Here is a 57383-nt window from a genome sequence, read left to right on the forward strand (position 1 = left end):
AACGGCGCGACGGCCACGGCCACTATCCCTGCGCCCGCTCCGCATGCGGCAACGCCGCAGCGAACGTTACGTCGATGAACCGGATCACGTCGTCGAGCGACGACGTGCACTTCGCGCCCGCGGCGCGTTCCCGAAACTCGCCGTCCGGCCCGAGGCAGATGAGCGGCTTGCGCCAGCGCTGCGCGAGCGCGATCTCCTCGGCCGTCCCGTGCCCGCCGGGCAGCGCGACGATCAGGTCGCTGCTCAGCACGTTCACGTAGTTCCGGTTGATGGTGTGCGGATCGGCGCCCGGTTCGCGGCGCGGCAGCGGCGTGAGGATCGGGATCTCGACGAACGGATGCGGATAGCCGTCGAGCGGCACGAAGCCCGCGTGCGGATCGGCCTGCGTCGGCACGATGCCGATCGACCGGCCGGCCCGCCCCGGCACGCCGACGAATGCGCGCGCGACCGCCAGCATCACGCCCTGGCCGCCACCCGTCAGCAGGTTGAAGCCGGCCTGCGCGAGCCATGCGCCGAGCGGCTCGGAAAACGCGAGCCATGGTTCCTTGCCCGAGCCCATCACGCCGATCGTTCGGTTGTTGCGTTGCATCGTGAATTCCGGTGATGAAATTGAATTGAACCGTGCCGCGGCGCCGGGTCGCGAAACCCGGCGCGCGCCGCGCAGCATCATTCGAGTTCGACGCCCTTGAGTTCCGGGATCAGGAACAGCGTCGCGACCATGTCGAGCACGTAGAGGCCGGCGAGCAGCGCGATCGCCGTCTGGTACGAGTAGTGCGCGGCCAGCGCGCCAACCGCCACCGGCCCGAAGCCGCCGACCGCGCGACCGATGTTCCACAGCACGTTCTGCGCGGTCGCGCGCGCGGCGGTCGGATAGCCTTCGGACATCAGCGTGCCGTAGCCGCCGACCATCCCGTTGACGAACATCCCCATCAGCGCGCCGGCCCACAGCATCGCCGTCGGATCCGACAGCCGCGCGTACACGATGACCGTCACGACCGAACCGAGCTGGTACAGCAGGAACGTCGGCTTGCGGCCGATGCGATCGGCGAGCTGCCCGAACACCCAGACGCCGATCATCATCCCGACGACGGTCGCCGCCGTCCACAACCCCGACTTCGTCAGCGAGAAGCCCATCTGCTTCGACAGAAAGGTCGGCAGCCAGATCATGATCCCGTAGTAGCCGAAGTTCTGGACCGAGCACAGGATCACGATGCCGAGACTCGTGCGCGCGGTGCGGGCGTCGGCGACGAGCATCCGGAACGCGTTGGCGCGCGGCCGCGTCGCGCGCTGCACGAAGACTTCCGGTTCGTGCAGCCGGTTGCGCAGCATCCACGCGAGTAGCGCGGGCAGCACGCCGACCACGAACATCCCGCGCCAGCCGACATGGAGCAGCAGCATCGGCGTCAGCAGCGCGGCGAGCAGCACGCCGGCCTGCCAGCCGAGCGCGACGTAGCACGAGACGCGTGCCCGCTTGCTCGCCGGCCACGCTTCGGCCGCGAGCGCCATGCCGATTCCGAACTCGCCGCCGAGGCCGATGCCCGCGATGGTCCGATACACGAGCAGATCCCGGAAACCCTGAGCGAACGCGCACAGGCCGGTGAAGACCGCGAACAGCATGATCGTCCAGGTCAGTACGCGCACGCGGCCGTAACGATCGCTCAGGGCACCGAACAGAATGCCGCCCGCGACGGCGCCGATCAGCGTCCACGTGACGAGCGCGCCGCCCTGCCCGGGCGTCAGCTGCAATGCCGCCGTGATCGCCGGCAGCATGAAGCCGAGGATCAGCAGGTCGAAGCCGTCCATCGCATAGCCGATCGCCGAACCGGCCAGCGCCTTCCACGCGTACGCCCCGACCTGCTCGTCGCGCGGCGCCGCCGGATCGCCAAGCGCCGAAGATTTCATGTTTGCTGCCATGGTGTCCTGCCGGAAATGTCCGGGCGACATTCTAAAGCCTGTTCCCGCGCATGACGGGCGCCGGACGCGCACGCGGAAAGCGCCGCGCTGCCCGCTTCCGGGAATGGAAGCAGGCAGCACATGAAATGAATCTGAAAGATATTGAAGCCAGCGATCCCGCAGTCAGGCGGGACACCAAAAGAACGCGATGAAGCGGGTGTTGCGAGGCCGACGTCGCCTCCGGCGCGGGTCGAACGACACCGGAGCGGTGCCGGTGCGGTGCAGCCTCAGCCCTGATCGTCGCCGGGCCACCAGGTCTTGGCTTCGCGATCGACGAGCAGCGTATCGAGATCCTTGCCATCGAGCCATTTGGGTCGCGGGCCACGGCCCGACCACGAACGGCCGGTCGTCGGATCGTAATACTTGGCAGGCGCCTTGCGTTTTCGCTGGACGATGTAGCCGAGGGCGCTCAGCACTTCCTGCTGCGAGATGCCCAACAACTCGACCTGCTCCTTGAATGCCGCGAGCGCGGCTTGCTTCTCCTTCTGCTTGGCTTCCGACAGCTTGATGTTCAGGTCCCGAAGTTGTGCTTCGAGATCCCGCAGAGCCTGGGTCATGTATTCATCCTCTTTGGGCATGTTTTTATTCAAAAAACCTCCGATGGCCGAACCTATCACGAAGTTCCGTCAATCGGTGTTGCGATATGTGACTCGTTGGCCCGGATCTGTAAGATTTTCGAAGTGTGCCGGACGCCACGCCGTCGTCGAAAACCGCACGGGATCGGCACGCAACATATGACGCGCCGCGTCCAAGCGCGCGGCGAGCCATCGGTGGCGACCTCCTCGCCACCTGGCGCCGCACCCGGGCACAGGCGCGGCATGGCGCGAATGATAGCAGTGCGCATCCGTCATGTTCGAGGACTTTTGCGGTCCGGCGCACACTTGTCTGCGCCAGCCGGCGAGCGTCGACGCCGGTGCGACGGTTTGCGTGCCGAAGCTGCACGCGTGCGTGTAGTGATGCAGCGGCGAGTCGCTGCCGCGCGCATCGACTCGCTAGCGGTCGGACAGCCAGTCGAGCGCGAGACACGGGCGCCCGCCGCGCGAGCGGTTCGCTGAACGCGATCGGCGACACACCGACGTCGGCCATGTCATTCAGCATCGTCGCCTGGGTCGCATTGTCGGCGCGGACCGAAGACGGTCGCACGCGGTTCGCAGTCTTGTGAATCCGGCTGCGGAAAATCCGGGCTCGTCGAGTCGCAGCGCATGGAACGTGTCGACATCGATATGGATGACGTAACGTCCCACTTCTCCGGGCGACGCGGCAAGAAAGCTGTCGGCCTCGCCCGGAACGGGCACGCGCGAGGTCGCGCGCGCGATCGCATCCGAGACGAAGACACGTCACGATGGGCCCTCTCTTGCTCTCGTGATTTTTCGAATGCGTCAGGGCATCGACGAAGCGGACGCACCGCCACGCGGCCCCGACGCTTCCCGCCAAACGGGAATGTTGCGCGGCGGAGTGCTTGCCTTGCACCGGCGATGAGCGGCCGCTGCCACGCGTCGCGGCATCGCGGTGCGACGCCACACCATGCAACCCGACGCGCTTACGGCAGCCGCGGCGCGTCGCGCAGCACGGCTTGCAGCCCTGTCGCGAACGGCGTCGCATGATCGATCCCGAGTGCGCGCACGCGCGACGCATCCAGGTGGCAATCGTACGGACGCGGCGTCGCATCGGCCGGCGTGTCGATCGGCGCGAGCGCCGCGTCGACGCCGAGCGCGGCCGCGATCCGCTGCGCGATGTCGTACTTTGTCATCGGCACCTCGCCCGACCAATGACGGATGCCCGTGACGGGCGAGCCCGCGAGATGGCGCAGCGTCAGGTCGCGGATGACCGCCGCGACGTCGGGCGTGTAGGTCGGATAGCGGATCGCCCATGCGTCCATCCCGACTGCGTCCGCGCCCGGTCGCGCGGACGCGACGATCGCCGGCACGAGGCTCGTGACGGCCGACTCGCGCCAGTCGACAATCGGGCCGTAGAGCAACGGCAGCCGCAGCACGCAGGCAAGCGGCGATGCGGCGAGCAATGCGGCCTCGCCTTCCAGCTTGGTACGGCCGTAGATGTTCAACGGGTTCGGCGCGGCGTCTTCGCGGTACGGCGCAGCCTTGCCGTCAAATACATAGTCGGTGGAGATGCCGAGCGTCCACGTGCCGTAGCGCGCGGCGAGCGCGCCGATGCGGGCCGGTGCGTCGATGTTGATCGCACGCGCGGCCGCGGGGTCGCGTTCACAGACATCCGGCCGACGTTCGGCAGCACAGATGATCACGGCGGCCGGGCGACGGGTTGCAAAGAGGTGTTCGAGCGCCGGCTGATCGAGCGCGTCGAGCCGGACGACGTTTTCCGGCGGCAAAGCGAGCCGCCGTGCGCCCGCGGTGTCCGGATTGCGGATCGTTCCGATCAGCGTCAGCGACGATTCGCGGGACAGCGATGCGGCAACCGCGCGGCCGAGCAGGCCGGACGCGCCGATGAGGAGGATGGTCGGATGCGACACGGTAGCCAACGATGAAAGGGGATGAGGGCCCCCAATCTATACGAGAACATGCGGCCGATGTCGATTTCGATCGCACGTCGATGACGTGCGATCGATGAAAACAAGGCCCGGTGCGCGATTCCGCGCACCGGGCCCGTCGTGCGGCACGAAGCCTCGCGCCCGCTTACTTCCGGTCGAACGAATAGCGCCCCGGCCCGCTCACCGCGAGCAACAGCAGGCCGCCGATGATGCTGATGTTCTTGTAGAAGTTGATCATCGCGAGGTATTGGTCCATGCCCTGCAGCGCCCAGTAGCGATGCCCGATCAACGCGGTCGCGAGCGTATAGACCGCGAACACCAGCGCGAGCGGACGCGTATAGAACCCGACCGCGATCAGCGCGCCGCCGAGCAGCTCGACCGCCACCGCGATCACCGCCGACAGCTCGGGCGACGGTGCGCCCGTCGATGCCATGTACGCGACCGTGCCCGAGAAGCCGTTCAGCTTCTGCCAGCCGAACAGCACGAACAGGATCATCATCAGCACGCGAGCCGCCAGCAGCAGCTCGTCCTTCTTCGACTCCAGCGAAACGTAACGCATAGCAATCACCTTGAATTGACGGTTTGACGCATTCGGTGCCGATGGCCGCCGCAACGGCGAACCCACGGATCGGCAACGAACCCGCCTCGCACGATCGAACTGCGGGCCAGCCGGCCCGCTGCCGAAGAATCCGTCCGGTCGCGCCGTCGTGGCGCGCTGCGGTGCGGTTCTGGCGAAGCACGGGTGCAGTCTACTGTCTCACCGGAAATCATCAATCCGCCGAAACAAGATTGGCTGTCGCTATGTAGTGGACAATTGTCACGCAACAAACACATTATTGCGGCCGGGCACATCGGCCGGCGCGCCAGGCTGCCGGATCACATCAAATCGACCGGCAGCGTCTTGTCGAGATTGTCGTGCCATGCGCGAATGGTCTTCGGCACGGTCTTTTTCCACGCCGGCGCGCTGGTGTAATAGCGCATCCGCACCTTGTCTTGCGCATCGAACACGAGCAGACCGATCCACAGATCGGTACCCCGGCGCATCACGATTGCGGCGTTCGTCGTCGCGATGCCGCGTACCCAGTACGACTTCACGCCGGCATTCAGGCCGTCGAGATCCTGTTCGTCCGCGCTGGAATTGACCGTGTCGACGAGCGTCTGATAATCGGCGCCGAGCAGCTTGTGCGCGATCGCGTTCTCCCGCGCATCGGCCAGCACCTTCAGGGTCACGAGATCCGGCGCCTGACTCGCCTGCGCCTTCGACGCCGTCACGTAGTCACCCGAATACACAACGCCCGCACCGGCGCCGCAATCGGCATCGCCGCCCTGCTGCGCGACCTTCAAGTGCCCGCCCTTGCGGCTGAAATCGAGCCGGCATCGATCCTGGCGAAACGTGCCACTGTCGCCGTGCAGTTCGATATCGCCGCTGAGACCGCCGGTATTCGCGCCGTTGTTGCCGCCCAATTCGAAGTGAAGACGCGGTGCCGTGCCGGTGAACGTCAGCACGCCGCCGAACGACGGGTTCGCGCTGTCGCGATACCACGTCTGCTGCCACCGATCGGGGGCAAGCGGTGTGCCGTTCAGGCTCGCGAGCCGCTCGCGATAGCGGTCGCCGAGGCACGGCGCATCGTTGCCGCAGCGATCGCGCTGCTTGAGCCATTTCAGCTGCGCGGCCTTCAGCGCGGCCGTATCGCCGCCTTTCGCGAGCGCCTTCTTCCACGCAGCCGCCAGTTCGCCGTCGAGCGACGACAGCCCGGCGTCCGCACAGATGGCCTTTTCGGTCGGCGAAGCGGCTTTCGCGCAATCGAAGCCGGCCGCATGCGCGGCCATCGGCGAGATCGTAAGCACTGCAAACATCATGACGTATCGCAGATTCGCGCGCCGCGCATGCCAGCGGTGAAGCGTGGCTTGCCCTCGCTCGCCCGCGCGAGCATTCGATCGATTCTTCATTGTCATTGGACTGGACTCGTCGTGAATGGCGGTGAGTAGAAGCTACGTGCTCGATGCGATTCGCGGTAAAAACACCCGGCCCGGCATGCACTGCCGGCCGTCGCCCCCGGCGAAGCCTAACGCGAATGCGCGCCGCCGATCAATCGTCGCGCGGCACCGCGCGCGAGCGAATGGAAAACCATCCGACACCGGCACACGAGCGCCGAAACGAGACCATCACCGCGCTCGACGCACGGGCCCGCATGGCGGCCGCCGACGAGCTCACGCCACTCGCCATGCCGCTCGACGAAAGCCGTCGCGACTTCCACCGCGCGCGCAACGTCTCCTTCGTCGGGTCAAAAAAACGCCATCCAACGCATACCGCGCGCCCGCTACCCGCGCCCGCCCAGCCGCTCCGCCAGAAACCCGATGAACGTGCGCAGCGTGACGAACCCTTCCCGATGTTGTGGAAACACCGCGTTCAGCGTGATCGGCGACGGCGCATACGCGTCGAGCACCGGCACGAGCGCGCCGCTGTCGAGCGCCGCGCCGACGATGAAATGCGGCAGCAGCGCGATGCCGAGCCCCGCGATCGCCGCGTCGCGCACGACTTCGCCGTTGTTCGCGACGAGCGGCCCCTGCACATCGAACGTGCGCGCCGCGCCGTCGACCCGGAATTCCCAGCCGACGCGCCGCTCGCGCCCATACATCAGACACGTGTGGCCGGCGAGGTCGGCCGGCGTCGCGGGCGTGCCCTGCCGCTTCAGGTAAGCGGGGCTCGCGCACGCGATCATCTCCCACGCGCCGAGCGGGCGCGCGATCAGCGTCGAATCCTCGAGCGTGCCGATCCGCAGCACAAGATCGAAACCCTCGCCGATCAGGTCGACACGCCGGTCGGTCAGGTCGACGTTGAGCCGCACGGCCGGATGCGCGGACAGGAATTCGGCGATCAGCGGCGACACGTGCGTGATCCCGAACGACAGCGGCGCGCTGATCTTCAGCGAGCCGTGCAACTCGGTGCTGCGCACCGACATCGCCTGCTCGGCGTCGGCGACCTCGGCGAGGATCCGCTGCGCGCGCGCATAGAACTCCTGCCCCGATTCCGTGACCGCGAGATTGCGCGTATTGCGATGCAGCAAGCGCACGCCGAGCGCTGCCTCAAGCGCCATCGTGCGCCGGCTCACGAACTGCTTGGACAGCATGAGTTGATCGGCCGCCGCCGTGAAGCTGCCCGCATCGACAGTCGCAACGAAGATCCTCAGGTCGTTGAGTTCCATATTGTCTACTCCAAAGTGACAGTCATTATCTCTACAGCCATTTATTTGTCAAATCGATTGACCTAAGATTCATCTCAACGAACGGCCGGCCCCACTTCCGAGGTCCGGCGACATCCAGGAAAAAATCATGATCGAGACTCGTGCAGCAAACCAACGTGGCCGTGCCGAGCATGGCTGGCTCAGCTCCCGTCACACGTTTTCTTTCGCGAATTACTACGACCCGAAGCAAGTCGGCTTCTCCGACCTGCTGGTGATCAACGACGACCGCGTCGCGCCGGGCCGCGGCTTCGGCACGCACCCGCACCGCGACATGGAAATCCTGTCGTACGTACTCGATGGCGCGCTGGAGCACAAGGATTCGATGGGCACCGGATCGGTGATCGTGCCGGGCGACGTCCAGCTGATGAGCGCGGGTACCGGCGTGCGTCACAGCGAGTTCAACCACTCGCACGAGACGCCCGTCCACTTCCTGCAGATCTGGGTCGGGCCGGCCGAGAAAGGTGCCGAGCCGCGCTATCAGCAGACGAACGTCGCGGCAGAGGACAAGCGCGGCAAGCTCACGCCGATCGTGTCGCCCGACGGTAACGGCGGTTCGCTGAAGATCCGCCAGGACACGCGGATCTACGCGGGCCTGTTCGATGGTGACGAACGCGCAACGCTCGAACTCGCACCGGACCGCTTCGCCTACGTGCATGTCGCACGCGGCAGCGTGACGGTCAACGGCGTGACGCTCGGCGAAGGCGACGGCGCACGTATCCGCGACGAGCAGGTGCTGACGTTCGCGGACGGCAAGGATGCCGAAGTGCTGGTATTCGACCTGCGTCCGGTCGAAGTGACGGCCGAGTGGGCATGACGCCCGTTCGGAACATCGGGCCCCGCTGAACGCGGGGCCTTCTTAATCGGAGATTCGCAACATGGCTAAGGTACTCGTTCTCTACTACTCGTCCTACGGGCACATCGAAACGATGGCGCAGCACGTCGCGGAAGGCGCGAAGTCGGTGCCCGGCGTCGAGGTCACGCTCAAGCGCGTGCCTGAAACCATTCCTGTCGACCAGGCGAAGGCGATCGGCGTCAAGGTCGACCAGGCCGCACCCGTCGCCACCGTGGACGAACTCGCGGGCTACGACGCGATCATCTTCGGCACGCCGACCCGCTTCGGCAACATGGCCGGCCAGATGCGCACGTTCCTCGACCAGACCGGCGGCCTGTGGATGAAGGGTGCGCTCGTCGGCAAGATCGGCAGCGTGTTCGCATCGACCGGCACGCAGCACGGCGGCCAGGAAACGACCATCACGTCGTTCCACACGACGCTCCTGCACCACGGGATGGTGATCGTGGGCGTGCCCTATGCGTGCAGCGGGCTCGTCAACATGAACGAAATCACGGGCGGCACGCCGTACGGCGCGACGACGCTCGCGGGCGCGGACGGCAGCCGCCAGCCGAGCGCGAACGAACTCGACATCGCGCGCTACCAGGGCAAGCACGTCGCGGAACTCGCCGCGAAGCTCGCGTCGTAACGCGGGTGCCGTCCGTCCCGGAAAGCCCCGGGACCACGGCGCGCTCGAGAACGAACGGCGCCGGTCGACCCGGCGCCGTTTTCCGTCGCGCGAACGCCGGCCGTTACTGGCCCGATGCCGGCGCGGCGGGAGCAGCGGGCGCCGCCTTCGTCGCGGGCGCCTTCTCGACCGCGTTCTGCGGATAGTTGCTCTGATCGTTGGTCAGCCGGTAGCCGGTGCCCGTGCCGATCGCCTTCAGGTCCTTCGCGTGGCGCGCGCGGGCCGCCTTGCGGGCTGCCTTCTTCCGCGCCTTGTCGAGCTGCTTCTGCGTCGGTGCGGACGCCGGATCCTGCGCGTATGCCGCCGGCGCGGCGGTCAACAGCAGACCGAACGACGCCGTTACTGCCACTGCCACCGAAACCACGCGAGACTTCGTCATGGCCGGATCTCCTTGTCGATTGTTGGTTGTGGGTCGAACGCCGGCACGCACGCGACGGACATCGGCGTGCGACCACGGCGCCGATGCAACGTTAGCCGATCGCTGCGCAAATGTCCGTGCCGGTTCCTGAATTCTCCTGATAACGGCAACGATACATGCGCGGCAGGCGCACGGCCAGACGGCGCGGCGCACGTGCCATCAGGGAAACCGATAGCATCGCGCGTGGCCAGCACCCGCCGCCGCTCAGATCCAGCGCGACAGCACCGGCAGCAGGATCGGCACGACGAATGCGGTCAGCACGCCGTTCAGCCCCATCCCGAGGCCCGCGAACGCGCCGGCCTCCTCGCTGACCTGGAACGCGCGCGCGGTGCCGATCCCGTGCGACGCGACACCGAGCGCGAAACCGCGCACCGCCGGCTCCTCGATGCGCAGCGCGTTCAGGATCGCACGGGCGCACACGGCGCCGAAAATTCCGGTCGAGATCACCAGCACGGCGGTCAGCGACGGAATCCCGCCGATTTCCTGCGCGACGGCCATCGCGATCGGCGTGGTCGCTGATTTCGGCGCAAGCGACGCGATCGTCTGGTGCGACGCGCCAAACAGCGCGGCGATGCCGACCGCCGACACGATCGCGGTCAGCGAGCCCGCCAGCAGCCCGACGAGCAGCGGCACCGCGCTGCGCCGCAACTTCGCCCACTGGCGATACAGCGGCAGCGCCAGCGCAACGGTCGCCGGGCCGAGCAGGAAGTGGACGAACTGCGCGCCCTCGAAATATGTCGGATACGGCGTGTGCGTGATGGTCAGCAGCACGACGATCAGCGCGACCGCGATCAGCACCGGGTTCGCGAGCGGGTTGAAGCGCGCGCGTGCATAGACGGCCTGTGCAATCAGGTACGCGATCAACGTGATCGTCAGGCCGAGCAGAGGCGTGGCGGCGAGGTAGACCCAGATCGCGCCGAGTTTCGGGAAGGCCGTCATTGCGTGCCCTCCGCGGTACCGCCCGTGCGGCGCTGGCGCCGCAGCAGCGCACGCGTGACGAGCGCCGTCACCGCGATCGCGAGCGTCGTGCTCACCGCCAGCGCGACGACGACCGCAACCGCGTCGCCGCGCACGCGATCGGCCGACACCATGATGCCGACGCCGGCCGGCACGAACAGCAGCGACAGATGGCGCAGCAGCTCGAGCGCGGTCGGCTCGATCGCGTCGGCGACCTGCGGGCGCAGCATCACGAAGCCGAACAGCAGCAACATGCCGATCACCGGGCCCGGCACCGGCAGGCCGAACAGATAGGACACCCCTTCCCCGAGACACTGGAAGGTCAGCAAGACCGCGAACGCCTGCAGCATGAACCGCTCTCCCGAAGGTGGTCGCGATACCGGGCGGCCGCGCGACCGATTTGCCGGCGGCGTGCCGCGCCGACGTGGACGATATGCGCGATCGTATCAACAATGCTCGCAACCAGCCGCGACGGTGCGATCGCACGATCCCCCTTCGACCGTTTCGATCTGGTTGGATCAGGCAAGAGATCGGGCGGAACCGGGCAAGACGAAGGAGCGATAGCGCCGGTCCGGACGCCAGTGGTGCCGCGTTTCACCGCGCCCGTCGGCCGCATGCAGAAACGGCGGGCATGAGCCCGCCGTTTCGTCGTTCGCATTCGAATGCCACCCGCCGCGTTACTTCAGCCGCGTCGCGATTTCATTCGCCAGCGCTTTCGTCGCGGCCTTCGTCGGTGCATCCGCGGCCAGCGCGTTCAGCAGTCCGAAATCATGGATCGTGCCGTCGTAACGCGTGGTCGTCGCATCGACACCGGCCGCATCGAGCTTGCGGCCGTACGCTTCGCCTTCGTCGCGCAGCACGTCGAACTGCGCGACCTGGATCAGCGCGGGCGGCAGGCCCTTCAACTGCACGGTGCTCGCGCGCAGCGGCGACGCGTAGATGTCGTTGCGTTGCGCTTCGTTCTTCGTGTAGGCGTCCCAGAACCACTTCATCATCGGCCGCGTCAGGAAGTGACCCTGCTGATAAGCGTTGTACGAGCCCGTATTGAAGTTGTGGTCCGTGACGGGCCACATCAGGCCCTGGAAGCGGATCGCGGGGCCGCCCTTGTCCTTCGCCATCAGCGACACCACGGCCGCCATGTTCCCGCCGACGCTGTTGCCGACCACCGCGAGGCGGCTGCCGTCGACACCGATCTCCGCGCCGTGCGCGGCCACCCACTTTGTCGCCGCGTACGCCTGATTGATCGCGACCGGGTAATGCGCTTCCGGCGACGGCGTGTAGTTCACGAACACCGCGACGGCGCCCGATTGCACGACGAGATCGCGCACGAGGCGTTCATGCGTCGGGAAGTCGCCGAGAATCCAGCCGCCGCCGTGGAAGAACATGAACACCGGCAGCGTGCCCGTCGCGCCCTGCGGGCGAACGATCGTGATCGGCACCGACAAGCCGTCCTGCTCGATCGTGCGGTTCGACACGTCGACGCCTGGCAGGTCGACCTTCGCGCCGTTCTGCGCGTCGACGAGCACCTGGCGTGCCTTCGCGGGGCTCAACGTTTCAAGTCCGGGGCCCTTCTGGCCGTTCAGCGCGGCGAGGAACCCGCTCGTCGCCACATCGGGCCGAGCTGCTTCGGCGCCGGCGGCAAATGCGGTGGACGCGATGGACAACGTGGCTGCAACAGCGGCGGCGACCAGCAGCGGCTTGACGATCTTCATGATGAAACTCCTGGGTTCAACCCGATGAATGACGATTAATGGTTCGCAGTGCGATTTATCAGGCGAGCGTGAGCGTGACATCGATGTTGCCGCGCGTCGCGTTCGAGTACGGGCAGACGATGTGCGCGCGGTCGATCAGCGTTTGCGCGGTCTCCCGATCGAGGCCCGGCAACGAAATCTTCAGTTCGACTTCGATGCCGAAGCCGTTCGGGATCGCGCCGATACCAACGCTGCCTTCGATGGCGGCGTCCGCGGGGATCGCGATCTTGTCGCGGGCCGCGACGAACTTCATCGCGCCGATGAAGCACGCGCTATAGCCGGCCGCGAACAGTTGCTCGGGATTCGCGCCTGCGCCGCCCGCGCCGCCGAGTTCGCGCGGCGTCGTCAGCTTCAGGTCCAGGCCGCTTTCGGGCACCGTGGCACGGCCGTCGCGGCCGCCGGTGGCTTTTGCATGGGCGCGGTACAGCACTTTTTCGATCGACATGACAGACTCCTTTTCAACCAGTGAGTGAAGCAGCCTTCCAACCCGGGGACCGCGTACCGAAAGCCTTGCCGCCGGCATCACGCTTGTTTATCTACTCATAGATAGATAAACATCCCCAAAAAATGCAGGCGGTCGATCCACCTGCTCCGATAATCTATCTACCACAAGATAGACAGCAAAACCCGACAAAAGGCGGCGAACCGCCTGACTGCTCGCCCCGCCCGTCAGGACCGGACTTTCCAGACGGCCTCGACATCCTCGAGACGCGCCCTGGTGTGAAATAGCCGACTGGCCAGCACGCTGCCCTGGAACGCCGCGTACAACGTGCGCGCCGCCGTTTCGGGCTTGCCGCTGAACTGCAGCGTGCGTTCCTTCGCGCCCTGCGCCAGCAATTCCGCAAGCCAGTTCTCGTTGGCCTTGAAAAACGCCTGCACGGCCTGCCGCACGTTCTCCGGCAACGATTCGATGTCGGCCGCGAGCATCCCGCACAGGCAAATCTGGTTGCCGTCGCCGAGCGTCCGGCCGAACAGTTTCGTGTACAGGCTCAGCTTCACGTCGGCCGGCAGCGCCGGATCGATCGCCCGCATGGCCGCGAGGACTTCGTCGCTGTAGGCCACCACCGCTTCCAGCACGAGGTCGTCCTTCGACGGGAAGTAGTAGTGGATGCTCGACGTCTTCACGCCCACCAAGTCGGACAGGTCTCGATAGCTGAAGCCGTTGTAACCGCGCAGCATCATCAGCGTGATCGCGTGGTCGAGAATCTGTTCACGGACGGTCGGTTTCGTTTCCATGGACCGAACTTTATCTACTCATAGATAGATAGTCAAGGACTTTTTATGGGGTGGAAGGGTAAAGCCTCGAAACCCCGGGCGCGGTCACACCCGCCCCGCCCAGCCGCGGCTGCTTACAACCGGCCTGCGGCCCGATCGAATCAATGCGACACTCGCAGCCAGGCGACGCGACCACGACGCAATCGTCGGTTGGTCGGATGTGCGCGCCAGCGCTCCGATATCTCGTCGCACCCGGCACCTGCATCACGGGTCCGTCCACTTCGCCGGACCGAATAAGGAGAACAGTTGATGTATTCGTGGTTCGAACGGCGCCTGCCGACTTTCCCGCTCGAAGATCCCGTCACGCCGCCGAAGGGGTTCTTCTCGTTCGTCTGGGCGTGCACGAAAGGCGCGCGGGGCTGGATCCTGCTGATCGCGCTGACCTCGGCCGCGCTGGCCGCGTACGAAGCCGCGCTGTTCGCGATGATGGGGCGCGTGGTCGACTGGCTGTCGTCCGCGACACCGGCGGAATTCGGCGGCCGACACTTCGGCACGCTCGCTGGCTTCGCGGCGATCCTTGCCGGCAGCGCATTGCTGATCGCGCTGCATACGATGGTCAAGCACCAGGTGCTCGCGATCAACTTCCCGATGCGGCTGCGCTGGCTGTTTCACCGGCTGATGCTCGACCAGAGCCTGTCGTTCTATGCGAACGAGTTCGCCGGCCGCGTGACGACCAAGATCATGCAGACCGCGCTCGCCGTGCGCGATGCGCTGTTCATGTCGGTCGACGTCGTGATCGGCGTCGCAGCGTACCTGATCGGCATCCTCGCGCTCGCGGCGAGCTTCGACTGGCGGCTGATGATTCCGCTCGCGCTGTGGGCGCTCGGCTACGGCGCGGCCTGCGCGTATTTCGTGCCGCGCCTGGGTGCCGTCGGCAGCCGGCAGGCCGACGCACGCGCGCTGATGACGGGCCGCATCACCGATGCGTATTCGAACATCACGACCGTGAAGCTGTTCTCGCACACGCGGCGGGAAGCCGACCACGCACGCCGCGCGATGGAGGCGTTCAAGGCGACCGGCGATGCGCAGATGCGGCTCGTCAGCGCGTTCGAGGTCGTCAACCATCTGCTGTCGACGCTGCTGCTGGTCGGCTCGGCCGGCCTCGCGTTGTATCTGTGGATGCATGGCGAAGCGAGCGCGGGCGTCGTCGCGGCCGTGATCGCGATGGCGCTGCGCCTGTCGAGCTATTCGCACTGGATCATGTGGGAGATGACCGAACTGTTCGAGAACGTCGGCACGATCCAGGACGGCATCAACACGCTGACGAAGGTGCGCAGCGTGGTCGACGCACCCGACGCGAAGGCGCTCGTCGTGCAACGCGGCGGCATCGTGTTCGACAACTTGCGCTTCGCGCACGAGGACAACGAGCGCGCGGTATTCGACGGGCTGAACCTGACGATCCGGCCGGGCGAGCGGATCGGCCTGATCGGCCGCTCGGGCGCCGGCAAGTCGACGCTCGTGAACCTGCTGCTGCGCTTCTACGACGTGGACGGCGGCGCGATCAGGATCGACGGGCAGGACATCGCGCACGTGACGCAGGACAGCCTGCGCGCGGCGATCGGGATGGTCACGCAGGATACGTCGCTGCTGCATCGGACGATGCGCGAAAACATCCTGTATGGTCGCCCCGACGCGACCGAGCGCGAGATGCACGACGCGGCCGTGCGCGCGGAAGCGTCCGACTTCATCGAACGGCTGCGCGACCGGCACGGGCGCAGCGGCTATGACGTCGAGGTCGGCGAGCGCGGCGTGAAGCTGTCGGGCGGCCAGCGGCAGCGCGTCGCGATCGCGCGCGTGATGCTCAAGGACGCGCCGATCCTCGTGCTCGACGAAGCGACCAGCGCGCTCGACTCCGAAGTCGAGATCGCGATCCAGCGCAGCCTCGACGGCCTGATGAGCGGCAAGACGGTGATCGCGATCGCACACCGGCTGTCGACGATCGCGGCGATGGACCGGCTGATCGTGCTCGACGAAGGGCGCATCGTCGAGGAAGGCACGCACCAGCAACTGCTTCAGGCTGGCGGCATCTATGCGGCGCTGTGGGCGCACCAGAGCGGCGGGTTTCTCGGCGAAACGGCGGAGGCGGAAAGCGCGGAGCAGTAACGCACGCCAACGCATCGGGCATTCGCCACGCGCGCGCGGATGCCCGATGCCGCGCCTCGCTTAACAGGTTGCACACGCAACGATACGGCGATACACCACCGCGCCTCATAACGATTCGAAAATTTGTTGGTTCCCTAGACGGTGCGCTGTCCGTATCGTTCACCGACTCGTCAGACAAATCGACCAACGGGGGAATCCGACCATGAAACGAATCCGCTCATTCGCACTGCTCGCGCTGCCGGCCGCGCTCTGCGCCGCAGGCGCGCACGCGCAAAGCAGCGTCACGCTTTACGGCATCGCCGACGCGGGCATCGCATACGTGCACAACGCGCAGAACGCGAGCGGCGGCAACGCGTCGAGCCTCATCAAGTTCAGCAGCGGCAACCTGTCGGGCAGCCGCTGGGGGCTGCGCGGCATCGAGGATCTCGGCAGCGGCCTGTCCGCGCTGTTCCAGCTCGAGAATGGCTTCAACATCGGCACCGGCGCGCTCGGCCAGGGCCAGCGCGAATTCGGCCGCAAGGCCGTCGTCGGCCTCGCGAGCAGCACGTACGGCACCGTGACGCTCGGCCGCCAGTACGATCCGGTCGTCGATCTCGTGCAGGGCCTCACGCAGGACAACTACTTCGGCGGCGTATTCTCGACGCCGGGCGACCTCGACAACTACGACAACAGCCTGCGCGTCAGCAACTCGGTGAAGTACACGAGCCCGCTGATCTCGGGCTTCCAGTTTGAGGCGCTGTACGGCTTCGGCGGCGTCGCGGGCGCCACCGGCAACGGCCGCACGTACAGCTTCGGCGCGAGCTACGCGAACGGCCCGCTGTCGCTCGGCGCCGGCTTCTTCTACGCGAACGGCGGCTCGACGGTCGCGAATGGCGTGCGCACGTGGTCGAGCAGCTCGGACACGCTGTTCAACACCGTGATCAACCAGGGTTTCTCGAGCGCGAAGTCGATCCAGATCGTGCGCGTGGCCGGTCAGTACGTGGCCGGGCCGGCGACCTTCGGCCTCGCGTATTCGAACACGCAGTACGGCGCGGACACGCTGTCGGCCTTCACGCAGAACGCGAAGTTCAACAACGGCTCGGCGTTCTTCAACTGGCAGTTCTCGCCGGCGCTGCGCGCGGGCGTCGGCTACAACTACACGTCGCTGACGGGCCCGGCTTCCGCGCACTACAACCAGGTGAACCTCGGCGCGGACTACGCGCTGTCGAGGCGCACCGACCTGTATGCGCTGTTCGGCTATCAGAAGGCGAGCGGCAATACGCTCAACGCGAGCGGTGCGACCGTGAAGGCCGCCGCGTCGGTCGGCTCGTACGGCGTGAACTCCGGCACCGATACGCAGGAACTCGCGGTCGTCGGGATTCGCCACAAGTTCTGATCGCGACATCGCATCGCGCGAACCCCGCAGGCGCGCACCATGGTGCGCGCCTGCGCCGTTTACGCTGTCGCGCTCCCACCCGAGACGTTCAGATCGACCTGACGTTCGAACCGGGCGACGCGGTTGCCGTAAGTCGAAACGCCGGCCTAATGCCGCCGCAATCCGCCCCCCCCCCCGCTCATGCCACCGAATGAATGCATGCCGCCGAACCCGTGGCCCCCGCCGCCGATGAACGGGCCGCGGTGAAAGCCCGACCCCATCGGCATGCCGAAGTGGCGATGATCCATCCGGTTGAAGTGATCGAAGTGGTGGAAATGACGGAACCGATCGACGAAGATGAAGCTCACGCCCGCGCCGATGAAAAGCGGCGGCCCCCAGTACCACGGGTCGGGATACGGATAGGCCGCCGCCGGGTACCACAGCACGCTGCCGTCGTCGCTTTGCACGATCTGCCATGTGCCATCGCGTTGCAGGCACGCTCGCCCCACGATTTGCTGTTCCGTGCCGTCGATGTTCGCGTGCGCGACGACCGCGCGGCAGTTTGTGCCGTAGTCCGGCAATTCGTCGTCCATTTGCGCAAGGACAGGCGCGGAAAGGCAAAGACAGACGATGCCTATTCCGAATCGAAACACGGTGCACATGATCGGCTCCCGCATTGTTGCCTCCGACCACTCCCACCACCGGTGTCACTGGCGGCGCCCGGCACGCCGGCTTGCTTGCGCAAGATTCATCGCGCGGCGGTAACGGGCCGCCGCTTCGTATCGGGTCTCCCGACAGCAGAACGAAGCAGCACGCCCGGTTATTCCAGGGGTCGGGATGCGAATGAAGGCAGCGGGAACCGTCGGCAATCGTTGCCGCGGTGAGCGTCAACCCGGGCGTTTGACGACGTGGTAGACAGCCGCTGCCGTGACCCCGAATACCAGATGGGCCACCAGCGTGATCGCGCCGCGAACCGCGATGAACCACGGAAAGATCGCCGTGAAGGCGTGAAGGTTGACGCCGTACAGGATGAGTCCGAACACGCCGCCTGCGAAAAGCGCCGCCCAGAGCGACATGTTCCGCACCACGATCGCCAGCACGGCCGCATAGGCAAGCGAGAGCGCGGCATGCACGAGTGTCGCGACACCCATGACGATCGGATCGAAGCCGGTGGACGTTCCGAGCACGCTGCGCCCCAACACGATGGCTGCCGTCAGGCGCGCGTCGCGAAACAGGTTCCGGATGACATCATCGCCGGCTATCGACCAGAGCAGCAGCTCGATGACGGTCGACCCGACCGCCGCGCCAAACGCCGCCCAGAGAATCGGGACCGGACTGATTCGTTTCAATTGGCGCCCCCATGGCGACCGGCTGATGTATCGCCGCGGCGTGCGGCCCATCCGCTGCGACTACGATCGGGCAACGCGTGCGTGCGATACCGACCCGGGCCGCCACGCAACGTTACGACGCCCCTTCGCAGTCCGTCCAGTACGCAAACGGATCGCGATGCTTGGGATAGTTCTCGTCAAGCCATTTCAGCAACGTCGCGCGGGCATTGTCCATATCGGCCTTCAACGACGAGGTCGTCAATTCGTGCACTTCGATGGACTTTTCCCGATCGATCACGAAGCAGTTCCAGTCGGGGCCGTCGAGATCCGGATCGTCGGACGCCTTCGATGACTTGCCCCAGCCGAACCCCTTGCGGGCGTCGATGTAGTACCGCGGGTTCACTTTCAGATACGACATCTCGCCGCCCTGCAGGCTGCTCTCCGCGCGCAGCACGTCGTGTCCGTCGACGATCTGCGTGACTTCCGGAAGCCGGCGCGATCGCCATCCGGCAGGCAGCTTCGCGATTGCCTGAACGCTATCGTACGTCCCCCACTCGAGGCCCCACGCTTCGGCCATGCGCTTCATGAACGCGTCCGCACCCGGATAGCCGCGCAACTGGATTCTGGTCGATAGCGTCACTTCCACCCGGCCGTCGGCGTCGGTAGACACATCGTCCCCCGCCGCATCGAACGGATTGCCCGGGCGTGACGCGCTCTTCGCATCCGCCGGCGCAATGCCCGAGAACAACTGATCGAGCGCAGCACGCGCTTTCGACGACTTGTCTGGTCTGTTCATCGTGTACCTCCGGTGCATCCGAACGACTGCAAAATTACTCGATTTACGTTCATCTCTCCAACCTCATCATTTTCCGCGGTCGCATTGTCGACGATCCCGCGGCCCATCTGTATGTATCCACGCACCGGCCTCGGGCGCGCCGCCGAAGCAGGCCCCCACGCCCACACAACCTAACTCTGTTCCCCCAGCGCCGCCCGCATCCGCTCCATCAACGCGAGCACCTCCGGCCGACTCTCCCCCTTCGCATGCACGAAGTAATAACGGAGCGGCGAATCGACCTCACGACGGCTCACCCGAACGAGCGCGCTGCGCTTCAGATATGCGTCCGCGAGCGGCGTTCGCGCCAGCGCCACGCCGAGCCCGGCTTCGGCTGCCGCCAGCACCAGGTTGTAATCCTCGAAACGGCGATCCTGCGCCCGCGGCTTGAACGGAATGCCCAGCGACTCGAACCAGGTACGCCATCCGGTCACGTCGGAATCGTGCAGCAGCGGCATCTCGAGCAGCGCGGCATCGCCGCGCCGGCGGCGCATCTTTGCCAGTTGCGCGGCGAGCCGCGGATGCGCGACCGGATAAAGCCGTTCCGGCATGAACGCGCGCGTTTCAAGCTGACGCCAGTTGCCGCGCCCATACCGGATCGACAGATCCGCTTCGCCGCCGGCGATATCGACGTTGCGAAGCTCGATGCCGAGTTCGATGCGCAACGCGGGTGCCTCGCTCTCGAGCGCCTGCTGCCGCTCGAGCAGCCAGAGCTGCGCGAATGCCGGCACCACACTCATCCTGACCAGTCGCGGTGTGCGCGGCGAGCGCCACTGATCGGCCGCGCTGTCGATGATCGCAAACGCCTGTTCGATCCGCCCGACGAAGCGCTGCCCGTCCGGCGTCAGGCGCACGCCGCGTGCATGACGTTCGAACAGTGCCATGCCCAGCCAGTTTTCCACGGCGGCCACCCGCCGGCTGATCGCGCCGTGCGTCACGCCGGAGACGTCTGCGGCCGCCAGGAACGAACCCTGACGCGCAACCGTGCACACGGTCTCCAGGCTGGCGAGCGGCGGCCGCGGGCCAGGTGCCGGCGCTGCAAGCGGCAGCGCATCCGTCACCTGACGTGCGCGCGCCGGACTCGCGGCTCGCCGCCGAACCGAGCTGTGAGTCATGGTCATATCTGGATGTTGATCTGTGCGCTAGCTTAACATCTCGCGACATCGCACCATTGCCGCATGAATACCCTTTCCTCACCGTCGTCGCGCGGCGCGCGACAACCGCTCGTCGCGGCAGGCGCGGTCGCGTTCACGATCATGTCGTGGGCCTCCGCATTCCCGTTCATCCGGATCGGCCTGCACGGTCTGGCGCCCCTGCAACTCGCGGCGGCGCGCTTTGCTACCGCCGCGTTGCTCGTGATCGCGTGGCTTGCATGGCGACGGCCTCCAAGGCCCACGAAACGCGATGCGTTGCGCTTCCTGGCCTGCGGTTTCCTCGGCATCGCACTCTATAACGCACTGCTCAATACCGGCGAGCAAACCGTATCGGCCGGCGCGGCGAGTTTCATCGTGAACACGCTGCCGATCTTCACCGCGCTGCTTGCCGCGATGTTTCTCGGCGAACGATTCAATCGGTGGGGATGGCTCGGTTCGCTGGTCAGCCTCGCCGGCATCGGCGTAATTGCGCACGGGCAGCCGGGCGGGCTTGTGCTCGGCTCGGGGAGCACGCTGATTCTCGGTGCGGCCCTGTGTTCGGCGAGCTATTTCGTGTTGCAGCGGCGGCTGATTCCCGTATACGGTGCGCTGCCCTGCGCCGCGTACACGCTGCTGGCCGGTGCGCTGCTGCTCACGCCCTGGTTGCCCGGCGCGCTCGACTCGCTCGGCGGCGCGTCGCACGACACGACGCTGGCGGTATTGATCCTCGGCGTATTTCCCGCGGCACTCGGTTACGCGACCTGGACCTTCGCACTCGGCTATTTCGGTGCGGCGCGCGCCGCCAACTTTCTCTATCTTACGCCAGCCGTGGCGACAGCTCTGTCGATGATGCTGACGGGCGAGCGGCCCGGCATCGAGACGGTATGCGGCGGCCTGCTGGCGATTGCAGGCGTGATCCTGGTCGCCTTGCTCGGGCGGTCGCAGGGGCGCGATCGCAACGCGTAACCTCACCTGTCCGTCGAGCCGGAAGCGGGCAGGCCCAGGCGAACTCCGGCATCTGCGAAGCCGAGTGCAATGTGCGTGCCGTCGGCCTGCGCCAATTCGTCGACGCCGGCAGGCTTGACCGTTAGTTGCACTCGAGGAAGCTTTTTCATGAACCCGGCTGCGCGATGGCGAGCGACCAAACTGTGCAGACAAATCGACCGAACAGTTCCCGACTGACCGCACGTCAGTGTCCATGGCTTCGCCCCTGCGACCGGCCGAATAATGGATACCGTCGTAAGGCCATCGACAGCGAATCGCAGCCTTTGGCTCGCTGCGGCGCACGATTTCCGGCAACCGGCACCCTGGCAATCCGGGCGCCGAGCCGTGCCGCGCCGCCCCGCTACGCGATTCGCCGCAGCGCGCCAAATCGGCTTCGGATATATTCATACGAATTGCATGGCGTCAGACGCGGGGCACTCGCTCGCCCGGGCGGCATGCAAGCGAAGCCCATGATGGGTACGGAGACTCGTCCGATCGCCCCGGCCTGCAGCCGGCCGATCGAGACGTCCATAGAAAGACATTCAATTCGGAGATGGCAGATGGAACGAAGCACTGTCGGCATGCGCTGCAAACCCCTGATCACCGTCGCACTGGCCGCCGCCGCGTTCGCGGCCGCGTCGGGCGCGATGGCCGACCAGGTCGTGAAGATCGGCAGCGTGGAACCGACGACGGGCGGCATCTCGCACCTCGGCAAGGACAACGAGAACGGCGCGCGCCTCGCGGTCGAGGAAATCAACGCGAAGGGGCTGACGATCGGTGGCAAGAAGGTCACGCTGCAGCTCGACGCACAGGATGACGCGGCCGACCCGCGCCAGGCCACCCAGGTCGCGCAGAAGCTCGTCGACGACAAGGTCGTCGCCGTCATCGGCCACCTGAACTCGGGCACGTCGATCCCGGCGTCGAAGATCTACAGCGACGCGGGCATCGTGCAGATCTCGCCGTCGGCCACGAACCCCACCTACACGCAGCAAGGCTTCAAGACGACCTACCGCGTCGTCGCGACCGACGCGCAGCAGGGCCCGGCGCTCGCGAGCTACGCGCAGTCGAAGGGCGTGAAGAGCGTGGCGGTGATCGACGATTCGACCGCGTATGGCCAGGGTCTCGCAAACGAGTTCGAGAAGAAGGCGAAAGCGCTCGGCCTGAAGGTGCTGTCGCACGACGCGACCAACGACAAGGCGGTCGACTTCCGCGCGATTCTGACGAAGGTCAAGGGCGAGAACCCAGACGCGATCATGTACGGCGGCATGGACGCCACCGGCGGCCCGCTCGCGAAGCAGGCGAAGCAGCTCGGCCTGCGCGCGAAGATCCTGTCCGGCGACGGCGTGTGCACCGACTCGCTCGCCGAACTGGCCGGCCCTGCGGCAGACAACGTGCTGTGCTCGCAGGCCGGCGCCGCGCTCGAGAAGATGCCGGGCGGCGCGACGTTCCTCGCCAAGTATCAGAAGCGCTTCAACCAGGGTATCAAGTTCGATGCGCCGTTCGCGTACGACGCGGTCTACATCGCGGTTGACGCGATGAAGCGCGCGAACTCGACGGACCCGGCGAAGATCCTCGCGGCGATGCCGTCGACGAGGTATGAAGGCGTGATCGGCACGACGACGTTCGACGCGAAGGGCGACCTGACGCACGGGATCATCTCGATCTACGGCTACAAGAGCGGCAAGAAGACCTTCCTCGACCAGGTGAAGATGTAACGCCCCGCGACGCCGGCACGACGGGAACGCCATCCGTCGGCGCCGGCGCCGTGCGGTGCCGATTCAAGTTTTGCGGAGATGAAGCGACATGTGTGCAATGGCGTATGCGGAATTTCAACAGGAGTTGAAGAAAGCGCAGTTGACGGCTCGGGAATTCGCCCGCCTGATCCGGATGAACGAAAGTTCCATCACGAACTATTCGAGCAAGGGCACCGTCCCTTCCCACCTCGCGGTCATCGCGACCCTGATCGGTGCGCTCGCCGCGCACGAGATCGATTTCCGGCACGTCATCGGTAAAACGGGTATCGAGCCGAAACGGCCGCGCGGCGTCGGTGCGTTTCCGGCAGCGCGCAAGCCGCGCGTGCGGAAGACCGCGAAAGCCGGCTCGTGAGCCGGGACGGGCGTCAGTCGCGGCATCGCACGTGTCGCTCGATCCTGCGCGCGCCCGATACCGTCACGCCTGCTGCCGCGCCACACGCGCGGCCCGCCCGTCACACCGCCGCACGCACGTGATCGAGCAGCGCCTGCAGCGGATGACGCACCTGCCGCGCGGACATGCGCTTCACCTGGCTGCGGCACGAATACCCGGTCGCCAGCGCTTCGCCCTCCTCTTCCGGCGCATCGACATGCGCGGCCCACGATTGCGCATAGATCGCCTGCGACGTCTGCAGGTTGCGCGCCTCGTGCCCGTAGGTCCCCGACATCCCGCAGCAGCCGGCCGCCTGAACCGCCAGGCGCAGCCCGCGACGCGCGAACACCTGTGCCCACTGCTTGCCGCTGTCCGGCGCGTTGGTCTTCTCGGTGCAATGCGGCAGCAGCCGATACGGTGCCGATACGCTGTCCGAACCCGCGCCCGCCGCCGCCTCCGGCAGCGCGTGCAGCAGCCACTCCTGCGGCAGCGCAACCTTCGGCACGTCGGCGAGCCCCGTCACCTTCAGGTATTCCTGCCGATACGTGAGCGTCATCGCCGGATCGAGGCCGACCAGCGCGACACCCGAGCGCGCGAGCGCGGCCAGTTGAGTCGCGTTGCGAATCGCCGCCTGCTCGAACGCGCGAAGGAAGCCCTGCACGTGCAGCGCCTTGCCGTTCGGCGCGAGCGGCGCGAGCCACACCTGGAAACCGACGCGCGCCGCCAGCTCGATCAGCGTCGCCAGTTGCTCGGTATCGAAATAGCGCGTGAACGTGTCCTGCACGATCACGACGCTGCGCGCGCGCTGCGCATCGCTCAGCGCGGCGAGCGCCCGCGGATCGGCCGGCCGCACGTTCCACTGCCGGATCACGGCCGCGAGGTCGAAGCGGCTCAGGAGCGGGCTGTCGACCATACCGAGGTGCCGCTCGAGCAGCATGCGCACCCAGCCGGCGCGCATCAGGCCGTTGTACAGCGCGGGCACGCGCGCCATCCACGGCATCGTGAATTCGAGCGAGCCGATCAGGTAGTCGCGCAGCGGCCGCAGGTAGCGCTGGTGATACAGCTCGAGAAAACGCGAGCGAAACTCGGGCACGTTGACCTTGACCGGGCACTGCCCCGCACACGACTTGCACGCGAGACAGCCGGCCATCGCGTCGTACACCTCGTGCGAGAAGTCGGCGTCGCCGCTGCGCGCGGCGCGGCTGTTGCGCCAGCGGGCAACGAGGCCACGCATGAACGGCTGCCGCGCACGCGCCGACGCGACGACATCGATGCCGGCCTGTCCTTGCAGACGCAACCATTCGCGCATCAACGACGCGCGCCCCTTCGGCGACTGCACGCGTTCGCGTGTCACCTTCCACGACGGGCACATCGCGTCGTCCGGATCGAAGTTGTAGCACGCGCCGTTGCCGTTGCAGTGCATCGCCGTGCCGTAGCTCTGCCACACGCGCTCGTCGATCTGCCGGTCGTGGTCGCCGCGCGTCGGCACTTCGTCGATCTTCAGCAGCCGCAGCGTGTTGTCCGGCGGCGTCGCGATCTTGCCCGGGTTGAACTGGTTGTGCGGATCGAACGCGGCCTTCAGCTGCTGCAGCGACGGATACAGCTCGCCGAAGAACGCCGGCGCATATTCGGAGCGCACGCCCTTGCCGTGTTCGCCCCATAAAAGGCCACCGTGCCGCCGCGTGAGTTCGGCCACCGCGTCAGACACCGGCCGCACCAGCGCGGCCTGCCGCGGGTCCTTCATGTCCAGCGCCGGGCGCACGTGCAGCACGCCCGCGTCGACGTGACCGAACATCCCGTACTGCAGCCCGTGGCCGTCGAGCAGCGCGCGGAATTCGGCGATATACGCGGCGAGATTCTCGGGCGGCACCGCCGTGTCCTCGACGAACGGTTGCGGGCGCGCCTCGCCCTGCACATTGCCGAGCAGGCCGACCGCGCGCTTGCGCATCGCGTACACGCGCTTCACCGCATCGTCGCCGGCCGCGAGCGTGTGCCCCAGCCGCTCGACGCTCGTGTCGGTGCGCAAATGCTCGACGAATGCACGCACGCGCGCATCGACGTCGTCGGCATCGTCGCCGCTGAATTCGATCAGGTTGATGCCGAGCGTCGGACGCGCGTCGTCCTGCGGAAAATACTCGGCCACGCTGCTCCACACGAAATCCTTCATCGCGAGCATCAGCACCTTCGAGTCGACCGTCTCGATCGACAACGGCTTGAGTTCGAGCAGCGCACGCGCATCGCGCAGCGCGTCCATGAAGCCGGCGTAGCGCACGTTGACCAGCACCGAATACTTCGGGATCGGCAGCACGTTCAGCTTCGCCTCGACGACGAAGCCGAGCGAGCCTTCGGCACCGCACAGCACGCTGTTCAGGTTGAAGCGGCCGTCCGATTCGCGCAGGTGCGCGAGGTCATAGCCGGTCAGGCAGCGATTGAGCTTCGGAAACTTCGCTTCGATCAGCGCGGCCTTGTCGTCGCTGATGCGGCGCGCGATGCGGTAGACCTTGCCGATGCGGTCCTGCCGCGCGCAGCGGCGCTCCAGTTCGTCGTCCGCGAGCGCGTCGCTGTGCAAGTGCTCGCCGCCCATCAGCACGAAGTCGAGCGCGAGCACGTGGTTGCGTGTCTTGCCGTACGTGCAGCTGCCCTGCCCGCTCGCGTCGGTGTTGATCATCCCGCCGACCGTCGCACGGTTCGACGTCGACAGCTCGGGCGCGAAAAAGAGGCCATGCGGCTTCAGCGCGGCATTGAGCTGGTCCTTGACGACGCCCGCCTGCACGCGCACCCAGCGCTCGTCCGCGTTGATTTCCAGAATCCGGTTCATGTTGCGCGACAGATCCACGACCACACCGTCGGTCAGCGACTGCCCGTTGGTGCCCGTGCCGCCGCCGCGCGCCGCCACCGCGACGTCGCGGTGCGCAGGCTCGGCGAGCAGCCGGGCCACCAGCCGGACGTCGTCCGCATGCGCGGGACAGATCACCGCTTGCGGCAGGCGCTGGTATATCGAGTTGTCGGTGGCCTGAACCGTCCGGTTCGCATGGTCCGCGCGGATTTCCCCGGCGAATCCGGCCGCCCGGAGAGCGGCGAGAAAATCACGGTACGCGTTCGCGGGCGGGCTGGCGGGACGGGGCAACGGGGCGATCGACATGGGATAAAAGCGCAAGGTGGACGAACCGGTGTGCTCGCGTGCTCGGAAACATGAGTTTTGAGCAAGTTTCCACGCGGCCGGGAATTCCAGTATCTTTGTAAATTCCGCGAGAAACAAACGAATTCTCATCCGGCGAATATTGCATAAAACTCATGAATTACCGTCGCCTCACCCCATCAATGTCGCTGCTGCTCGTGTTCGAGGCAGCCGCGCGGCACGAAAGCTACACGCGTGCAGCCGAGGAACTGTCGCTGAGCCAGAGCGCGATCAGCCGGCAGGTCCAAACGCTCGAGGATCAACTCGGCGTGCCGCTGTTCCGGCGCGAGGGCCGTTCCGTGAAGCTGACCGAAGTCGGGCGCCGCTACTTCGTCGAGCTGAGCGGCGCACTGGGGCGCATCCGCGGCGCGACGCTGCAGGCGATGTCCCACCAGGCCGGCGCCGGCACGCTGCGGCTCGCGACGTTGCCGACGTTCGGCTCGAAATGGCTGCTGCCGCACCTGCACGACTTCTACGCCGCGCATCCGGGCGTGACCGTGCACCTTCATTCGCGGATCGGCGCGATCGATTTCCTCAACGACGACCTCGACGCAGCCATCACCGTCGGCGCGGACGACTGGCCCGGCCTGCACGCGCACCGGCTGTACAACGAGTTCCTGATCGCGATCGCGAGCCCCGACGCGGGCAGGCGCCGCAAAGCCGAAGCACGCACGCCGGCCTGGGCCGCGCAGCAGACGCTGCTGGGCGTAACGAGCAACCAGCAGGCGTGGGCCGAATGGTTCTCGCACTATCGGCTCGACCATCGGCAGATGCGTATCGGCCCGAGCTTCGAGCTGACGTCGCACCTGATCCAGGCCGTGCGGGCCGGGATGGGGACCGGGCTGGTGCCGAAGGTGCTGGTGGAAGACGAACTGAGCCGCAACGAGCTCGTGTCGATCGGCGACGCGATTACCAGCCAGCGCAGCTATTACCTCGTCTATCCGCCGGGGAACGAAACGCTGCCCTCGCTCGTGGCGTTCCGCGAATGGTTGCTGAACTCGTGCTGAAACACCGCGGGTCAGGCCGCGATCCGATGATCGCCGGTCACGCGCGCCATTCGTCGAGAATCTGCTCGGCGAGGTAGTCGCACGGCGCACGCGCGGACTGCGCACTGCGCGCCAGCACGACCTCGAGCTCCCCCAGCGGCGGCAGCCCGTGGGCCTCCGAAAGCTGAACGAGATGATCGGGAATGCAGCAACGCGCCAGCGGCGCGACAGCGAGCCCGGCCTCGACCATGCTGAGCAGCCCAAGGTAGCTCGGGCTTTCATACGACATCCGGAACGGGATGTGCTGCCGGTTCAGCGCCTTGATCGCGTGATCGCGCGCCATGCTGCCGCCGTGCGTGAAAAAGGCCACCGGCAGCGGCCGCTCTTCCCAGACGTTCCGCTTCGGCGACCCGGTCCAGACGATCGGCTCCATCCGGATCAGCTCGCCGGTCACGCCCTTGATCCGCGTGAGACACGCGAGGTCGACCGTGTTGTCCTTCAGCATCGGCACGAGTGCGCTGCTCGGCTGGCCGATCACGCGCACTTCCACGCGCGGGTGCATCGCGGCGAATTTGCCGAGCACCTGCGGCAGCAGCGACGAGATGTAGTCGTCCGGCACGCCGATCGTCACGCGGCCGCGGATCTCCGGGCGCACCACCGACGCCCACGCCTCATCGCGCATCGCCAGCATCCGGCGCCCGTATTCGGCGAGCGTCCTGCCGTCGTCGGTGGCCGTCACGTTGCGCGTATCGCGGATGAAGAGCGGCTTGCCGAGCGCATCTTCCAGCGCCTTGATCTGCATGCTCACCGCCGACGGCGACCGATGCACGGCCTGCGCGCCCTGCGCGAACGATCCGGACTCCGAAACTGCCACCACCATCGCCAGCACATCGAGGTCGAGCTTCTTCATTTCATTCAGAAAATCTGATCAATCGATTCAGTTTATCCCGTTTTACTGTTCACCTCCACGGTCGGACAATGAATCCCGTCAGCACTCGTTGCAGGAAGCGGAAAACATGCATACGTCCGGATCGCTCTACGGATTTCTCGCCATCGGCGGCATGCTCGCGGTCACGCCGGGGCCGAACATGGTCTACGTGATGTCACGCTCGATCGCGCAAGGGCGCGTGGCCGGGCTCATTTCGCTGGCCGGCGTGATGATCGGTTACCTGTTCTACATGTTCGGCGCGGCGTTCGGCATCACGACGCTGTTCATGAGCGTGCCTTATGCGGGCAGCGTGCTGGGCGCGATCGGTGCGGCCTACCTGCTGTACCTCGCTTGGCAGGCGGTCAGGCCCGGCGGCCGTTCGCCGTTCGAGGTGCGGACACTGCCGAACGAGCAGCCGCTGCGGCTGCTGGCGATGGGCGCGACGACCAGCGTGCTGAATCCGAAGCTCGCGATGCTGTTCGTGTCGCTGCTGCCGCAATTCATCGACTACCGGCAAGGCAGCGTGTTCGGCCAGTCGCTGTTTCTCGGTTCACTGCTGATCGCCGCGTTCGCGTCGGCAAACGGGCTGGTGGCGATCTGCTCGAGCAGCATCGCGAAGTTCCTGCACGGGCGCCCGATGCTGCTGCTCGCGCAGCGCTGGGCGATGGGTCTTATCCTCGGCGGCCTCGGTGTGCAGATGGTTGTCGACGCATCGAAGATGGCGGGTGTGGCGTAATGGCCGCGAGTATGGCTGAAATGAAATCGGCCAGCAGGCGCCACACTGCCGGCCGTCACGCACATCACGCTTTGAACGCGCCGTCGATGCAGCGCAATCACTTCGTCAGCAGTTCGGCTTCCAGCTCGCGCAACCGTTCCGGAAACCGGACGCGCAGCACCAGAAACCACCCGAGCCCGATCGCCAGCAGCGACGAACACATAAGGCAGACATGCGTAGACGCCTTCCGGCACCGCATACACGCTGCCGGCGAGCGGAATCGCGAGCAGCACGACGGCAACGATGCTGATCGCCACGTGCCGCGCGCGAAGCTTGCGCTGCCGATGCAGATAAAGCGGCGCGCCGATCGCGACCAGCACGTAGGCGAGCAGCCAGCCATACGTCGCGATCGAGCTGAGATAGCCGTACGAATCGAGCAGCGCCGTGCCTCGCGCCGTCAACACCAGCGCGGTCGCCAGCGCCAGCGCCGCAATCAACGCGACTGCGACGTGCGGCGTCGCATTCGTCGCTTGCGCACGCCCGGTCGACGCATGCAGCACACCCTGCCGCCCGAACGTGTAGACGATCCGCGCCGCCGCATTGATCGACGAGAAGAACGCCGCGAAGAAGCTCAACGCCACCCCCGCGTCGATCAGCACGCCGATCCACCCGGCCCCCAGTCGATGCGCCAGCACCGCGAGCGAGCCGTCAACGCGGTCGAGCGGCGGCGTCTGGCCGTGGAACGCGCTCACCATTCCGTATGCGCCGATCACGAACAGGATCGCGGGCCCGACCACGCTGATCAGCACCGCGCGCGGAATCGCGCGAAACGGATCGCGCGCCTCGGCGCCGAGCACGGTCGCGCTCTCGAAACCCGTGAAGCTGAAGAACGCGAGCACCATCCCGAGCTGACGCTGCGTCGGCTTCACGCCTTCGAGCGTCAGCTGTGCGCGATCGACCGGATGCGTGCCGAACGCGATCGTCGCGATCACGACGCCGGCGATCAGCAGCAACGTCGCGAGTTCGACGAGCAGCGTGAAGCGCGTGGAAAGCCGGATGTCGCGAAACGCGATATACCACGCGGCGAACGCGGTAACGATCGTGAGGCCCAGCACCGTGCCGACCGGCGTCGCGCTGCCGAGCAGCCCCGTTTCGCGGCCGAGCACGAGAAACGTGTTGATCGTTCCCTGCAGGATGCCTGCTGCTGCCACCGCATAGGCGATCAGCAGCGACCAGCCGCAGATGGCGCCCCAGATCGGTCCGATGCCGGCCGACACGTATGCGTATAGCGCGCCCGGCGACGCCGAATCCCGCGCGAACACCGAGATGCTCCACGACGAGAACAGCAGCGCGACGATGGCGAACACGTATGCAAGCCACGTGCCGTTACCGGCCGTCGCGAATACGGCAGGGATCAGCACGCCGATCCCGCCCGACACGCCGACGAGCCCGATCGACTGCGCGATCAGTTCGGGCAGGCTCAGGTAGTTGCGCCGCAGGCCAGCCCCGGCGCGCCCTGCCGCACGAACGCGAGAACCGCCTGGTCCGACTCGTCGAGCGCGAGCACCGGAATCCAATGCGCGAACAGCGTGCCGGTCGAATAGAACTTGCGGCCGTTCAGCACGAACGCGTCGCCGTCGCGACGCACGCGCGTCTGCATATCAAGCACGTTCTTGCCGCCGGCCTCGGAAAACGCATTGCCGTAGCGCGTGCCCTTCAGAACGGGATCGAAGAAGAAGCGCTTTTGCGCGTCGCTGCCTTCGAGGCGGATGTCTTCGATCAGGCAGTAGTGGTTCTGCGGGATCTGGCCGACCGACGGGTCCGCCTGCGACACGATCGCGATCACTTCGGCGAGCGTCACGCTCGACACCTCCGCGCCGCCGTATTCACGCGGGACGGTGATGCCCCACAGGCCGCTCGACGAGAACAGCTCGATCTCGTCGAACGGCAGTTTCCGCTCGCGGTCGCGCAGCGCGGCGTGCTCCGCCAGTCGCGCCGCGACCTGGTGCGCGACGTCGATCGCTTCGGCGTCGGAGCCGATGATTGGAACGGACGTAGCGCCCGCTTGCGATTGCGTGTTTTCTTCGATGATTTCCGTCGACATGAAATTTCCGGCAAAGCCCATGAATCGGTTGACGACGCCGTGCAGGCAGCCGCCGACCTCCTGTTTCGATATCCGAAACGTCAAACCGGGTACGCTCACGATGGCCGCCGCCGGCGCACCCTTCGATCGTCCGGTGCGGCCCGCTTGACCGCCTGCGACTCGCTGGCCGCCTACATCACACGGCGACTGCCTGCCGCTGCGCCTCGAGTTCGCGCACGAGCGGCAGCACGCGCTGGCCGAAGTACTCGACTTCCTCGATGAAATGCAGGAACCCGGCGAGCACGAGATCGACGCCGATCGCCTTCAGCGCGACGATCCGCTCGGCAATCTGTTGCGGCGCGCCGATCAGGTTCGTGCGGAAACCGTCGTTGTACTGCACGAGATCCTCGAACGTGGATTTCGCCCAGTTGCCCTCGCCTTCCGGTGACGCCTTGCCGGCCTCCTTCGCCGCATCGCCAAACGCATGCACGGCCTCGACGTGTGCATGCCGGACGATGTCGTCGAGCACGGCGCGCGCCTCTTCCTCGGTGTCGCGCGCGATCACGAACGCGTTGACACCGATCCGCACGCGGTGGTTGTTCGCGGCCGCCTTCGCGCGGATGTCGTCGATCTGCGCCTTCAGGTTCTCCGGCGTATTGCCGTTCGTGAAATACCAGTCCGACACGCTGGCCGCGTTGTCGCGCGCCGCACGCGAACTGCCGCCCTGGAAGATCTCCGGGTGCGGCTTCTGCACGGGCTTCGGGCTCAGCGTGTAATCGTTGAAGCGGTAGAAGTCGCCCTTGAACGTGAAATTGTCCTGCGTCCAGATGCCCTTCAGCGCCTGAATGAACTCCTTCGAGCGCCGATAGCGTTCGTCGTGCTCGAGCCACGGCTCGCCGATCGCGGTGAATTCACCCTTGAACCAGCCGCTGACGACGTTGATCGCGATGCGTCCGTTCGAAATGTGGTCGATCGTCGCGAGCTGCTTTGCGACCACGGCCGGATGCCAGGGCCCCGGCAGGATCGCCGCGAGCACCTTCAGTTTGGTGGTCGCGTGCAGCAGCGCCTGGCTGAACGAGACCGACTCGTGCTGGTGTTCGGCGCCATAGCCGGCCGTGAAGCGGATCTGGCTCAACGCGTAGTCGAATCCGGCCGCTTCAGCCGTGTGCGCGAGCTTCTGGTTGTATTCGAGGCTCCAGTCGGTACGCTGCTCGATCGTGCTGACGACGAGTCCGCCGCTGACGTTCGGCACCCAGTACGCGAACTTGACGCCGTCGGCCGGAGATTTTTGAATGCTCATGAGAGATCCTGATCGAAGGGGAAACGAAAGACGGGCTACGCGGCCGCGGCGGCAAGCGTTCGCGGACGCAGTTGCGGCACCGCACAATCCACCGCGAGCGCGATGCGTACGCGCAGTGCGCGGTTCGCGAATTCGTAGTGGTCGAAATCGCTTTCGGCTACATACAGGCCGATCGGCAGCGTGCGTGACGGACGTTGCAGGCCGCCCGACAGGGCGACCACGTCGAGGGTGTTGCTCATGCCATGCGTTCCCGTTGTCAAGCCGCGCGTTGCCGCGCCGATACGGTGTGGGGTCCGCAAGGAGCGTGCCATTCTCGACGGATGCGCGATCGTGGAGATCATCTGCATCACGAAGTTTTATTCAATCGCCCATCGGGCAAGGCTTACGCGGACAAATAGCCAGCCATGGAAAGCGATTCACCAATCGCATCGCATCGATATTCCACAGCGCGATGAACCGACGGAAACAGCGTTGCTGATGCGCTGCTGCTCAATCAGCAGTTTCGCGCCCTCCGTTCGTCGGATCGCTGCGATCGGACACCGTTGCATCCTGCACAGCAATCCGGCTTTCGTTATCAGAAATCGATGTTTCCCGTCCGGCCCAAAACACCGAACACTCTGATGACCAGGCAGCAACCGGACCGCGGCGCCAGTCGACGCTGGTTCGAACCGTTCGATCGACTCACGCCTTCATCGCCATGACCTCCCTGTTTGCAACGCCGCGTCCTGTCAATCTTCGTGTCGTCACAGCGCAGCCGGACGAATCGCGCGGCGCGCCCGTTCTCGAGCGCTCCACGCACCATGTGCGGGCCCGCGCCCGCGCGCCCGTGTTCGTCGACCCGCGTTCGCTCGCGCTGCTCGAACGCGTGCGGCTCGTCGCGCCGAGCGACGCAAACGTGCTGATCGTCGGCGAGACCGGCACCGGCAAGGAGTTGATCGCGCGCCAGGTGCACGACGGCAGTCACCGTTGCGGCGGCCCGTTCGTCGCCGTGAACTGCGGCGCGCTGTCCGACACGCTCGTCGACAGCGAACTGTTCGGTCATGAAAAAGGCGCATTCACGGGCGCGGTCGGCGCGAAGCCCGGCTGGTTCGAAGCCGCGAACGGCGGCACGCTGTTTCTCGACGAAATCGGCGACCTGCCGCTGTCGATGCAGGTCAAGCTGCTGCGCGTGCTGCAGGAGCGCGAGGTCGTGCGGCTCGGCTCGCGCACGGGCATTTCGATCGACGTGCGCGTGGTGGCCGCGACCAACGTCGACCTGCAGCAGGCGGTGATGGACGGACGGTTTCGCGGCGACCTGTTCTACCGGCTCAACGTCGTGCGTCTCGACGTGCCGAGGTTGCGCGAACGGCCGGGCGACATCCTGCCGCTCGCGCGCCACTTCTTCGACGAATACCGCAGCCGCCTCGGCCATGGGCCGCGCAGCATCGACCCGCGCGCGGCGCGCCGGCTCGAAGCACATTCGTGGCCCGGCAATATCCGCGAACTGGAGAACGTGATCCATCACGCGCTGCTGGTGAGCCGCCACGATGCGCTGCAGGACACCGACCTGAACCTGTCGTCGTCATGCGTGCCGGCCGTGGCTGCCGGCGTACGGGAAGCGGCGGGCCGCGTGCCCGCTCAGGATGCGCTCGAACTGGCACTGTGCGCGCTGTTCGACGAGGCGCACGCGAACCTGTTCGAACGCATCGAGGATACCGTGATGCGGGTCGCGTTCGATTTCAGTCACCGCAACCAGATCCAGGCCGCGCGACTGCTCGGCATCAGCCGGAACGTGTTGCGTGCGCGGCTGATTCGCGCGAAGGTGATCGCGGCGGTCAAGTAAGCGTGATCGCGCGGCTGCATGCGGTGCCGCGAATCAGCAATGCGGGCGGCGGACGCTTCGGCACGTCGCAATTCATCGCCGGCATGAGCTGGCGAAGCCGATGCGCGACTCGCCTCCGCAACGGCGAGCAGCGCGTGGTCCAGCCGCTCGCCGTGCGGTACGCCACTATTTCCCGACGCCGCCCGTCACGCCGCCGAGCAACGATGTAACAGGGGCGAGCGGATTCGCCGAGGAACCCGCTCCGCCCGCCGCGCCACCGAGGGTGCCGGTAACCGTTGACACGAGATTCGTCACCGGCGCCAGCGGGCTCGCCGCACCGGCACCGTTCGTGCCGCCGAGCGCACCGGTCAGCGACCCGAGCGGCGTCGAGCCGAGCCCCGACAGCAAGCCGCCGAGCGGGCCGGACGGGCTCGAACCGTTCGACGGGCCGTTCTGCACGGTGGCGACGGAAGCGCCCGCGAGACTCACGATCAGCCCGGGAATCGGCGCGACGCCGTTCGGACCGTTGTAGTTCAAGAGTCCACCCGCGTTCGCGACGGTATTGCCGATCGCGCCGACGAGCGCCCCCACCGAGCCGACGGCTGGCTGTGACGAAACGGATCCCATCCGCGAGCCCGTCGTCGCCAGCGCGCTCCCGACCTGCCCAAGCAAGCCTGCCACCGGCTGCCCGAGGCCCGTGGTCGCGCCGATCTGTTGCGTCGCCTGACCGGCCGTGATGACCAGCGGTGTGACGGCCGAACTGAGCGGCTGCGTGACCTGCTGCACGGCACCCGATGCCAGCGTCGCGCCGACCGTGTTGCCCGCCGCGCCGAGTCCGCCGGCCACGGTGTCGAGCACCGCGCCGACGGGTGTCGTCACCGGCGCGAGCGGCGCCAGCGGCCCCGAGCCGAGCGCGCGGACGGTCTGCGCGAAGCCCGCAACCGGATTCGCCGTTGCGCCGACGACGTCGCCGAGGCCGGCGACCGTCGTACCGACCGGGTTGGACGTCGAACCGATCCTGCCGAGCCCGTCGCTGAGCGCATCGGCCGCGGCGCGCGAAATCGTGCTGACGCTCGAGATCGTGTCGCCTGCGCTGCGCGTCACGGTATTCCCGAATACCGGTAACGACATCGCGCTGACGGTCGAGCCGACGCCGGCCGCGAGCGCGCCCGCGGTACTCACGACGCCGCGCGTGCCGGGGGCGCCGCTGGTGCCCCAACCCCCGTCGGGGGTGTTGCTGCCGGGCGTATTGCCGCCGATGGTTGCGCCGCCGGTGCTCGCGGCCGCGCTCGACGGCGCGGCGACGTCGGTGCCGCCACAGGCGGCCAGCATGCCGGCGGCGGCGAGCAACGCCGTGGACGTGACAATGCGGGTTCGATACATGGTGGTCTCCTCGCGGTCCAGGCGATGGAATGTTCGATTGAGGACCGGAGGAGAAACAGCATTTTCCATGCCATTGGCGCCAATCGAACGGGCCGTCCCGCCGCCACGCCAGCATCCGCGCGCCCGTGCAAGCGCCTGCCCGCGATCACGCTCGATACATTTCTGGCCCATGAGCGGCTCTGTTTTCGTTACATTCGTGCTACGAATGCTTCGATGTTACGTAACGCCGGCCGCGGCACGCCGCATTCGGCGCGGCGCCTACCATTCACAGTACGAAAACCGACGGCACCGCATGCGTGCCGCCGGGCCTCGGCCCACCGTCAGGAACCCGTTGCCATGAAAAAGCTCGTGAACCACCCGTCCGCTGTCGTGCGCGAAATGCTCGAAGGCATCGCGCGGCAATCGCCGCATGTCGCGATCCTCGGCGACGAGCAAGTGCTCGTGCGCCAGCCGCTGCCCGAGCCGTCGCAGCGCCCCGTCGCGATCGTGTCAGGCGGCGGTAGCGGTCACGAGCCCGCGCACGGCGGCTATGTCGGCGAAGGGATGCTGAGCGCGGCCGTCTGCGGCGAAGTGTTTACGTCGCCCCCGACCGACGCCGTGCTCGCCGCGATCCGCGCGTGCGCCGGCCCGAACGGCGCGCTGCTCGTCGTGAAGAACTACACGGGCGATCGCCTCAATTTCGGGCTGGCCGCCGAACTCGCGCGCGCCGAGGGCATTCCGGTGGAGACCGCGATCGTCGCCGACGACGTGTCGCTGCGCGGCCGCGTCGAGCGCGGGCAGCGACGCGGAATCGCGGGCACCGTGCTGATCCACAAGCTGGCCGGCGCGGCCGCCGCGCGCGGGTTGCCGCTTGCCCGCGTCGCGGCAATCGCGCGCGACGCGGCGGCCGAACTCGGCACGATGGGCGTCGCGCTCGACGGCTGCACGATCCCCGGCGCCGACAAGTCGGGATTCAGCCTCGCCGATCACGAGATCGAACTCGGCCTCGGCATCCACGGCGAGAAAGGCGTCGAACGCACCGCGCCACAGGCGGCCGACGCGTTGGTCGAGACGCTGCTGTCGAGCATCGTCGCCGACCTCGTGCTCGATCGCGGCGAACGCGTCGCGCTGCTCGTCAACGGTCTCGGCGCGACGCCGGAAATGGAACTGGCGATCGTGCTGCGCGCCGCGTACGACAACCTGAGCCGGCGCGGCATCACCGTCGCGCGGGCATGGGGCGGCACGTTCCTGTCGGCGCTGAACATGCCCGGTTGCTCGATCTCGCTGCTGCGGCTGAACGACGAACGCGTGGCCCTGCTCGACGCGCCGACGCACGCGCGCGCATGGCCCGGCGGCGGCGCCGTCAACGCGCAGATCCGGGTGGCCGCGGCTGCCGCGCCCGACCAGCCGCTGCCGCCGCTCGATGCGGCCGGCCACGCGTGGGCGGCGCGGCTGCAGCCGGCGCTGCACGCGATCGCGCAAGCGTTGATCGACAACGAAGACACGCTGACGGAACTCGACACGGCCGCCGGCGACGGCGATCTCGGCGCGAGCATGCATCGCGCCGCGCAGGCGATCCTCGCGTTGCCGGAAGCCGCATACGGCACGCCGGCCGGCACGCTCGCGGCGCTGGGCACCGCGTTGCGCCGCGCGATCGCGGGCAGCTCGGGGCCGTTCTATGCGACCGCGCTGCTGCGCGCGTCACGGCGGCTCGCCGATGCCGCGGATACCGCCGCACCGTCGGCACGCGACTGGGCTGCGGCATTGCGCAGCGCGGTGGATGCGATCTCCGAACTGGGCGGCGCACGTGCCGGCGATCGGACGATGCTCGATGCGCTGGTGCCGGCCGCCGACGCGTTCGATCGCGCGCTCGATCATGATCGCGACCCAGCTTGCGCATTGGCGCAAGCCATCGAGGCGGCGGAACACGGCGCGCAACGAACGGCCGGCATGACGCCGCGCGCGGGGCGTGCGAGCTATCTCGGCGAACGCGCGATCGGCACGCCGGATGGCGGCGCGGTGGCGGTCGCATGCTGGCTGCGCGCGTTGTTGCCGCACGTGCGCTAAACAGCGGTCGAGGGCTGCGCGAGCCAACGCGCGCACGCCCTCATGCGAGATATACATACGAGCCGCTTGTATTTCGACTCGATGCCGTGCACCGTGCCGATCGTGTCGTACCAGCGCGCCGATACCTCGGTTCGTCGCACCTCGATGTCTCCGTCGTCGCTTCCACATGGTCGCTCAGAAAGAGTGCAATCGTGTGCGGAACCGGGACGGTGCGGCGCGCGTGGCGCGATCCGGTCGGTCGGCGTGGCCGGTGCGCGGTCATCCAGGATCGCATCGGGCTTACAACGTCCCTACAACCCTAGGCCGACAGCCAACCCGCCACGTGCGATCGCCGCGTTCGAGCCGGATTGCAGGCGATGCATAAGAATCCGCCGCACGCTTGCAATCTGACAACTTGACCATCCCCAGATCGACCACCTAAATTGCTCGTTGCAGATCGGCGCCCCGGCGTGCGGCATGACATGCGGATGACACAAACGATAGTTTGCTATCGAATGTTTTTGCCCCTATCATCTCGCCCATGACCAACCTGCACGACCTCCGCCTCGCCGTCAGCAGCCTGCTGGTGCTCACCGCGCGCAAATGGCGCCGCACGAGCGACACCGTGTTGACTGCGTACAACGTGTCCGAAGCGTGCGCGACGCCGTTGCTGATTGCCGGCCGCCTCGGCGAAGGCGTGCGCCAGGGCACGCTCGCCGAACACGTCGGCATCGAGGGGCCGTCGCTCGTGCGCCTGCTCGACCAGCTGTGCGCGGCCGGCCTCGCTCGCCGCGACGAGGATCCGCACGACCGCCGCGCGAAGACGATCTCGCTGACGGCCGCCGGCCGCGCGGTCACCGCGAAGATGGAGGAAGACCTGCGCATGCTGCGCGCCCAGGTGCTCAAGGGTGTCACGCGTGCCGATCTCGAAGCGACGCTGCGCGTGCTGAATGCGTTCAACGCGGCCGATGCGCAGCATCCGGCATCGCGTCCGTCTCACCCCGCCGATTCCGCGTCATGACCTATCCGAGCCTTCGCGACTGGCTGTTCTCGGGCAAGACGTTCGCCGCGTCCATGCTGGCGTTGTACCTCGGCCTGTATTTCCAGCTGCCGCGCCCTTACTGGGCAATGGCGAGCGTCTACATCGTGTCGAACCCGTTCGTCGGCGCCACGCGCTCGAAGGCGCTGTATCGCGCGCTCGGCACCGCGCTCGGCGCGGCCGCCGCGATCCTGTTCGTGCCGCCGTTCGTCGAGACGCCGTTCCTGTTCAGCATCATCGTCGCGACCTGGTGCGGCACGCTGCTCTACCTGGCGATCTCCGACCGCACCGCGCGCAGCTACGTGTTCATGCTCGCCGGCTATACGATGCCGCTGGTCGCGCTGCCGACAGTGACCGATCCGTCGACGATCTTCGACGTCGCGATTGCGCGGACCGAGGAAATCGTGCTCGGCATCGTGTGCGCGAGCGTGGTCGGCAGCGCCGTGTTCCCGAACCGGCTCGCGCCCACGCTGATCGAGCGCACCGACGCATGGTTCAAGGACGCCGCGTTCTACGGCCGCGAGACGCTGTCGGGGCACATCGCGGGCAAGGCGTTGTCGGCATGCAGGCAACGCCTCGCCGCGACCATCACCGGCCTCGAATTCCTCTTGAGCCAGCTGAGCTACGACCATGCGCACCCGCACGTGCTCGCTCGTGCGCAGGCGCTCGCGGGCCGCATGCAGCTGTTCCTGCCGCTGATGTCCTCGCTCGCCGATCCGCTGATCGCGCTGATGCGCGACCTGCACGTGCGACCACCGGCACTCGACGCGCTGCTCGCCGACGCGGCAAAGTGGTTCGACGCGCCGTTGCCGGCCGTGAAGGCCAGCACGGACGGCGATGTGGCCCACGATCCAGTCGCGGACAATCTGCGCGAGCGCATCGCGTCGCTGCAGCCGTCCGACAGCGCGCTCGCGAGCTGGGACGGTGCGCTGCTGTCGAACGCGCTGTGGCGGCTACATCAGGTCATCGACATCTGGCAGGACTGCCGCTCGCTGCGCGCGCTGATCGCGAATGAGTCTGGCGTCTGGCAGCCGCGTTACCGACACTGGCGGCTCGGCGGCACCGAGCGCTTCTTCGATCGCGGGATGATGCTGTTCTCGACGCTCACCGTCGTGCTCGCGATCGTGTTCGCATGCTCGCTTTGGATCTCGTCAGGCTGGCACGACGGTGCCGCGGCCGTCACGCTCGTGGCCGTGTCGTGCAGCTTCTTCGCCGCGCTCGACGAACCCGCGCCGCTGGTGTTCAAGTTCTTTCTGTCGACGGCCGCGAGCGTCGTGTTCGCCGGGTTGTACCTGTTCGTCGTGCTGCCTCACGTGCACGACTTCCCGACGCTCGTGCTGATGTTCGCGGGGCCGTTCATCCTGATCGGCACGCTGCTGCCGCGCCCGCAGTTCAACATGGTGACGATGCTCGTCGCAGTGAACACCGCCACCTTCATCAGCATCCAGAGCGCGTACGATGCCGACTTCTTCGTGTTCCTGAACAGCAACCTCGCGGGCGTCGCCGGGCTGCTGTTCGCGTACGTGTGGACGCGCGCGACCCGTCCGTTCGGCGCGGAACTCGCGGTGCGGCGCCTGCTGCGTTCGGGCTGGGAAGACGTCGCGCGCTCCGCGTCGACGCAGCCGCTCGACGACCAGCGCAACCACGCATCGCGCATGCTCGATCGCGTCACGCAGCTGCTGCCGCGCCTCGGCGCGTCGGACGACCACCGCCATCCGTCGATCGAGAGCTTCCGCGACCTGCGCATCGCGCTGAACGCGCTCGACCTGCGCCGCTCGCGCCGCAAGCTGACAGGCGACGTGCCCGACGCAATCGACCGCGTGCTGGCCGGCGTCACCGATCACTACGCGCGCTGCGCGGCCGCGAATGCGCGACAGCCTGCACCGCCGGCGCTGCTCGCCTTGATCGACGACGCGCTGCAGCGCGTGGCCGGCCGCAACCTGCCCGGCACGTCGGCCGCATCGGCGGGCGACGGCACGACGCACGACGCTCCCGCGGCGGCGCCCACGCCCGCGACACACCGCCGGCTGCGCGATACGCTTCACGCGCTCGTCGGCTTGCGCCTGTCGCTGTACCCGGCCGCGTCCGCGCAGCCGCCGCATGCCGCACCGGACGGAGCGCGCGCATGATCCCGCTTTCCAACCTGTCTTTCCGACCGCGACCATGATCGGCGAAATCGACATCTTCGGCGTATTCGTGCCGGCTCCGCTCGTGCTGATGCTGATCGCCTACCTGATCAACATCGTCGTGCGCGCACTGCTCGAACGCGTCGGCTTTTACCGCCTCGTCTGGCACCGTTCGATCTTCGACCTCGGCATCTACGTGTTCGTGCTTGCCGCAGTCGTCATCGTGTCTCACCATCTCGTGGCTAGCTAACCATGAAAAAAACCTGGCTCTCGGCAGGGCAGATCCTGCTCACCCTGATCGTCGTCGTCGTGGCCGCCCTCGTACTGTGGCGCATCATCAACTACTACATGTTCTCGCCGTGGACACGCGACGGCCACGTGCGCGCCGACGTGATCCAGGTCGCGCCCGACGTGTCGGGGCTCATCACCGCAGTGCAGGTCGCCGACAACCAGGAGGTGAAGCGCGGCCAGGTGCTGTTCGTGATCGACCAGGCCCGCTACACGCTCGCGGAGCGGCTGGCCGAAGCGACGCTCGCGCAACGCCGTGCGACGCTCGCTCAGGCAAAGCGCGAATATGCGCGCAACCTGCAGCTCGGCAACCTGGTCGCCAGCGAGCAGGTCGAGGAAAGCCGCACGCGCGTCGAGCAGGGCGAAGCCGCCGCCGCCGATGCACAGGTGTCGCTCGACACCGCGAAGCTCAATCTGCAGCGCACGACGATCGTGAGCCCCGTCGACGGCTACCTGAACGACCGCGCGCCGCGCGTCGGCGAATACGTGCCGGCCGGCCGCGCGGTGCTGTCCGTTGTCGACCGCAACTCGTTCCGCGTCGACGGCTACTTCGAGGAAACCAAGTTGCGCGGCATCCATATCGGCCAGCCGGTCGACATCGTCGTGATGGGCGAGCCGCATCCGCTGCGTGGCCATGTACAGAGCATCGTCGCCGCGATCGAGGATCGCGACCGCACGCAAGGCGCGAACCTGTTGCCGAACGTGAACCCCGCATTCAGCTGGGTGCGGCTCGCGCAGCGCGTGCCGGTGCGCGTCGTGCTCGACGAGGTGCCAGACGACTTCCGGATGATCGCCGGTCGCACCGCGACCGTCGCGGTGCGCACCCACACGCGCCGCGACGACAATGCGAAGCCGGCCGCGGGCGCCTCCGCGGCAGCCGTGCCGCCTGCGGCATCCGCACACGCGGCCGTCAGCGCGACGGGAGCATCGCAATGAAGCGGCACGGCTTGCGCCTCGCGGCGGCACTCGCGCCGCTCGCGCTCGCACTCGGCGCGTGCAAATCCGTCGGCCCCGACTACAAGCTGCCGCAGCAGGCATACGTGAATGCGCCGCTCGCGAACCACGCGCTCGACGACGCGAACGGCACGCTCGTGTCGCGCGATGCGGTGCCCGGCAACTGGTGGCAGCTGTACGACGATCCCGTGCTCGATGAACTCGTGCGCAGTGCGCTGAAATCGAACACCGACCTGCGCGTCGCCGCGGCCAACCTCGCGCGTTCACGCGCAGCGCTGGAAGTCGCGAACGAGCAAGGCGGCTTCTCCGGCAGCGCGGAAGCAGCCGTGCAGCGTGCGCAGGAATCGGCCGAGCAATATCTGCTCGAAAACAAGCTGCCGGTCGTGAACGAAGGCGCGGTCGGCATCAGCGTGTCATACGAGCTCGATCTGTTCGGCAAGCTGCGGCGCGGCGTCGAGGCCGCACTCGCGGACAGCGAAGCCGTGCAAGCGGCCGCCGACCTCGCGCGCATCACCGTCGTCGCGGACGTCGTGCGTGCGTACGTCGAATCATGCTCCGCCGGCGACGAACTCGCGATCGCGAAGCAGTCGCTCGCGCTGCAGCAGCAGCGCGTGAAGCTGTCGCAGCGCCTGCGCGACGCGGGACGCGGCAACCAGACCGACGTCACGCGCGGCGTCACGCAGGTGCGCACGCTCGCGGCCGACATCCCGCGCTTCGAAGGCCGCCGCAAGATCGCGCAATACCAGCTCGCCGCGCTGCTCGCGCGTTCGCCCGCCGACCTGCCGAAGGCGGTCGCCGAATGCGAGCGCTTGCCGAAGCTGCGCCAGCCGATTCCGATCGGTGACGGTGCCGCGCTGCTGCGCCGCCGTCCCGACGTTCGCGAAGCCGAGCGTCAGCTCGCCGCCTCGACCGCGCGGATCGGCGTCGCGACCGCCGCGCTGTATCCGTCGATCAGCATCGGCGCGTCCGCCGGTTCGGTCGGCGTCGCCGCCGACCTGTTCTCTTCCACCACGAATCGCTGGTCGTTCGGACCGCTGATCAGCTGGTCGTTCCCGATCAACGGCCAGCGCGCGCGCGTGCGCGAAGCGGAAGCGGCGACCGGCGGCGCGCTCGCGCACTTCGACGGCGTCGTGCTGAACGCGCTGCGCGAAACGCAGTCGAGCCTCGCGGCCTATGCCGCCGACGTGCAACGCACCGATGCGCTGCGCACGGCCTACGAATCGGCGCGTAGTTCCGCTGACGAAACGCACCGGCTGTATACCGCCGGCCGCGAGTCGTTCATTTCGGATCTCGATGCGACGCGCACGCTGACCAGCGTGCGTGCGCAGGTCGCCGCAGCCGAAGGCCAGGTCGCCGCCGACCAGGTGAAGTTGTTCCTCGCGCTCGGCGGCGGATGGGAAGGCAATGGAACGGCCGCTGCGGCGCAGCAGACCTCGGCGGCGGGCGCGCCGGCTGCCGCGTCGGCCGCTGCAAAGTAAGCGCGCGCGGGGCGGCACGGCGTGCACGAAATGCCTGTTGTCGCGCAGCATCGTGCGCGGTTTCGCATGTCCAGTATGCCGATGCCGACGTCGCGGTTCACCTGCGTTGCGGGTAAACTCGTCCGCGGTTTCCGCCATTCGCTCGCCGCCCGCTGGGCGGCCCTTTCCCGGAGAGTCATCATGCGCACCAGCGCCCGCAATCAATTCGCCGGCCAGATCAGCGCCGTCAAGCCCGGTGCCGTCAACGACGAAATCACGCTGCGTACCGAGGACGGCCTCGACATCGTCGCCGTGATCACGCACGGAAGCGTAGCATCGCTCGGTCTCGCGGCCGGCGCGAAGGCCTTCGCGCTCGTCAAGGCATCGTCGGTGATCGTGATGGTCGACGTCGACAGCAGCAAGGTGTCGGCGCGAAACTGTGTCGCGGGCACCGTGTCGTCGATCGCGAAGGGCACGGTCAATTCGGAAGTCGTGATCAAGGCCGCAGGTGGTGCGGAGATCGTCGCGATCGTCACCAACGACAGCGTCGATCGTCTCGGCCTCGCACGCGGCAAGGCCGCGTCCGCGCTCTTCAAGGCGTCGAGCGTGATCGTCGGGGTCGAGTGATCGTCCGATCGATTGCAATGACGTCCCGCCATCCGCCGCGCACGAGGGGCGCGCAACGCGCGGCCGGCTCGCAGGCGCATACGATGACGTCTGCGCTCGAGCATGCGCATCGGCGCATATTGCAAGCGCTGCTGTCCGGCGCGGCCGACGCCGATTCCCCGGATGCAAGTCTGTTCGGTGAGCTCATTGCGGCACGTGCATGTCGCAATGAGCTCGCGCTGCTCGGCCTGTCTCCCGCCCGGTTGAGCGGCCTGCTTGAGCGCCAGTTTCCGCACCTGAATTCCACCGATGCGGCCGCGCTCGTGCCGGTGGTCACCATTGCACCGCTGCCGGCCGTGCACGCGCGGTTCGTCGCGACGCTGCACGCGCTGCTGATGCGGGATGCGCATCCCGCCGTCGCGCACGACGATGCCGACTGCGTCGCTGCAATCGTCGCGCATGCGTGCCTGCGCCCCGATCACCTGTGGCGCGATCTTGGTCTTGACGGACGCGACGCGGTCACCGCGATGCTCGATCGCTATTTCCCCGCGCTTGCCGCACGCAATGTCGCGCAGCTGCGCTGGAAGAAATTCCTCGCCCAGGAAGTGGCCGCATCGCTTGGCCTCCAGTCCGGGCCCGCGCCCGGATGCCCGGGCTGCGAGGATTTCGAATTCTGCTTTACCCCGGGACGATAATCGCGACCGCGGCCTGCGCGGCTTGCCGGAGCGCATCGTTTGACCGATGATGCGCGCCATCCGTCCGCGCGTTTTCCCACGCGTTCGTTCGACCGCAACGCTCATTGGAGAAACAGCCTTGACCGACTTTGCGAGTCCCAATCTGCCGTCGCGCGATTTCGAAGCCACGTCGCTGTTCTACGCGAAGCTCGGGTTCGTCGAAACCTGGCGCGACGATGGCTGGATGATCCTCAGACGCGGCGATCTGCTGCTGGAGTTCTTTCCGCATCCCGGTCTCGATCCGGCCATGAGCTGGTTCAGTTGCTGTTTCCGGCTCGCTGACGTCGGTGCGTTTTTCGACGAGGTACTCGCCGCCGGCATTCCGGAGCAGATGACCGGCTGGCCACGCGCGCATCGACCGAAGCGCGCAGGATGGGGCGGTACCGTCGGCGCGTTGATCGACCCGGACGGGTCGTTGATCCGATTGATTCAGACGGAAGACTGAGTCGCGACCGGCCGGCCGCATCGAGCAACGCCGACGCGGCGCCGCGGGCACCCAATAACGTCCCCATAAACTGGTACCTTTGCGATGCGCATTGCACGCAGCGCGCGTCATTCTCCTTTGCCGCGCAAATCAGTGCCGATGGCGGTGGTGAATGTCCGGGAAATGCGCGTGACTGTGCGTGATCGGCAGGTGCACGTGCGGATGCGTGTGCGGTGCATCGCCATCGTACGGAAAATCGTGCGTGTGCTGATGATGTTCGTCGTGCCGATGCCGGTGCGTATGCTCGAGTCGTTCATGCGCGTGCTCGTGTTCGTGCCGTTCACGCACGTGCAGCCAGATGCCGAGCGCCATCAGCGCGGCCGCGATCCAGAACGTGACGGACGGCAGAGCCGGCCAGATCAGCAACGACAGCACGACGCCGAACAGCGGCGCCACCGAAAAATACGCACCCGTGCGCGCGCTGCCGAGATGGCGCAGCGCCACGACGAACAACACGAGACTGATCCCGTAGCCGCCGAGGCCCGTCAGCATCGCGGCGGCCGCGGCCGGAATGGCGGGCAGCGCCGCGCCGGTCGCGAGCGCGATGCCGATGTTCACGGGCCCGGCGACCAGGCCTTTCGCGCACGCGATGACCATCGCATCGTTCGCGGCGACCTTGCGGGTCAGGTTGTTGTCGATCGCCCAGCACAGGCATGCGCCGGCAATCAGCAACGCGCCAATCGGCACGCCCGCGCGCCCCGGGCCCCACGACAGCAGCGTGCCGCCGGCGACGATCGCTACCATGCCGAGAAACACCTGAAGATCCACGTTCTCGCGAAACACGACCCACGCGATGACCGCCGTCAGCACGCCTTCGAGATTGAGCAACAACGCACTCGTCGCAGCCGGTGTGCTCGACAGCCCGAGCATCAGCAGCGCCGGGCCCGCGACGCCGCCGGCCGCGATCGCGCCGGCGAGCCAGGGCAGGTCCGAGCGTTGCAGCGGCGCGGCGTTCTCGGCCGGCGCGCGGCGGCAGTGCAACCCGCGCAGCAGGATCCCGACGCCGAGGCCGATCCCGCTGCCGAGATAGAACAGGCCGGCGACCATGAACGGCGACATCGCGCCGATCAGTGCCTTGGCTAGCGGCGTCGCGGCGCCGAACAGCGCGGCGGCGGTGAGTGCGACGAGGATCGCGGAATGTCTCGGAATCATGATGCGGTCTTTGCGTGGAGCGTTGTGCGTATGGAATCGGCAAGCTTCGTGTGATGCAGTGGCGCGTACGGTTCGCCAGGTGCCATTCAATTTCGGGGAATGTCGGGCGAGTTGCGCTGGCTTTGAGGTACCTGTCGCGTCATGCGTTGCCGGCAACGTGTTGGCCCGACGATTCGCGCTGGGGAGATTATCGCGCGTGTGTCACGGGTCGCCAACTGACGGACGGGCGACCGTGCGGTGCGTCCGGACATCACCCCGTGGTCTGTCGAATACGGCCGCACTTCACGTTTGACAGCGGCTCACGTGCGAGACATTCGCGTGGGGGCGAATCCGGTTTTCACCTGGGATCCAACCACATTAGGATAACGAATTATTGTGATGAAACACGAGTGGATGGGCGCGGGTCACCAACACGATGACACACGCGTCGGCCGTCTGTCCGCAAGCATCGATGCGCAGCCGCGCGCGACGCCCGTCTACGCAACGTTCGCCGGGTTGCGGCGCCACCGCGTTTTCATGATGCACGCCGCCCCTGATCGATATCCCGTCGCCTCGCCATGCTTGCTCGGTGTGACAGATAGCTTGCGCACACGGCGTCCGCCGACACGCTTTCGTCGTCGGGTCACTTGGCAGTTCGATGAGGATTGGGTGAGGCTGACTGACTGTGCCGCCAGCGGCGGCAGTCCCGACCTGCCCCGGAGGACAGGTCGGTCTGTCATGTGATGTGATGCGCTGCATGCGCGGCGCAGGCAGGCCGTCACCGCGCGGTCGCGCGGCGACACATCGCGCGTTACTCGCTCGCGGCCGTTTGCTGTTCGGGCTGCGGTGCTGCGTCTTCCGGTGCTTCCGCGGTCGCCTGCTGCGGCGCGGCGGCGGCCTGCGCTTCCACCTTCGGCTGCTGCGGTGCGCCCTTCGCCGCTTGCGCGCCACCCTTGTTGCCCGGACGGCGCGACTTCAGCCGGCGCGCACGCGCCGCGTCGTCGTGCGTCACGCGCCCCGCTTCGTTACCTTGCAGATCGACCCGCACCGCGTCTTCGACGAGACACGACCAGTAACGATTGCCGCGGCACCACGTGGACATCGCCTCGCGGAGCTCGGCCTCGCTCAGGCCGACGGCTTGCGCCTCGCGAGCGAGGTCGTCCCAGATACCGACCTTCAGCGGCACCTTCGGAGCCGGATTCTTCGGGAACGCGCGCGGGAACCGGCGCTGCAGTTTGCCGATCGCGACGATGACCGGATCGACCGGCGTCGACGGCTTCGCCGAAGCGGGCTTCGCGCCGGACGACGCTTTCGCCCCGGCGCCCGATTTGGCCCCCCGAGCTGGCCGGTCGCCGGATTTCGGCTTCGCGCCTGCGTCCGGTTGCGTAGCCGGTCGCTTCGCGTTGCGCTCCTGCTTGGCCTTTGCTGCGAGCTGCGCCCGCAATTCGGCAAGTTGTTCAAAACCCATAAATTCAATCCACCAGGAATATAAGGTGTGGTTCGTGCTGCCATTCCGCACATCGGCGTTCGCCGCATCGCCTGCGGCGCGTCTGCCACCGACGCGAATCATTGCGGGGCCGCATCGCCACCACCACTGTTTCAGGCACCCGGCCACGATGCCGGACAAAGGCAGGAGTGGAAGTATACCGGTACCCGCGGCCGCCGGTTGACTCACCGGTTCGCATTTGACGGATCCGGTGGAACGAGAATGCGTCCGCGCGGTCGTGTTGCGCATTATGGCGGCGTTTTCTCGGTAGATCGACACTCGCGTTACGTAGTGTCGTTTCCGGTACTCTCGGCTTCAGTGCGCCGGTCACGCGACGCATCGGTTACTCCACAGTCCGAAATGGCGAGCGATGGTACGGATAGCGAAGACGCCAAATTCTGCCGACTCGCATCGTCCGGAAGACCGAACTTTCGCATACGATTCGTGCGGCGTGGCGAGTGTGCATCGATCTCTGCCGCCACGCTATTAGTTGCGCCCGCATCGATCGTCGAGCGTACGACGGCATCAGAAAGTGAGCAGTATGGGCTGGCTCGACAGCTGCCATGCGTATGGCGCTTCACGCGATCTCGTGAAAAGCCTGTGGCCCGAATACCATCAGCCGCCAGTGTCGACAAAGGCCAACTAGGGCATCGACATTCCATGGTGCCGCTGCCGCAAACGGGGATGCAATTCGCACGAGCGTGTCTCGCGAAAATTGCGCGTCGCCGGCATTCGCTGCAATCGGGCAATGCACGGCAGGCGTCGCGCTCCGGTCGTTGCGCGCGGCCGCGGCTCCGCTTCGGCTGGCTTGATCGCCGGCAATCAGAACACGCCGAGTCCAAGACCCGCAGCGAGGCCCGCGCCGATCTCCGCGCAGCGCGCGAGATCCTCGCTGCCAATCATCTTCGGCGCGAGGATCCGCTCCGGCGTTTGCGCATGGGTGCAGACGATCAGGCCCGGCATCACATTCCTGAGCCGCCATCCGGTCGCGATCCGATCGATCTGACGCAGCGCGTTCTGACCGTCGCTGCCAGCACAGATCATCGCCGCATAGGGGCGGCCGTTCACATGATCGAGCGCAGCGTAGTAACAGCGGTCGAAGAAGTCCTTCATCAGCCCGGACATCGCGGCGAGATTTTCCGGCGTAGCGAACAAATAGGCGTCGGCGGCGAGTACGTCGTCCGCGCTGGTCGCATCCGCACGCTGCAATCTGACGTCGACGCCGGATTGCTCGCGCGCGGCATCCGCAGCCGCTTCGGCCATCTGCTGCGTGCCTCCTGTCATCGTGTGATAGACGATCAACAGCGTCTTCATCGGTTTTCGCTCACGTTCGGTTTCATTTGCGCCTGCCGCACGCGCCGATACGGCTCAATCCGGCTACGTCGACGTGCGTACCATTGCCTGCGTCCGCTGGTTGTCGAATGGCGCTTTCCTCGAGGCAAGGGATGAGGCTCGCCTTGCGTATATCGACGCAATTGTTCCGCTTCGCGCTTCGCACGACGCGCGGTCAATCCCGCCCGGTACCTTACACACCGGCGTGGTCTGCGCGCGAGTAGTACGCAAGAAACATGTCGGCAGCCGTTTCCGCGACCTTCTGTTGTTCCTGCGCGCCGAGCGGCGGCTGGCCCATCGTCACTTGCGGCCAGAACGCGAACGCTTTCACGATCCCGTGCAGTTGATGCGCGGCGAAAACGGCATCGGTCACCGACAACCGGCCAGCCGCCGCGGCTGCACGAATCCAGACCGTCACGTCTTCTTCGCGCTCGCCCATGCGTTCGACCATGTCGCGCGCGCGCTCCGGCGAATGGATAGCCGCACCGATCGCGACGCGGGCAAGTGCAAGAAATGCTTCGTCATTCAGCAACCGCAACTTGCGGCCCAGCAGCGCGAGCAGTTGATCGCGCAGTGGGACGTCGGCGCAGTAGGCCGGCGCGCCGGCGCTCAGCGTCGCGTCCCACAGCTGATTCAGGATCGCCGCGAACAATGCTTCCTTGCCCGGGAAATGGTTGTAGACGGTGCGCTTCGACACGTCCGCGCGCGCTGCGATGCGATCCATGCTGGTCCCGTCATAGCCAGCCGCAAGGAATTCCTCGATCGCCGCGGCGAGTATTGCCGCACGCTTTCGGTCGGTCAGCCGTTGAGGAGAAGTGCTCGTATCCATTCAAAAAATTTTACACCCCCGAGTTTACTTTTCCCAGGGATAAACTACACTGCTCGGTGTACTTTATTTTCCGGACGAATCGACATGGCTTCGCCTCTCGTATTTCTTCATCGCGTACTGGGTTTCGCCGCCGCCAGGCGTGGCCGCACACTGTCCGGCGAGTCGCCACAGCACAACGGCGAACGCTTCAGCAACGTTGCACCGGCACCGGCCGAAGGCTTCGGCAAAACACTTGGCATCGCATGGAACATGCTGGTCAACAAGCCACGCAACACGGTTCCGACAGGCGCATTGCCCATCGATTCACTGACTCGCGAACAACTCGGCGCGGCCCCCGACCGCAGCCTGTATCGGCTAGGGCATTCAACACTGCTGTTGAAACTACGCGGCGAATTCTGGCTGACCGATCCTGTATTTGCCGAACGCGCATCGCCGTTCCGGCGCATCGGCCCCAAGCGCTTTCATGCGCCGCCGATCGCGCTCGTGGACCTCCCGCCGTTGCGTGGCGTGCTCCTGTCGCATGATCACTACGATCACCTCGACCGTGAAACGGTGCTCGCACTGGCAGCCACCACTGGCGTGTTCGTTACGACGTTGGGCGTCGGCGACCGGCTGATCGAATGGGGTATCGACGCGAAAAAGGTACGCCAGATCGACTGGTGGCAAAGTGTCGACGTCGATGGTCTGACGCTGACCGCGACACCGGCACAGCACTTCTCCGGACGCAGCCTGTTTGACGGCAACAGCACGCTGTGGGCGTCGTGGGTCATCGTCGACGACGATTTGCGGGTGTTCTTCAGCGGCGACACCGGCTACTTCGACGGTTTCCGGACTATCGGCGAACGGCTTGGGCCCTTCGACGTGACGCTGATCGAGACCGGGGCATACGACCCACAATGGCCCTACGTGCACATGCAACCGGAAGAAACCGTGCAAGCCCACATCGACCTGCGCGGTCGCACGCTGATGCCGATTCACAACGGCACGTTCGATCTCGCGATGCACCGTTGGCAAGAGCCGTTTGAGCGCGTCACCGCGTTGGCCATGGTACGCGCGGTCGAGTTGTCGACACCCAAGATGGGCGAGCGACTCGATCTGAATGCGCCGCATCGCGGCGAACGTTGGTGGCGAACGGTCGATGAGCCAGCAAAGACTCTAGCAACGAAGACGCGCTGGTGGCAGCAGCTGTGCGTATGGCAGGTGACGAAGTAGGTTCGCTGGCCGCGGCGGTTTCTGGACGAGAACGCCGCGGCGGTGAATTTTCCTGGTGATGTACGGCTTGACAACGGACTCTTTGGTCGATCGTCGGCGACGATGATCATTCGCCCCCGACAGCAGACATCCGGCGAAGGCCGAGATATACACGGTCGAACCAATTGTGGCGATGTGCATCACCTTCTTGACGCAAAGTTTGCAAGTTCCCGCTCCATCTGCACAGTGATAGATACAGGCCAAGCCCATCGGAAACTGCCTTCCGAGGCCGTCTGTAGAATCCGTCTTCGCTCAACGCCGCCGTTGGGACGAGGCGCCCGCTTCGGTTTCTCCCGTCACGTACAGGTTTGCAATCCGCGCTGTTGGCGCAGCGCGTTGTCACGTGACAACTAGCGATGACGAACTCACTACACCTCTTGAATCCGCTGCTGGCCTGTTCCGCTCGATGTTTGAGATCCCCGCAGATCGATCGAACTGCGCGCCCATCCGCGAAACGTATCGATTATCACAAAACACGTTTCAATTGATACGTCATTGCTTCAGCCGTCATTATCTAGACCCAATAGCGTGCCCCGGGTTCATGCGCCCCCATTTCAACCGTCGGCGATGCTCATTTTGCGTGAAACAACATGAAGAAAGTAGCGCAACCCATTGCTAGGCAAGGGTTTCCGCACGTACACCCATTTAGAAGAATTGTTTCACGCCCTGATGATTTCCGCCATTTCCCCTCGGCGACGCGCAGGAATTCGCGCTCAAAAAGCCCATCAAGAATGCGAGGCGACGCCGATGCTCTCGGTCGTCGGATCGACGGCCCACACAACAAGACTCTGCCGTACCCCTCCCCTGTCTCATCGTCGTTGCCTGTAGATGCAGATCAGTCCATTTATTAGGGCCACATCACTCGCTGGAATTAGTGTTCCATCGGACGCTGAGAGCATGCTCGCTCGGGCGTGTCTAGAGATGACATCAATTTGCTCGGCCAACATAGATCATTCACTTATCCCCGGCTAGCCGGCACCTCCTCGTCCTTCGTCACTGACGATGCCGCGTCGATGTCGAGTCGATCCTTTCGGCGTCCATCCGCAACGGTTGTCACGTGACAACAACCCGATCGCTTTCGCGTCAGTGATCTGGCCCAATCGAACACGACCACCCCATATATCCCCTGAACTTCTTCACGCCCGCCACTTCTACAGTGGGTGCGCCGAGGCTGACGATATGTGTCCAGAAGCAACGCCTTGCCGTGTTGTCACGTAACAACACGCAGCAGTCGCCAGCACCAGCACCAGCACCAGCACCAGCACCAGCACCAGCACCAGCCGTCATATCTGAACACAGACCGCCGTAATGAGGAGCGAGGAAAAAACACCGGAATTATCGGAGCGCGTCGCATCGGCATGCCTGCCGTCGAGCACCATTTGAGATCCGAGCCAGCCAAATTCGACTTGTCACGTGACAACTTTGCATCCCGACGCCGCCGAGGGCCACAAGCTGAATGCCAAACTACGACAGAATTCCCACCGGTCGCGAGGCACATTCGGGAATCAGCGCTGCGACCTCTGGTCGCTACCAGCACTCAAGTCCTCAGCACTTCATCAGCACCTTCCGTCTCGAATGCAATGCCATCTATTTTTATTTTTTACCCACTTTCAAATCACAAATACTTGATTGCCATTTGACGTACTTGTCACGTGACAACAATATCTACAAGAAAATTCCCATTTTCATATAACACTTTCTGGACTTTTCGACAATAAATGCATATATTACGAAAAACTCCTAGGAGGGAATTTAATGGCTTTCAAGATCGCCGTCAGTAATCAAAAAGGTGGTACTGGAAAGACCACCATCTCCGTCAATATCGCTGCCGCCTTCGAGGCAGGTGGCAACAAGGTCGCCTTGATCGATGCCGACCCTCAAGGCACATCAGTGAGATGGGTGACGAGCGGTGAAAATACGCTCCCGATGACGGTTCTGTCGTTGGCCCCCGCCGGCCGCGGCATCGGCGGCGAGATCAAGAAGCAGGATGCGAATTTCGATGTGATCGTCGTCGACTGCCCGGGCAACCTCGAAGACCCACGCATCGCGTCCGTGCTCGAGGTCGCCGATTTCTGCCTCGTGCCGCTGTCTCCGTCGCCGGCAGACCTGTATAGCACCGTCGCGATGATTCGCATGATCGAATCGATGCGTGCCGTTCGTAACCCGAATTTGTCTTCCGCGTTGATGCTGAATAGCGTCAATGGAAAAACTAAAATGCGAGAAGAAATTCTAAAAATTCTAAGGGCTGAAGAAATAGGGGAGCATCTACTCGACAGCCAGATCGCGCAGCGCGAGGTCTACCGGCAGACGTTCGCCCTCGGCACCACAATCCATCATCACAATCGATACCTGAAGGGGCTGAAGGAAGCCCGCGCGGAAATCGAGAGACTGGTCACCGAAATGGCCCAATACATCGCGTCGACGCGCGCTACCGGAGCCGCTCATGGCTAAGGACACATCGAAAGAGAAGAAACCGACCGGCAACCTGCATCTCGCAGCCGGCTTGCTGCGTGGGCTCGCACAGGAAAACGCGGCGCTGGAAACGCGCCTGCCGGAGCCGACGCCCGCATCGAATCCCGCCGCCGAAGCCACACCCCCCGTCGCCCCGACCGCCGCCGCCTCCTCCGACGCGCTCGACCTGGGCGCGCCGCAGAAGGTCGCGGTCAAGGACTGCATCCCGAACCCGTTCAACCCGCGCGTGTTCTATTCCGAGTCGAGCCTGCACGAGCTCGCATTGACGTTGAAGCGGGAAGGGCAGATCGAGCCGATCAAGGTCACGCGTCTCCCGGAGTTTCCCGGCAAGCTCGTCGTGATCGACGGGCAACGCCGCTTGCGCGCGACGAGCATCAACGGCGACGAAACGATCAACGCGACGTTTCGCACGGACCACACACCCGAGCAGCTGTACACGATCGCGTATCGCGCCAACCACGACCACGAACGCCAGACCATCTTCGACGATGCAGTCGCATGGAAGCGTCTCCTCGACGAAAAGGTCTTCCCCGACCAGAACACGCTCGCGGAGAAGATCGGCAAGGACAAGGCATCGATCAGCAAGACACTATCGCTGAACGCACTGCCGAACACGCTGCTCGAACGGATGGCCAGCGCGAACGATGTGGTCGGGTTGCAGGCCGCGTACTTCCTGAAACTGATTTTCGAGCGCCTGGGCGAACCCGCTGCCGACCGTCTGCTCACGGCGGTGATCGACCGTAAAAAGTCGGTGCGCGACCTCGAGAATTTCCTGCGCGCACAGACCGACGGCAATAAGAAGACGGGGCGCACGCGTTACAGCGTTCGACACGATTTCGCGCTCGAATCACGCGCGATCGGTCAGCTGAAAACCTATCCGGACGGGCGTCTGGATCTGCAACTGAAGGGAGTCGATGCGTCCCATCAGGAAGCGCTCGCCGACCGGCTAAAGACCGTGATCGATGCATACGTCGCCGAACTGGCGGTAGCCGCGCAAAAGTAAAAGAAGGCGCCCAAAAGCAAAGGCCTCGCACCTGCATGGCGCCGCGCGCCGGATGAAGTCCGGTGCACGGTGCATGCCAGGCTGCGAGGCCTTGATCAGTTGGTCGTGAGGCTGCTTTTCAGCAGGAATTCCAGCAAATCGTCCGAGGTGGGTTCGCCCCAGGTGTCGAGCGCCAGCCACCGGAAGAAGCTGGTTTGCGCCAGCTTGCTCGCCTTCTTCTTCGGCGACAGCGTGAGATCCTTCGATCCGGCCACCGTTTCGTTGTAGCGCTCGATCAGCTTGGTCTGGTCGTCGATCTCCAGCTCGCGGAAATACGCGCCGGCTTCGTCGACCTTCGCGGCCAGGTACTTGTCGCGAATCTGTTCCTGCTTGCTCTGCCCGGATTCCTTTGCCGGCGCGGCCGTCTCGGTCCCCTGTCCGTCGGCCAGCGTATAGCCGTGCGTCAGCGCCTTGCGGAAATACGCGGCCACGTTGTCGACCGGCGCTGCATTCTTCTTCGTAGTCCGATTGAGCGTATAGGCGATCGCCGCCTTGATGCGCTGCACACCGTACTGCGTAATCAACCTGCGCGCTTCCGAACGCGGGATGCCGAACTTGGCGACCTCGTCGACGAGTGCTTCATTCTTGACGTCGCCTTCCTCGACCGTATCCGCGCTCTGCTTGCGCGTCACTTTGAACTGGACGGCCTCCACGCTGCGACCTGACTTGTGTTCGATCAGCTCGAGCGTGTGGTCGGAAACTTCGTTCACCTCCTGAATGCACGGCACCAGGACCTTGCTCTTGAAGAGCTTGTACTCCTTATAGGACTGCGACGCCTTGTCCTGACCGAGAATGAGATCACGGAATTTCGGCAGTGGAATTTTTGCCGTGATGCCGATCCCCTCGTAGCGCACCGTGTTTTCCCAAAGGGCAAGCGAGTGCGAGCGCCGAAACTCGCGCGCGATCCGCATATCGATGAGCGCGTAGATTTCCGGATTGAGCAGCTCGCTGCGAATCTGGTCGGAGAAGCTGTACTTCAGCACCGATTGCTCGAGCTCGGCGCCGGCGAGCAGGCCTGACGCCTTCCACACCGTCGAGCGGTCGGCGGCAAGGTAGTCCCAGTTGACGACGGTACTGATCAGCGAGTTGACCGTGTCCTTCACATACTTCGTGTTGTTGCTGTTCAACCCGCTCTCGTGCGACAGCGCGGCGATCGAGATCGAAAAGCTCGTCCGGCCGGGCTCGAACGCTTCCTGACGAAGGGCGTTCTTGATCAGCGAGCTGAACATCTTGCGCTGCTGCAGACCGATCTTTCCGGACTTCGGAGCGATATGAATTGCCTGGACCGCCTTGCGCAGCAGATCGGGAGGCTCGGGCGTCTGAAATAGCGAAACCTGCTTGTCGGAGCCTTTGATTGCGGGCTTGCGCGGCATCGTGATGTCCGGAGAAGGTGACCGTATTGATGGCGGACTTTATACCTTTTCGAGCCATCGAGCAACGCCTTCATCTCCAGTATCACTTTCACTATCGTCGATAACGCATTGTCTCAAAATGAAAAATTCCATTTTCACGATTTGTGCGAAACCCCATATCCATATACCTTTCCACCAAAAACAGCTCCCAAAACCTGCTACCTGTGTTGGCTGTCGTCAGAATCCGGCACGGGACTTGCCCTACTGAAGGTACCCATTCATGGGAAATAATCCGGTGGAACTAGATGTGCGGACCCGATTCGTGGTGCCCTGCAACACGGTCTGCGATCTCCCATAAAACGCTACCTTTAGCCAGTCCCATGGATAGGTACCTATCAAGATCCGCCAGCTTGGCGTTTTGTCTTCATCTGTGGCAGGCAGGCGGAAATACCTCCCATAAATGACTACCTTAAGATTCCCCCACAGATGGTGACCTATCCGCGGGCCTGATCCTGTTTATGGGACGCCGATTCCTCAGGAACAAGCAGAACGAGATCACTCTGTCCACGCCGGCACCCATAAACGGCTACCTGGAATCCATCCCATAACCGGCAACCCAATATGAAATGCTGTGCGCGGCACCCTAGACGAACAAGCAAGAGGGCACCATAAACGGGTACCTATAGATTCCCCCATAGATGGCTACCTGAGGCGTTTTTGGGCCCGATTCCCATAGCTGGCTACGCGTGCCCCATATCCACAACCCCCATTTCCCACAGCGCGGTACCCGATTCCCCAAATCCACAGACCTGAAACCCCATATTCTTCCGCCTGTGCCCCCATAAATGGGTACCGAACCCCTGTCAAACCCTTACCAGACAAGGCTGTGAGCCGTCTAAAAGTAGTTAAAGATGTAAACGTTGT

The 57383-nt window shown here is 65.7% G+C and carries 49 protein-coding genes and 4 pseudogenes; 23 read left to right on the forward strand and 30 right to left on the reverse strand.

The features are described 5' to 3' along the window. Window positions 1–22: 22 nt before the first annotated feature. The 7 genes from WS66_RS32740 to WS66_RS32775 all read right to left on the reverse strand — a co-directional run bounded on the left by WS66_RS32740 (window position 23) and on the right by WS66_RS32775 (window position 7662). On the reverse strand, window positions 23–589 hold the full coding sequence (locus tag WS66_RS32740) for a hypothetical protein (RefSeq protein WP_059600683.1): 567 nt from the start codon (window positions 587–589) through the stop codon (window positions 23–25). A gap of 77 nt (window positions 590–666) precedes the next feature. After that, the gene (locus WS66_RS32745) at window positions 667–1914 is read right to left on the reverse strand and encodes an MFS transporter (protein WP_059600685.1); all 1248 of its coding nucleotides are present in this window, start codon (window positions 1912–1914) and stop codon (window positions 667–669) included. Window positions 1915–2180: 266 nt separating this feature from the next. Next, entirely contained in the window at window positions 2181–2510 is a 330-nt protein-coding gene (locus WS66_RS32750) for an H-NS histone family protein (RefSeq protein ID WP_059600686.1), read from the reverse strand. A 983-nt stretch (window positions 2511–3493) separates the two neighbouring features. Beyond that, window positions 3494–4438 (reverse strand): dTDP-4-dehydrorhamnose reductase family protein, encoded by a 945-nt coding sequence (locus WS66_RS32755; RefSeq protein WP_059600689.1) that lies wholly within the window; start codon window positions 4436–4438, stop codon window positions 3494–3496. A 163-nt stretch (window positions 4439–4601) separates the two neighbouring features. Next, entirely contained in the window at window positions 4602–5015 is a 414-nt protein-coding gene (locus tag WS66_RS32760; protein ID WP_059600691.1) for a DoxX family protein, read from the reverse strand. 317 nt (window positions 5016–5332) lie between these two features. Beyond that, complete coding sequence (locus WS66_RS32765; protein WP_236872999.1) at window positions 5333–6316, reverse strand: lysozyme inhibitor LprI family protein; 984 nt, start codon at window positions 6314–6316, stop codon at window positions 5333–5335. Window positions 6317–6777: 461 nt separating this feature from the next. Continuing rightward, window positions 6778–7662: a LysR family transcriptional regulator gene (locus tag WS66_RS32775; RefSeq protein WP_059600699.1), complete on the reverse strand. Its 885-nt coding sequence runs from the start codon at window positions 7660–7662 to the stop codon at window positions 6778–6780. 127 nt (window positions 7663–7789) lie between these two features. On the opposite strand from WS66_RS32775, the gene WS66_RS32780 reads away from it, so the two are divergent. Then, entirely contained in the window at window positions 7790–8515 is a 726-nt protein-coding gene (locus tag WS66_RS32780) for a pirin family protein (protein ID WP_059600702.1), read from the forward strand. Window positions 8516–8576: 61 nt separating this feature from the next. Further along, a complete protein-coding gene (gene wrbA / locus WS66_RS32785; RefSeq protein WP_059600705.1) occupies window positions 8577–9179 on the forward strand; it encodes an NAD(P)H:quinone oxidoreductase in 603 nt (200 codons plus the stop codon). A 103-nt stretch (window positions 9180–9282) separates the two neighbouring features. Here wrbA and WS66_RS32790 read toward each other — a convergent pair whose 3' ends face one another. The 6 genes from WS66_RS32790 to WS66_RS32815 all read right to left on the reverse strand — a co-directional run bounded on the left by WS66_RS32790 (window position 9283) and on the right by WS66_RS32815 (window position 13580). Beyond that, complete coding sequence (locus tag WS66_RS32790; RefSeq protein WP_059600707.1) at window positions 9283–9597, reverse strand: hypothetical protein; 315 nt, start codon at window positions 9595–9597, stop codon at window positions 9283–9285. Between the two features lie 243 nt (window positions 9598–9840). After that, entirely contained in the window at window positions 9841–10575 is a 735-nt protein-coding gene (locus WS66_RS32795) for an LrgB family protein (RefSeq protein WP_059600710.1), read from the reverse strand. Continuing rightward, window positions 10572–10943, reverse strand: coding sequence for a CidA/LrgA family protein (locus tag WS66_RS32800; protein WP_059600713.1), 372 nt, complete (start codon window positions 10941–10943; stop codon window positions 10572–10574). The genes WS66_RS32795 and WS66_RS32800 overlap by 4 nt, the downstream gene beginning before the upstream one ends. A gap of 327 nt (window positions 10944–11270) precedes the next feature. Beyond that, window positions 11271–12305 carry an alpha/beta hydrolase gene (locus tag WS66_RS32805; protein WP_059600716.1) on the reverse strand — a complete coding sequence of 345 codons (1035 nt, stop codon included), beginning with the start codon at window positions 12303–12305 and terminating at the stop codon, window positions 11271–11273. Between the two features lie 58 nt (window positions 12306–12363). After that, the gene (locus WS66_RS32810) at window positions 12364–12789 is read right to left on the reverse strand and encodes an organic hydroperoxide resistance protein (protein WP_059449252.1); all 426 of its coding nucleotides are present in this window, start codon (window positions 12787–12789) and stop codon (window positions 12364–12366) included. 224 nt (window positions 12790–13013) lie between these two features. Further along, window positions 13014–13580 (reverse strand): TetR/AcrR family transcriptional regulator, encoded by a 567-nt coding sequence (locus tag WS66_RS32815; RefSeq protein WP_059600719.1) that lies wholly within the window; start codon window positions 13578–13580, stop codon window positions 13014–13016. Window positions 13581–13868: 288 nt separating this feature from the next. Here WS66_RS32815 and WS66_RS32820 point away from each other — a divergent pair, with 288 nt between their 5' ends. Both WS66_RS32820 and WS66_RS32825 read left to right on the forward strand, forming a co-directional pair. Next, window positions 13869–15722, forward strand: a complete 1854-nt coding sequence (locus WS66_RS32820) for an ABC transporter ATP-binding protein (protein WP_059600722.1) — start codon at window positions 13869–13871, stop codon at window positions 15720–15722. A 202-nt stretch (window positions 15723–15924) separates the two neighbouring features. Continuing rightward, window positions 15925–17097: a porin gene (locus WS66_RS32825; protein WP_059600724.1), complete on the forward strand. Its 1173-nt coding sequence runs from the start codon at window positions 15925–15927 to the stop codon at window positions 17095–17097. Between the two features lie 146 nt (window positions 17098–17243). Here WS66_RS32825 and WS66_RS32830 read toward each other — a convergent pair whose 3' ends face one another. The 4 genes from WS66_RS32830 to WS66_RS32845 form a co-directional block, all read right to left on the reverse strand. Beyond that, window positions 17244–17738, reverse strand: a complete 495-nt coding sequence (locus tag WS66_RS32830; RefSeq protein ID WP_059600843.1) for a hypothetical protein — start codon at window positions 17736–17738, stop codon at window positions 17244–17246. 225 nt (window positions 17739–17963) lie between these two features. After that, on the reverse strand, window positions 17964–18425 hold the full coding sequence (locus WS66_RS32835; protein ID WP_059600845.1) for a hypothetical protein: 462 nt from the start codon (window positions 18423–18425) through the stop codon (window positions 17964–17966). A 112-nt stretch (window positions 18426–18537) separates the two neighbouring features. Continuing rightward, window positions 18538–19200, reverse strand: coding sequence for a hypothetical protein (locus tag WS66_RS32840; protein WP_059600726.1), 663 nt, complete (start codon window positions 19198–19200; stop codon window positions 18538–18540). Window positions 19201–19370: 170 nt separating this feature from the next. After that, window positions 19371–20357: a LysR substrate-binding domain-containing protein gene (locus WS66_RS32845; RefSeq protein WP_059600729.1), complete on the reverse strand. Its 987-nt coding sequence runs from the start codon at window positions 20355–20357 to the stop codon at window positions 19371–19373. Between the two features lie 57 nt (window positions 20358–20414). Between WS66_RS32845 and WS66_RS32850 the strand changes: the two genes are divergently transcribed. Continuing rightward, window positions 20415–21335, forward strand: coding sequence for a DMT family transporter (locus WS66_RS32850; RefSeq protein ID WP_059600731.1), 921 nt, complete (start codon window positions 20415–20417; stop codon window positions 21333–21335). Between the two features lie 2 nt (window positions 21336–21337). Here the strand turns inward: WS66_RS32850 and WS66_RS33945 are convergent, their stop codons facing one another. Further along, window positions 21338–21484 carry a hypothetical protein gene (locus tag WS66_RS33945; protein WP_159086618.1) on the reverse strand — a complete coding sequence of 49 codons (147 nt, stop codon included), beginning with the start codon at window positions 21482–21484 and terminating at the stop codon, window positions 21338–21340. 429 nt (window positions 21485–21913) lie between these two features. On the opposite strand from WS66_RS33945, the gene WS66_RS32855 reads away from it, so the two are divergent. Then, window positions 21914–23068, forward strand: a complete 1155-nt coding sequence (locus WS66_RS32855) for a branched-chain amino acid ABC transporter substrate-binding protein (protein ID WP_059600733.1) — start codon at window positions 21914–21916, stop codon at window positions 23066–23068. 88 nt (window positions 23069–23156) lie between these two features. Next, window positions 23157–23459, forward strand: a complete 303-nt coding sequence (locus tag WS66_RS32860; RefSeq protein ID WP_059509270.1) for a hypothetical protein — start codon at window positions 23157–23159, stop codon at window positions 23457–23459. A gap of 100 nt (window positions 23460–23559) precedes the next feature. Here the strand turns inward: WS66_RS32860 and ydiJ are convergent, their stop codons facing one another. Continuing rightward, entirely contained in the window at window positions 23560–26619 is a 3060-nt protein-coding gene (ydiJ, locus tag WS66_RS32865; protein WP_059600735.1) for a D-2-hydroxyglutarate dehydrogenase YdiJ, read from the reverse strand. 152 nt (window positions 26620–26771) lie between these two features. Between ydiJ and WS66_RS32870 the strand changes: the two genes are divergently transcribed. Then, window positions 26772–27662 (forward strand): LysR substrate-binding domain-containing protein, encoded by an 891-nt coding sequence (locus WS66_RS32870; protein WP_059600738.1) that lies wholly within the window; start codon window positions 26772–26774, stop codon window positions 27660–27662. 37 nt (window positions 27663–27699) lie between these two features. On the opposite strand, the gene WS66_RS32875 is transcribed toward WS66_RS32870, so the two are convergent. Beyond that, window positions 27700–28551, reverse strand: a complete 852-nt coding sequence (locus WS66_RS32875) for a LysR substrate-binding domain-containing protein (protein WP_059600741.1) — start codon at window positions 28549–28551, stop codon at window positions 27700–27702. 106 nt (window positions 28552–28657) lie between these two features. Between WS66_RS32875 and WS66_RS32880 the strand changes: the two genes are divergently transcribed. After that, window positions 28658–29305 (forward strand): LysE family translocator, encoded by a 648-nt coding sequence (locus tag WS66_RS32880; protein WP_082728906.1) that lies wholly within the window; start codon window positions 28658–28660, stop codon window positions 29303–29305. A gap of 320 nt (window positions 29306–29625) precedes the next feature. Here the strand turns inward: WS66_RS32880 and WS66_RS34620 are convergent. From WS66_RS34620 to WS66_RS32900, 4 genes and pseudogenes are all read right to left on the reverse strand, one after another. Further along, window positions 29626–30723 (reverse strand): annotated as a pseudogene (locus WS66_RS34620) (APC family permease); the annotation flags it as partial. Window positions 30724–30782: 59 nt separating this feature from the next. Beyond that, window positions 30783–31388 (reverse strand): annotated as a pseudogene (locus tag WS66_RS32890) (acyl-CoA dehydrogenase family protein); the annotation flags it as partial. 175 nt (window positions 31389–31563) lie between these two features. Then, complete coding sequence (gene sfnG, locus WS66_RS32895) at window positions 31564–32667, reverse strand: dimethylsulfone monooxygenase SfnG (protein ID WP_059600745.1); 1104 nt, start codon at window positions 32665–32667, stop codon at window positions 31564–31566. Window positions 32668–32702: 35 nt separating this feature from the next. Then, window positions 32703–32855 (reverse strand): annotated as a pseudogene (locus WS66_RS32900) (FMN reductase); the annotation flags it as partial. A 509-nt stretch (window positions 32856–33364) separates the two neighbouring features. On the opposite strand from WS66_RS32900, the gene WS66_RS32910 reads away from it, so the two are divergent. After that, the gene (locus WS66_RS32910; protein ID WP_082728903.1) at window positions 33365–34489 is read left to right on the forward strand and encodes a sigma-54 interaction domain-containing protein; all 1125 of its coding nucleotides are present in this window, start codon (window positions 33365–33367) and stop codon (window positions 34487–34489) included. A 165-nt stretch (window positions 34490–34654) separates the two neighbouring features. Here the strand turns inward: WS66_RS32910 and WS66_RS32915 are convergent, their stop codons facing one another. Further along, on the reverse strand, window positions 34655–35851 hold the full coding sequence (locus WS66_RS32915; protein WP_059600750.1) for a collagen-like triple helix repeat-containing protein: 1197 nt from the start codon (window positions 35849–35851) through the stop codon (window positions 34655–34657). A gap of 336 nt (window positions 35852–36187) precedes the next feature. Between WS66_RS32915 and WS66_RS32920 the strand changes: the two genes are divergently transcribed. The 9 genes from WS66_RS32920 (at window position 36188) to WS66_RS32965 (ending at window position 45525) form a co-directional block, all read left to right on the forward strand. Further along, the gene (locus WS66_RS32920; protein WP_059600752.1) at window positions 36188–37897 is read left to right on the forward strand and encodes a dihydroxyacetone kinase family protein; all 1710 of its coding nucleotides are present in this window, start codon (window positions 36188–36190) and stop codon (window positions 37895–37897) included. Between the two features lie 520 nt (window positions 37898–38417). Further along, entirely contained in the window at window positions 38418–38897 is a 480-nt protein-coding gene (locus tag WS66_RS32930; RefSeq protein WP_059600755.1) for a MarR family winged helix-turn-helix transcriptional regulator, read from the forward strand. Further along, entirely contained in the window at window positions 38894–41044 is a 2151-nt protein-coding gene (locus WS66_RS32935; RefSeq protein WP_059600757.1) for an FUSC family protein, read from the forward strand. The genes WS66_RS32930 and WS66_RS32935 overlap by 4 nt, the downstream gene beginning before the upstream one ends. A 34-nt stretch (window positions 41045–41078) precedes the next feature. Next, window positions 41079–41291 carry a DUF1656 domain-containing protein gene (locus WS66_RS32940; RefSeq protein ID WP_044849171.1) on the forward strand — a complete coding sequence of 71 codons (213 nt, stop codon included), beginning with the start codon at window positions 41079–41081 and terminating at the stop codon, window positions 41289–41291. Window positions 41292–41293: 2 nt separating this feature from the next. After that, window positions 41294–42265 carry an efflux RND transporter periplasmic adaptor subunit gene (locus tag WS66_RS32945; RefSeq protein WP_059600760.1) on the forward strand — a complete coding sequence of 324 codons (972 nt, stop codon included), beginning with the start codon at window positions 41294–41296 and terminating at the stop codon, window positions 42263–42265. Beyond that, a complete protein-coding gene (locus tag WS66_RS32950) occupies window positions 42262–43761 on the forward strand; it encodes an efflux transporter outer membrane subunit (protein WP_059600762.1) in 1500 nt (499 codons plus the stop codon). Before WS66_RS32945 ends, WS66_RS32950 begins: the two co-directional genes overlap by 4 nt. A gap of 180 nt (window positions 43762–43941) precedes the next feature. Further along, a complete protein-coding gene (locus WS66_RS32955; RefSeq protein WP_059600765.1) occupies window positions 43942–44367 on the forward strand; it encodes a TOBE domain-containing protein in 426 nt (141 codons plus the stop codon). Window positions 44368–44450: 83 nt separating this feature from the next. Then, the gene (locus WS66_RS32960; protein WP_059600848.1) at window positions 44451–45041 is read left to right on the forward strand and encodes a nitrogen fixation protein NifQ; all 591 of its coding nucleotides are present in this window, start codon (window positions 44451–44453) and stop codon (window positions 45039–45041) included. Between the two features lie 118 nt (window positions 45042–45159). Continuing rightward, complete coding sequence (locus WS66_RS32965) at window positions 45160–45525, forward strand: bleomycin resistance protein (RefSeq protein ID WP_059600767.1); 366 nt, start codon at window positions 45160–45162, stop codon at window positions 45523–45525. Between the two features lie 129 nt (window positions 45526–45654). On the opposite strand, the gene WS66_RS32970 is transcribed toward WS66_RS32965, so the two are convergent. Together WS66_RS32970 and WS66_RS32975 are read right to left on the reverse strand one after the other, a co-directional pair. Beyond that, window positions 45655–46716 (reverse strand): DMT family transporter, encoded by a 1062-nt coding sequence (locus WS66_RS32970; protein ID WP_059600770.1) that lies wholly within the window; start codon window positions 46714–46716, stop codon window positions 45655–45657. Window positions 46717–47506: 790 nt separating this feature from the next. Next, the gene (locus tag WS66_RS32975) at window positions 47507–48163 is read right to left on the reverse strand and encodes a ProQ/FinO family protein (protein WP_059600773.1); all 657 of its coding nucleotides are present in this window, start codon (window positions 48161–48163) and stop codon (window positions 47507–47509) included. A gap of 568 nt (window positions 48164–48731) precedes the next feature. Between WS66_RS32975 and WS66_RS34950 the strand changes: the two are divergent. After that, window positions 48732–48827, forward strand: a pseudogene (locus WS66_RS34950) (DUF2889 domain-containing protein); the annotation flags it as partial. Window positions 48828–49003: 176 nt separating this feature from the next. On the opposite strand, the gene WS66_RS32980 reads toward WS66_RS34950, so the two are convergent. After that, window positions 49004–49495, reverse strand: a complete 492-nt coding sequence (locus tag WS66_RS32980; RefSeq protein WP_059600775.1) for a flavodoxin family protein — start codon at window positions 49493–49495, stop codon at window positions 49004–49006. Window positions 49496–49706: 211 nt separating this feature from the next. Further along, complete coding sequence (locus tag WS66_RS32985; protein ID WP_059600777.1) at window positions 49707–50342, reverse strand: TetR/AcrR family transcriptional regulator; 636 nt, start codon at window positions 50340–50342, stop codon at window positions 49707–49709. An 84-nt stretch (window positions 50343–50426) separates the two neighbouring features. Here WS66_RS32985 and WS66_RS32990 point away from each other — a divergent pair, with 84 nt between their 5' ends. From WS66_RS32990 to WS66_RS33000, 3 genes are all read left to right on the forward strand, one after another. Beyond that, a complete protein-coding gene (locus tag WS66_RS32990; protein WP_059600780.1) occupies window positions 50427–51554 on the forward strand; it encodes an MBL fold metallo-hydrolase in 1128 nt (375 codons plus the stop codon). A 1794-nt stretch (window positions 51555–53348) separates the two neighbouring features. Beyond that, on the forward strand, window positions 53349–54044 hold the full coding sequence (locus tag WS66_RS32995) for a ParA family protein (RefSeq protein WP_006759638.1): 696 nt from the start codon (window positions 53349–53351) through the stop codon (window positions 54042–54044). After that, a complete protein-coding gene (locus WS66_RS33000) occupies window positions 54037–55068 on the forward strand; it encodes a ParB/RepB/Spo0J family partition protein (protein ID WP_059600783.1) in 1032 nt (343 codons plus the stop codon). The genes WS66_RS32995 and WS66_RS33000 overlap by 8 nt, the downstream gene beginning before the upstream one ends. Before the next feature lie 95 nt (window positions 55069–55163). On the opposite strand, the gene WS66_RS33005 is transcribed toward WS66_RS33000, so the two are convergent. Continuing rightward, window positions 55164–56480, reverse strand: a complete 1317-nt coding sequence (locus WS66_RS33005) for a replication initiation protein (protein ID WP_059600785.1) — start codon at window positions 56478–56480, stop codon at window positions 55164–55166. Between the last annotated feature and the right edge of the window lie 903 nt (window positions 56481–57383).

The organism is Burkholderia sp. LA-2-3-30-S1-D2 (assembly GCF_001523915.2).
GTDB classification, from domain to species: Bacteria; Pseudomonadota; Gammaproteobacteria; order Burkholderiales; family Burkholderiaceae; genus Burkholderia; species Burkholderia diffusa.

Excerpts from the sequence above, each read along its gene's own strand:
- WS66_RS32740 (WP_059600683.1), bottom strand. The coding sequence starts at position 589 with ATGCAACGCAACAACCGAACGATCGGCGTGATGGGCTCGGGCAAGGAA.
- WS66_RS32745 (WP_059600685.1), bottom strand. The coding sequence starts at position 1,914 with ATGGCAGCAAACATGAAATCTTCGGCGCTTGGCGATCCGGCGGCGCCG.
- WS66_RS32750 (WP_059600686.1), bottom strand. The coding sequence starts at position 2,510 with ATGACCCAGGCTCTGCGGGATCTCGAAGCACAACTTCGGGACCTGAAC.
- WS66_RS32760 (WP_059600691.1), bottom strand. The coding sequence starts at position 5,015 with ATGCGTTACGTTTCGCTGGAGTCGAAGAAGGACGAGCTGCTGCTGGCG.
- WS66_RS32765 (WP_236872999.1), bottom strand. The coding sequence starts at position 6,316 with ATGATGTTTGCAGTGCTTACGATCTCGCCGATGGCCGCGCATGCGGCC.
- WS66_RS32775 (WP_059600699.1), bottom strand. The coding sequence starts at position 7,662 with ATGGAACTCAACGACCTGAGGATCTTCGTTGCGACTGTCGATGCGGGC.
- WS66_RS32780 (WP_059600702.1), top strand. The coding sequence starts at position 7,790 with ATGATCGAGACTCGTGCAGCAAACCAACGTGGCCGTGCCGAGCATGGC.
- wrbA (WP_059600705.1), top strand. The coding sequence starts at position 8,577 with ATGGCTAAGGTACTCGTTCTCTACTACTCGTCCTACGGGCACATCGAA.
- WS66_RS32790 (WP_059600707.1), bottom strand. The coding sequence starts at position 9,597 with ATGACGAAGTCTCGCGTGGTTTCGGTGGCAGTGGCAGTAACGGCGTCG.
- WS66_RS32795 (WP_059600710.1), bottom strand. The coding sequence starts at position 10,575 with ATGACGGCCTTCCCGAAACTCGGCGCGATCTGGGTCTACCTCGCCGCC.
- WS66_RS32800 (WP_059600713.1), bottom strand. The coding sequence starts at position 10,943 with ATGCTGCAGGCGTTCGCGGTCTTGCTGACCTTCCAGTGTCTCGGGGAA.
- WS66_RS32805 (WP_059600716.1), bottom strand. The coding sequence starts at position 12,305 with ATGAAGATCGTCAAGCCGCTGCTGGTCGCCGCCGCTGTTGCAGCCACG.
- WS66_RS32810 (WP_059449252.1), bottom strand. The coding sequence starts at position 12,789 with ATGTCGATCGAAAAAGTGCTGTACCGCGCCCATGCAAAAGCCACCGGC.
- WS66_RS32815 (WP_059600719.1), bottom strand. The coding sequence starts at position 13,580 with ATGGAAACGAAACCGACCGTCCGTGAACAGATTCTCGACCACGCGATC.
- WS66_RS32820 (WP_059600722.1), top strand. The coding sequence starts at position 13,869 with ATGTATTCGTGGTTCGAACGGCGCCTGCCGACTTTCCCGCTCGAAGAT.
- WS66_RS32825 (WP_059600724.1), top strand. The coding sequence starts at position 15,925 with ATGAAACGAATCCGCTCATTCGCACTGCTCGCGCTGCCGGCCGCGCTC.
- WS66_RS32830 (WP_059600843.1), bottom strand. The coding sequence starts at position 17,738 with ATGTGCACCGTGTTTCGATTCGGAATAGGCATCGTCTGTCTTTGCCTT.
- WS66_RS32840 (WP_059600726.1), bottom strand. The coding sequence starts at position 19,200 with ATGAACAGACCAGACAAGTCGTCGAAAGCGCGTGCTGCGCTCGATCAG.
- WS66_RS32845 (WP_059600729.1), bottom strand. The coding sequence starts at position 20,357 with ATGACCATGACTCACAGCTCGGTTCGGCGGCGAGCCGCGAGTCCGGCG.
- WS66_RS32850 (WP_059600731.1), top strand. The coding sequence starts at position 20,415 with ATGAATACCCTTTCCTCACCGTCGTCGCGCGGCGCGCGACAACCGCTC.
- WS66_RS33945 (WP_159086618.1), bottom strand. The coding sequence starts at position 21,484 with ATGAAAAAGCTTCCTCGAGTGCAACTAACGGTCAAGCCTGCCGGCGTC.
- WS66_RS32855 (WP_059600733.1), top strand. The coding sequence starts at position 21,914 with ATGGAACGAAGCACTGTCGGCATGCGCTGCAAACCCCTGATCACCGTC.
- WS66_RS32860 (WP_059509270.1), top strand. The coding sequence starts at position 23,157 with ATGTGTGCAATGGCGTATGCGGAATTTCAACAGGAGTTGAAGAAAGCG.
- ydiJ (WP_059600735.1), bottom strand. The coding sequence starts at position 26,619 with ATGTCGATCGCCCCGTTGCCCCGTCCCGCCAGCCCGCCCGCGAACGCG.
- WS66_RS32870 (WP_059600738.1), top strand. The coding sequence starts at position 26,772 with ATGAATTACCGTCGCCTCACCCCATCAATGTCGCTGCTGCTCGTGTTC.
- WS66_RS32875 (WP_059600741.1), bottom strand. The coding sequence starts at position 28,551 with ATGAAGAAGCTCGACCTCGATGTGCTGGCGATGGTGGTGGCAGTTTCG.
- WS66_RS32880 (WP_082728906.1), top strand. The coding sequence starts at position 28,658 with ATGCATACGTCCGGATCGCTCTACGGATTTCTCGCCATCGGCGGCATG.
- sfnG (WP_059600745.1), bottom strand. The coding sequence starts at position 32,667 with ATGAGCATTCAAAAATCTCCGGCCGACGGCGTCAAGTTCGCGTACTGG.
- WS66_RS32910 (WP_082728903.1), top strand. The coding sequence starts at position 33,365 with ATGACCTCCCTGTTTGCAACGCCGCGTCCTGTCAATCTTCGTGTCGTC.
- WS66_RS32915 (WP_059600750.1), bottom strand. The coding sequence starts at position 35,851 with ATGTATCGAACCCGCATTGTCACGTCCACGGCGTTGCTCGCCGCCGCC.
- WS66_RS32920 (WP_059600752.1), top strand. The coding sequence starts at position 36,188 with ATGAAAAAGCTCGTGAACCACCCGTCCGCTGTCGTGCGCGAAATGCTC.
- WS66_RS32930 (WP_059600755.1), top strand. The coding sequence starts at position 38,418 with ATGACCAACCTGCACGACCTCCGCCTCGCCGTCAGCAGCCTGCTGGTG.
- WS66_RS32935 (WP_059600757.1), top strand. The coding sequence starts at position 38,894 with ATGACCTATCCGAGCCTTCGCGACTGGCTGTTCTCGGGCAAGACGTTC.
- WS66_RS32940 (WP_044849171.1), top strand. The coding sequence starts at position 41,079 with ATGATCGGCGAAATCGACATCTTCGGCGTATTCGTGCCGGCTCCGCTC.
- WS66_RS32945 (WP_059600760.1), top strand. The coding sequence starts at position 41,294 with ATGAAAAAAACCTGGCTCTCGGCAGGGCAGATCCTGCTCACCCTGATC.
- WS66_RS32950 (WP_059600762.1), top strand. The coding sequence starts at position 42,262 with ATGAAGCGGCACGGCTTGCGCCTCGCGGCGGCACTCGCGCCGCTCGCG.
- WS66_RS32955 (WP_059600765.1), top strand. The coding sequence starts at position 43,942 with ATGCGCACCAGCGCCCGCAATCAATTCGCCGGCCAGATCAGCGCCGTC.
- WS66_RS32960 (WP_059600848.1), top strand. The coding sequence starts at position 44,451 with ATGACGTCTGCGCTCGAGCATGCGCATCGGCGCATATTGCAAGCGCTG.
- WS66_RS32970 (WP_059600770.1), bottom strand. The coding sequence starts at position 46,716 with ATGATTCCGAGACATTCCGCGATCCTCGTCGCACTCACCGCCGCCGCG.
- WS66_RS32975 (WP_059600773.1), bottom strand. The coding sequence starts at position 48,163 with ATGGGTTTTGAACAACTTGCCGAATTGCGGGCGCAGCTCGCAGCAAAG.
- WS66_RS32980 (WP_059600775.1), bottom strand. The coding sequence starts at position 49,495 with ATGAAGACGCTGTTGATCGTCTATCACACGATGACAGGAGGCACGCAG.
- WS66_RS32985 (WP_059600777.1), bottom strand. The coding sequence starts at position 50,342 with ATGGATACGAGCACTTCTCCTCAACGGCTGACCGACCGAAAGCGTGCG.
- WS66_RS32990 (WP_059600780.1), top strand. The coding sequence starts at position 50,427 with ATGGCTTCGCCTCTCGTATTTCTTCATCGCGTACTGGGTTTCGCCGCC.
- WS66_RS32995 (WP_006759638.1), top strand. The coding sequence starts at position 53,349 with ATGGCTTTCAAGATCGCCGTCAGTAATCAAAAAGGTGGTACTGGAAAG.
- WS66_RS33000 (WP_059600783.1), top strand. The coding sequence starts at position 54,037 with ATGGCTAAGGACACATCGAAAGAGAAGAAACCGACCGGCAACCTGCAT.
- WS66_RS33005 (WP_059600785.1), bottom strand. The coding sequence starts at position 56,480 with ATGCCGCGCAAGCCCGCAATCAAAGGCTCCGACAAGCAGGTTTCGCTA.